Annotated in this window: 46 protein-coding genes (2 of these 46 running past the window's edge); 24 read left to right on the top strand and 22 right to left on the bottom strand. The window is 38.6% G+C overall.

From position 1 onward, the window contains the following. From POV27_RS09480 to POV27_RS09470, 3 genes are all read left to right on the top strand, one after another. Nucleotides 1-430, top strand: partial view of a helix-turn-helix transcriptional regulator gene (locus POV27_RS09480; protein WP_272862513.1) — the 3' portion only. 485 nt of this gene lie to the left of the window's left edge; 430 of the gene's 915 nt are visible here — the last part of the coding sequence; the start codon falls outside the window, past its left edge; the stop codon is at nucleotides 428-430. Nucleotides 431-507: 77 nt separating this feature from the next. Then, nucleotides 508-1,032, top strand: a complete 525-nt coding sequence (locus POV27_RS09475; protein WP_272862512.1) for a nuclear transport factor 2 family protein — start codon at nucleotides 508-510, stop codon at nucleotides 1,030-1,032. Nucleotide 1,033: 1 nt separating this feature from the next. After that, complete coding sequence (locus POV27_RS09470; RefSeq protein ID WP_272862511.1) at nucleotides 1,034-2,470, top strand: alpha/beta fold hydrolase; 1,437 nt, start codon at nucleotides 1,034-1,036, stop codon at nucleotides 2,468-2,470. 51 nt (nucleotides 2,471-2,521) lie between these two features. Here POV27_RS09470 and POV27_RS09465 read toward each other — a convergent pair whose 3' ends face one another. Genes POV27_RS09465 through POV27_RS09450 form a run of 4 tightly spaced genes read right to left on the bottom strand, consistent with a single transcriptional unit; the run spans nucleotide 2,522 to nucleotide 7,624 of the window. Further along, nucleotides 2,522-3,922 (bottom strand): TolC family protein, encoded by a 1,401-nt coding sequence (locus POV27_RS09465; RefSeq protein ID WP_272862510.1) that lies wholly within the window; start codon nucleotides 3,920-3,922, stop codon nucleotides 2,522-2,524. Beyond that, nucleotides 3,919-5,277: an HlyD family secretion protein gene (locus tag POV27_RS09460; RefSeq protein WP_272862509.1), complete on the bottom strand. Its 1,359-nt coding sequence runs from the start codon at nucleotides 5,275-5,277 to the stop codon at nucleotides 3,919-3,921. The genes POV27_RS09465 and POV27_RS09460 overlap by 4 nt, the downstream gene beginning before the upstream one ends. 4 nt (nucleotides 5,278-5,281) lie before the next feature. After that, the gene (locus tag POV27_RS09455) at nucleotides 5,282-6,943 is read right to left on the bottom strand and encodes a peptidase domain-containing ABC transporter (RefSeq protein ID WP_272862508.1); all 1,662 of its coding nucleotides are present in this window, start codon (nucleotides 6,941-6,943) and stop codon (nucleotides 5,282-5,284) included. A 12-nt stretch (nucleotides 6,944-6,955) separates the two neighbouring features. Beyond that, entirely contained in the window at nucleotides 6,956-7,624 is a 669-nt protein-coding gene (locus tag POV27_RS09450) for a TetR/AcrR family transcriptional regulator (RefSeq protein ID WP_272862507.1), read from the bottom strand. A 119-nt stretch (nucleotides 7,625-7,743) separates the two neighbouring features. Between POV27_RS09450 and POV27_RS09445 the strand changes: the two genes are divergently transcribed. Then, on the top strand, nucleotides 7,744-8,058 hold the full coding sequence (locus POV27_RS09445) for a hypothetical protein (RefSeq protein WP_272862506.1): 315 nt from the start codon (nucleotides 7,744-7,746) through the stop codon (nucleotides 8,056-8,058). Between the two features lie 35 nt (nucleotides 8,059-8,093). Here POV27_RS09445 and POV27_RS09440 read toward each other — a convergent pair whose 3' ends face one another. From POV27_RS09440 to POV27_RS09430, 3 genes are all read right to left on the bottom strand, one after another. Further along, on the bottom strand, nucleotides 8,094-8,768 hold the full coding sequence (locus POV27_RS09440; protein WP_272862505.1) for a response regulator transcription factor: 675 nt from the start codon (nucleotides 8,766-8,768) through the stop codon (nucleotides 8,094-8,096). A gap of 2 nt (nucleotides 8,769-8,770) precedes the next feature. Beyond that, on the bottom strand, nucleotides 8,771-9,559 hold the full coding sequence (locus POV27_RS09435; RefSeq protein ID WP_272862504.1) for a sensor histidine kinase: 789 nt from the start codon (nucleotides 9,557-9,559) through the stop codon (nucleotides 8,771-8,773). A 678-nt stretch (nucleotides 9,560-10,237) separates the two neighbouring features. Continuing rightward, on the bottom strand, nucleotides 10,238-10,762 hold the full coding sequence (locus POV27_RS09430) for a hypothetical protein (protein WP_272862503.1): 525 nt from the start codon (nucleotides 10,760-10,762) through the stop codon (nucleotides 10,238-10,240). Nucleotides 10,763-10,968: 206 nt separating this feature from the next. Between POV27_RS09430 and POV27_RS09425 the strand changes: the two genes are divergently transcribed. Genes POV27_RS09425 through POV27_RS09415 form a run of 3 tightly spaced genes read left to right on the top strand, consistent with a single transcriptional unit; the run spans nucleotide 10,969 to nucleotide 13,172 of the window. After that, complete coding sequence (locus tag POV27_RS09425; protein WP_272862502.1) at nucleotides 10,969-11,640, top strand: hypothetical protein; 672 nt, start codon at nucleotides 10,969-10,971, stop codon at nucleotides 11,638-11,640. Between the two features lie 33 nt (nucleotides 11,641-11,673). Further along, the gene (locus POV27_RS09420; protein WP_272862501.1) at nucleotides 11,674-12,108 is read left to right on the top strand and encodes a hypothetical protein; all 435 of its coding nucleotides are present in this window, start codon (nucleotides 11,674-11,676) and stop codon (nucleotides 12,106-12,108) included. Between the two features lie 8 nt (nucleotides 12,109-12,116). Continuing rightward, nucleotides 12,117-13,172 carry a hypothetical protein gene (locus tag POV27_RS09415; RefSeq protein ID WP_272862500.1) on the top strand — a complete coding sequence of 352 codons (1,056 nt, stop codon included), beginning with the start codon at nucleotides 12,117-12,119 and terminating at the stop codon, nucleotides 13,170-13,172. Between the two features lie 92 nt (nucleotides 13,173-13,264). Here POV27_RS09415 and POV27_RS09410 read toward each other — a convergent pair whose 3' ends face one another. Continuing rightward, the gene (locus POV27_RS09410) at nucleotides 13,265-15,484 is read right to left on the bottom strand and encodes an APC family permease (RefSeq protein WP_272862499.1); all 2,220 of its coding nucleotides are present in this window, start codon (nucleotides 15,482-15,484) and stop codon (nucleotides 13,265-13,267) included. 157 nt (nucleotides 15,485-15,641) lie between these two features. Between POV27_RS09410 and POV27_RS09405 the strand changes: the two genes are divergently transcribed. The 5 genes from POV27_RS09405 (at nucleotide 15,642) to POV27_RS09385 (ending at nucleotide 22,040) form a co-directional block, all read left to right on the top strand. Next, a complete protein-coding gene (locus POV27_RS09405; RefSeq protein ID WP_272862498.1) occupies nucleotides 15,642-16,724 on the top strand; it encodes an acyloxyacyl hydrolase in 1,083 nt (360 codons plus the stop codon). 364 nt (nucleotides 16,725-17,088) lie between these two features. Beyond that, nucleotides 17,089-17,607 (top strand): RNA polymerase sigma factor, encoded by a 519-nt coding sequence (locus POV27_RS09400; RefSeq protein ID WP_272862497.1) that lies wholly within the window; start codon nucleotides 17,089-17,091, stop codon nucleotides 17,605-17,607. Next, a complete protein-coding gene (locus POV27_RS09395; RefSeq protein ID WP_272862496.1) occupies nucleotides 17,597-17,938 on the top strand; it encodes a hypothetical protein in 342 nt (113 codons plus the stop codon). The genes POV27_RS09400 and POV27_RS09395 overlap by 11 nt, the downstream gene beginning before the upstream one ends. Before the next feature lie 69 nt (nucleotides 17,939-18,007). Beyond that, nucleotides 18,008-19,756: a serine hydrolase gene (locus POV27_RS09390; RefSeq protein ID WP_272862495.1), complete on the top strand. Its 1,749-nt coding sequence runs from the start codon at nucleotides 18,008-18,010 to the stop codon at nucleotides 19,754-19,756. 211 nt (nucleotides 19,757-19,967) lie between these two features. After that, entirely contained in the window at nucleotides 19,968-22,040 is a 2,073-nt protein-coding gene (locus POV27_RS09385) for a zinc-dependent metalloprotease (RefSeq protein WP_272862494.1), read from the top strand. A 97-nt stretch (nucleotides 22,041-22,137) separates the two neighbouring features. Here POV27_RS09385 and POV27_RS09380 read toward each other — a convergent pair whose 3' ends face one another. Next, nucleotides 22,138-22,464: a hypothetical protein gene (locus POV27_RS09380; RefSeq protein ID WP_272862493.1), complete on the bottom strand. Its 327-nt coding sequence runs from the start codon at nucleotides 22,462-22,464 to the stop codon at nucleotides 22,138-22,140. Nucleotides 22,465-23,386: 922 nt separating this feature from the next. On the opposite strand from POV27_RS09380, the gene POV27_RS09375 reads away from it, so the two are divergent. After that, nucleotides 23,387-24,754 (top strand): PcfJ domain-containing protein, encoded by a 1,368-nt coding sequence (locus POV27_RS09375; RefSeq protein ID WP_272862492.1) that lies wholly within the window; start codon nucleotides 23,387-23,389, stop codon nucleotides 24,752-24,754. Nucleotides 24,755-24,816: 62 nt separating this feature from the next. Here the strand turns inward: POV27_RS09375 and POV27_RS09370 are convergent, their stop codons facing one another. Both POV27_RS09370 and POV27_RS09365 read right to left on the bottom strand, forming a co-directional pair. After that, the gene (locus POV27_RS09370) at nucleotides 24,817-25,392 is read right to left on the bottom strand and encodes a HupE/UreJ family protein (protein WP_272862491.1); all 576 of its coding nucleotides are present in this window, start codon (nucleotides 25,390-25,392) and stop codon (nucleotides 24,817-24,819) included. 12 nt (nucleotides 25,393-25,404) lie between these two features. Next, nucleotides 25,405-25,923, bottom strand: a complete 519-nt coding sequence (locus POV27_RS09365; protein WP_272862490.1) for a DUF6702 family protein — start codon at nucleotides 25,921-25,923, stop codon at nucleotides 25,405-25,407. A 204-nt stretch (nucleotides 25,924-26,127) separates the two neighbouring features. Between POV27_RS09365 and POV27_RS09360 the strand changes: the two genes are divergently transcribed. Together POV27_RS09360 and POV27_RS09355 are read left to right on the top strand one after the other, a co-directional pair. After that, nucleotides 26,128-29,433, top strand: coding sequence for a VPS10 domain-containing protein (locus POV27_RS09360; protein WP_272862489.1), 3,306 nt, complete (start codon nucleotides 26,128-26,130; stop codon nucleotides 29,431-29,433). A gap of 103 nt (nucleotides 29,434-29,536) precedes the next feature. Further along, nucleotides 29,537-30,388 (top strand): dienelactone hydrolase family protein, encoded by an 852-nt coding sequence (locus POV27_RS09355; RefSeq protein WP_272862488.1) that lies wholly within the window; start codon nucleotides 29,537-29,539, stop codon nucleotides 30,386-30,388. A 45-nt stretch (nucleotides 30,389-30,433) separates the two neighbouring features. On the opposite strand, the gene POV27_RS09350 is transcribed toward POV27_RS09355, so the two are convergent. Further along, nucleotides 30,434-31,135, bottom strand: coding sequence for a LytR/AlgR family response regulator transcription factor (locus POV27_RS09350; RefSeq protein WP_272862487.1), 702 nt, complete (start codon nucleotides 31,133-31,135; stop codon nucleotides 30,434-30,436). Next, a complete protein-coding gene (locus POV27_RS09345; RefSeq protein WP_272862486.1) occupies nucleotides 31,125-32,189 on the bottom strand; it encodes a sensor histidine kinase in 1,065 nt (354 codons plus the stop codon). The genes POV27_RS09350 and POV27_RS09345 overlap by 11 nt, the downstream gene beginning before the upstream one ends. A gap of 193 nt (nucleotides 32,190-32,382) precedes the next feature. On the opposite strand from POV27_RS09345, the gene POV27_RS09340 reads away from it, so the two are divergent. Continuing rightward, nucleotides 32,383-34,554, top strand: a complete 2,172-nt coding sequence (locus tag POV27_RS09340; protein ID WP_272862485.1) for a DUF5916 domain-containing protein — start codon at nucleotides 32,383-32,385, stop codon at nucleotides 34,552-34,554. Nucleotides 34,555-35,171: 617 nt separating this feature from the next. Here the strand turns inward: POV27_RS09340 and POV27_RS09335 are convergent. Both POV27_RS09335 and POV27_RS09330 read right to left on the bottom strand, forming a co-directional pair. After that, nucleotides 35,172-35,867, bottom strand: a complete 696-nt coding sequence (locus tag POV27_RS09335; RefSeq protein ID WP_272862484.1) for a LytR/AlgR family response regulator transcription factor — start codon at nucleotides 35,865-35,867, stop codon at nucleotides 35,172-35,174. Between the two features lie 2 nt (nucleotides 35,868-35,869). Beyond that, on the bottom strand, nucleotides 35,870-36,862 hold the full coding sequence (locus POV27_RS09330; RefSeq protein ID WP_272862483.1) for a sensor histidine kinase: 993 nt from the start codon (nucleotides 36,860-36,862) through the stop codon (nucleotides 35,870-35,872). A gap of 179 nt (nucleotides 36,863-37,041) precedes the next feature. Between POV27_RS09330 and POV27_RS09325 the strand changes: the two genes are divergently transcribed. The 7 genes from POV27_RS09325 (at nucleotide 37,042) to POV27_RS09290 (ending at nucleotide 49,073) form a co-directional block, all read left to right on the top strand. Continuing rightward, nucleotides 37,042-39,036: a serine hydrolase gene (locus tag POV27_RS09325; protein ID WP_272862482.1), complete on the top strand. Its 1,995-nt coding sequence runs from the start codon at nucleotides 37,042-37,044 to the stop codon at nucleotides 39,034-39,036. A 649-nt stretch (nucleotides 39,037-39,685) separates the two neighbouring features. Further along, nucleotides 39,686-42,130, top strand: coding sequence for a sensor histidine kinase (locus POV27_RS09315; RefSeq protein ID WP_272862481.1), 2,445 nt, complete (start codon nucleotides 39,686-39,688; stop codon nucleotides 42,128-42,130). Next, a complete protein-coding gene (locus tag POV27_RS09310; protein WP_272862480.1) occupies nucleotides 42,120-42,797 on the top strand; it encodes a hypothetical protein in 678 nt (225 codons plus the stop codon). The genes POV27_RS09315 and POV27_RS09310 overlap by 11 nt, the downstream gene beginning before the upstream one ends. Further along, on the top strand, nucleotides 42,794-43,423 hold the full coding sequence (locus POV27_RS09305) for an HNH endonuclease (RefSeq protein WP_272862479.1): 630 nt from the start codon (nucleotides 42,794-42,796) through the stop codon (nucleotides 43,421-43,423). Before POV27_RS09310 ends, POV27_RS09305 begins: the two co-directional genes overlap by 4 nt. Nucleotides 43,424-43,430: 7 nt before the next feature. Next, on the top strand, nucleotides 43,431-45,155 hold the full coding sequence (locus tag POV27_RS09300) for an Eco57I restriction-modification methylase domain-containing protein (RefSeq protein ID WP_272862478.1): 1,725 nt from the start codon (nucleotides 43,431-43,433) through the stop codon (nucleotides 45,153-45,155). A gap of 242 nt (nucleotides 45,156-45,397) precedes the next feature. Next, complete coding sequence (locus POV27_RS09295) at nucleotides 45,398-47,908, top strand: T9SS type A sorting domain-containing protein (protein ID WP_272862477.1); 2,511 nt, start codon at nucleotides 45,398-45,400, stop codon at nucleotides 47,906-47,908. Nucleotides 47,909-47,990: 82 nt separating this feature from the next. Next, complete coding sequence (locus POV27_RS09290) at nucleotides 47,991-49,073, top strand: adenylate/guanylate cyclase domain-containing protein (protein ID WP_272862476.1); 1,083 nt, start codon at nucleotides 47,991-47,993, stop codon at nucleotides 49,071-49,073. 12 nt (nucleotides 49,074-49,085) lie between these two features. On the opposite strand, the gene POV27_RS09285 is transcribed toward POV27_RS09290, so the two are convergent. The 7 genes from POV27_RS09285 to POV27_RS09255 all read right to left on the bottom strand — a co-directional run bounded on the left by POV27_RS09285 (nucleotide 49,086) and on the right by POV27_RS09255 (nucleotide 56,551). Continuing rightward, nucleotides 49,086-49,739: a class I SAM-dependent methyltransferase gene (locus tag POV27_RS09285; RefSeq protein WP_272862475.1), complete on the bottom strand. Its 654-nt coding sequence runs from the start codon at nucleotides 49,737-49,739 to the stop codon at nucleotides 49,086-49,088. Nucleotides 49,740-49,845: 106 nt separating this feature from the next. Beyond that, the gene (locus POV27_RS09280; protein ID WP_272862474.1) at nucleotides 49,846-50,241 is read right to left on the bottom strand and encodes a hypothetical protein; all 396 of its coding nucleotides are present in this window, start codon (nucleotides 50,239-50,241) and stop codon (nucleotides 49,846-49,848) included. 15 nt (nucleotides 50,242-50,256) lie between these two features. Then, complete coding sequence (locus tag POV27_RS09275) at nucleotides 50,257-50,901, bottom strand: hypothetical protein (RefSeq protein WP_272862473.1); 645 nt, start codon at nucleotides 50,899-50,901, stop codon at nucleotides 50,257-50,259. Between the two features lie 353 nt (nucleotides 50,902-51,254). After that, nucleotides 51,255-51,953, bottom strand: coding sequence for a DUF6090 family protein (locus tag POV27_RS09270; protein WP_272862472.1), 699 nt, complete (start codon nucleotides 51,951-51,953; stop codon nucleotides 51,255-51,257). Between the two features lie 92 nt (nucleotides 51,954-52,045). Continuing rightward, nucleotides 52,046-53,140, bottom strand: a complete 1,095-nt coding sequence (locus POV27_RS09265) for a T9SS type A sorting domain-containing protein (RefSeq protein ID WP_272862471.1) — start codon at nucleotides 53,138-53,140, stop codon at nucleotides 52,046-52,048. 397 nt (nucleotides 53,141-53,537) lie between these two features. Further along, nucleotides 53,538-53,999, bottom strand: coding sequence for a hypothetical protein (locus tag POV27_RS09260; RefSeq protein WP_272862470.1), 462 nt, complete (start codon nucleotides 53,997-53,999; stop codon nucleotides 53,538-53,540). 236 nt (nucleotides 54,000-54,235) lie between these two features. Next, complete coding sequence (locus POV27_RS09255; protein ID WP_272862469.1) at nucleotides 54,236-56,551, bottom strand: Ig-like domain-containing protein; 2,316 nt, start codon at nucleotides 56,549-56,551, stop codon at nucleotides 54,236-54,238. A 112-nt stretch (nucleotides 56,552-56,663) separates the two neighbouring features. Between POV27_RS09255 and POV27_RS09250 the strand changes: the two genes are divergently transcribed. Beyond that, nucleotides 56,664-57,671: the 5' portion of a multidrug effflux MFS transporter gene (locus POV27_RS09250; RefSeq protein ID WP_419179938.1), read on the top strand. The gene runs 150 nt beyond the window's last position; 1,008 of the gene's 1,158 nt are visible here — the first part of the coding sequence; the start codon lies at nucleotides 56,664-56,666; the stop codon falls past the right edge of the window.

The following is a 57,671-nucleotide window of genomic DNA, read 5'->3' as shown; positions in this document are numbered from 1 at the left end:
GGTATTGGTTTTACTGAACTTCGTAAAACGGTTTTTCAATGCACAAACCAATAAAGAAGAAGCCTTAGAAGAATTTCGAAAGGCGGACATTCATTTACTATCCCGATTTCAAACCGCTATAGAAACCAGTTTTTATAATTCGGATACTTTTTCAAAAAAGACGCATTCTCCTAGCTATTATGCCGAATTGTTAGCTGTACACCCCAATCACTTAAATGCCATCGTAAAGCAGATCACAGGACATACCGCGAAGGCGCACATTAACAAACACATCTTGCGTTTGGCAAAATCACGACTACTGCAAACCGATATGAGCGTAAAAGAGATTGCTTATTCTTTACACTTCGAAGCCCCTAACAACTTCAGCAGTTTTTTCAAGAAAAACACAAATCAGACCCCAAATTCCTTTCGGAAAACCCAACATCTTTGATTTTTATACTTCTTGGTTTGATTCCATAATCCCTTTCGAGTAAGGCGATCGCATCTTTGCACTGTAAAACACAATGAATGATGAAAACAGTGACAATGATGATGATATTCCTATTGGGATGTCAGAATCCACAAAAAACAGCGATGACTATGGATGAAACAAGCAGAATACAAGAGACCGTTACAAAATTGTTTGTTGGCTCGGACAATAGAGATTGGAATGGAGTGGAAGCCCAATTTGCTTCGAAAGTACTATTGGATTACTCCTCGATGACGGGGAACACAGCTGCCGAAGTAACACCGAAGGAGATCACTACTGCATGGAAAACAGTGCTGCCCGGTTTCTCCCATACACACCACCAGATAGGAAACTTTATAACCAAAGTAGATGAAGATGAAGCGAAATCTTCCTGTTACGGAACCGCCACGCATTACCTAGAAGATGAAAATGGAAGTCTATGGACCGTAGTGGGTAGTTATGATTTCGACTTGAAAAAAATAGAAAACGATTGGAAGATTAGCGCTATGACCTTTCATTACAAATACCAGGACGGAAATGGAAAATTGGTTGAAAAGGCCATTGAAAATGTAAAGAATAAATAAGATGAAAAAAGGAATCCTTATAACATTAAGCATGCTGCTTTTCGCATGTTCAGGATGGGAAGAAAAGCAAGCGAATCAATTAATTATGAATAACGAAATAGCAACAAAGAACAAGGCATCGGTGAAAGCATTTTTCAAAGCTCTTGAAGATGAAAGCGTAGACGATTTGGTGGCTCTATTTGCTGAAGATGCCAAACATATCAATCCATACCATTCGGATATCTTTCCGAAAGGAGCCAACGGAAAAGAAGGCATACGAGCCTATTGGACACCTGTATTTCCAAACTTTGATGGAATGAACTTTCCCATTGAGCAAATCCATGCGATGGAAGATCCGACGATGGTCTTTGTTCAATATACAGGGAATATAAAACTGAAAGATGGAGCAGGAGTATACAGTAACGAATATTATTCCACTTTCAAGTTCAATACGGAAGGTGAGATTACAGAATATGTAGAAATATTCAATCCCATAGTCGCTGCCAAGGGCTTCGGATTGTTGGATCAAATTAAACTAACAGACAATAAGATGAAAAAAGTAAATTTTAAAAGCGAAGGATTAAATATCGTAGGGAATTTATACTATCCTGCCAATTACGAAGAAGGAAAGCAATACCCAACTATTGTATGCTCCGGAAGTTGGACCACGGTAAAGGAACAAATGGCAGGACTATATGCGGAACGCTTTGCTCAAAATGGTTTCATTACTCTTGCATTCGACTTTAGAAATTTTGGTGAAAGTGAAGGGGTGCCAAGATCTTGGGAAAATCCTGAAATGAAAATCCAAGACATTAATAATGCCATTGAATACATAAAGACATTGCCAGAGGTAGATAATACGAACATTGGAGCTTTTGGTGTCTGCGCAGGCTCCATGTATACTTTGATGGCTGCGGCAGAGAATGATGATATTAAAGCTGTGGCCACGACCGCTTCCTGGTTACACGATGCGGAAGCCGTAAAATGGTTTTACGGCGGGGAAGAAGGAGTTCAAAACAAGATTGAAATGGCAAGGAAAGCCAAAAAGAAGTATGCAGAAACAGGAGAATTCACCTATATCAAGACCATTTCCACTACCGATGAAACGGCGGCCATGTACGGGGAATTCGATTACTATTTAAACCCTAATCGAGGGGCCATTCCCCAATGGAACGCCGATCAGTTTGCTGTAGCTACTTGGGAAGATTGGTTAACATTGGATCCGTTTCCATCGGCCAAAAATCTTAATAAACCGGTATTCATGGTACATAGCGATGGTTGTGTATTACCAGATTATACCAAGAAGTACTTCGAAACCATTCCATCAGGTAACAAAGAATTGGTTTGGGTACCGACCGACTTGGATTCTCCCATGCATCAGTTCGCTTTTTACGATCAAGAAGCGGAAGTAAGCTTGGCGGTTCAAAAAACCAGCACTTTCTTTCAAAAGAATCTTTAAGAAATAAAACAAATTGAAAGGTGAGGACCTACTATGATTGGGTCCTCACTTTTATATTGAAATGCCTATAGCATTATACAGTTTGGCCAACGCTTTCAAGGATTTAATTTGAAGATTATTCTCTTTTAAACTAGCTTCTATAAGTTTCTGCTCTCTGGAATTAATAAGAAAGAGTGAGCTTTCGCCCAATTCGAACTTCCGTTCTTCGGCGCTGACCAAAGTCCTGTAATCGGTAACGATATCGGTAATCAATGTCCGCTGTCTCTCTAAGGAGGACACTTCTTGATTGGCAGCTACGATCTTATTCTGAAGCACCAAGGAAGTATTCATTCTATCCAAATTGGCACCGTTTAATTTCACATTCGCCAAGCGAACATCCCCACGTTCCTTTCGCAAGAACAAGGGCAATCGAAAGGTAAGCCCTCCTTTATATTCGCCGGTATTAATGGTATTGAGATTATCGGTTTCTTCTGTAAGGAAATTGTATTCCAAGCGTAGTGTAGGTAGTAACTTGTTACGTTTCAGGGAACGATCTACTTCCAGTCCTTTAATTTTTTCGTCCATGCTACGCAGTTTCGGATGACTAGCGATAAGGGCATCTATATCTTCAGTATTTATAAGATTCAAAGAAGTCTCTAAAAGTTCCATGGATGGCATTTCGGGAATTACATTCTCTTGAATTTCCAAAGGCACATCCTCCAACCACAGAAATGTACTGGCCTTCAAAGCTTTTTGCAATCGTTTTAGGCGGGCAGCCTCTAAATTAAGCAATCGGTTTCGGTAGGTTATACGTGCTTCAGTACTATCTATGGCCGCAATATCACCTGCATTAACACGCACTTTCACACCTTCAAATCGTTGTAGGGCATTGTTTAAAAAGGAATCATAAATGCGTTCTTCGTTGTAGGCTTCCATCCAATCCAAATAAGCTTTGGTGGCTTCAAAGATGAGATTGTTAAGTAGTACATCCCTGTCGGCTTTGGTTTGCTCCCTAAAGAACTTTGCCTTCTTCAAATTGGCCATTCGTTCATTGATGACGAATCCTTTTCCTAGGTCCAAAGAAACCCCAGCACTGTACAATCCATCTTCGGTTCCGGACAATTGTCGATTCAAAAAGTTGCCAGTATTCTGTTCAAAACCAGCCCTGAATTCCAATCCGTACCATGTCGGTATTTTGAAGGTAGTATTCAGGATGTCCCAATATTCTGTCCCTTTGAATTCCTTGCGGTCATAATCCACTTCAATCTTAGGATCGAAACCACCACGTGCTTTCAACAAAGTGGCCTCACCTTCGGTGAGACGAAGATTCGCCTGTTTCATAATAGGGTGGTGCTCCTTTAAATAGCCAATGTATTCTTCATACGACAAGACATTGGATTGACTTTGTGTCAATACGGGTAATGAAGAAGCCAAAAAAATCAGTAATAGTAGGTGCTGTACGAAACGCATCATTTCTTATCCAATTTGGAGGTTTCTTTATTGTTTTCGGGAACATAATAGTTGGGTGGAAATCCGTTCAGTTTTCGCCAAACTTCGTATCCAATAGGAACATCGTCCAAAAGTGCCATAGTGAAGGCCCCCGATCCGACACGCACATTTTCAGGCCAAACCCCTTCCGTTTCATCCGGAGCGATAAGTACCCTGAATTTTCCATTGTCACTAATGAAGGTTTCAATAGCAACAATCTCACCTCCAAAGGTTCCATAGGAAGCATTGGGCCACCCACGGAAGAAGATAGCGGGCCATCCATCGAACTGAATACGCACCTTTTCTCCCAAATGGAGTAGGGGAAGGTCTAATGGTTCTACGTAGGTCTCAACGGCCAGGTCGTATTCTGCAGGCATAATACTGACTAGTTTTTCACCTTCCTTAAAGGTTTCCCCAATTCCAGCTCGCAATGCTTTATTGATGAATCCACTTTGTGGAGCCGTGACATAATACATGGAACTCCGAATACGATAATTGGTTGTCTGATTCTCTAGTTTAGCAACTTCTGCCTCCGTTTCAAATTTGGATGAAGCGGCCGTGGCTCGCTCACTTTGAGCTTTGGCAATCTTATCGGCATACTCCGCTGTGATTCGGCTTACTTCTACTTGTGCATTGATCAATTGGTTACGACTGGTCATTAACTTATTCTCTTGCGAAATAAGTTTAGCCTGCATTTCCTGCTGCTTCAATCGCTTGGTTTCTACATCGGTAATGGCCTTCAAACCTTCTTCTTGCAATTGAACCGTACGCTCGTATTGACGTTCTGCAATTTTATAATTGGTTCGAACCGCTTCCAGGTCAATACTGTCCGAAACCACTTTCAATTCGGTCTGGCGCACTTTATTCCTTGCCTGTTCTAGCTTCAATCCACGTTCACGTCCCAAAGCTCCTATCTGATTGTCTAAAGCATTGATCTTTTCTTCATAAGAACCTACCGAACGTGTTTTGGCTTCTTGTTGTTGAAGGGTACGATCTACCAAATTGGGATCCTGATATTCCGTTTTTATTTCTGAAATATGCAGTATGGTATCCCCTTTCTGAACAAAGTCACCTTCGCGTACATACCATTGTTCAATCCGCCCGGGAATAGGGGATTGGATGGTCTGCGGTCGTTGATCTGGTGTCAGCGTGGTTACATAACCATTCCCCGTTACGTTTTGGGTCCATGGAAGGAACAGGATAACAACTGCGATCACAGAAAACGCGATCAAAAACCTATTGAAGTATGGGTAGTGATCGGGTTTATGAGCCTTAGAAAAGGCTTTATATCCCTTAAGGGTTACCTGTTTATTTACATTATTATGGGTTATGTTCAGCATCTTATTACTTGTTATAAAGTGTTTTATCCTTCAATAAAAAGGTGCGATTACATTTGGTTTTCCAAAGTGGATTTCTACTGGATACAATTAGGGTCCAAGGATGTCCAGGGGCAATGAGATAGTTAATAATTCTTTCTACTTCCTCTTGTTCAAAATATTCCAAAGGGTCCTTGAGCAGCAGTAATTTGGGTTCATTAATGATTGCCCGTGCCAACACAATACGTTTAGAAATGGTATGGGGTATCTGTTGCCCTTCCGGGTACATCATAGTATGCAGTCCTTTGTACTGATCTTTCACAAAGTCCATCAATCCCACGGCATGAATCACTTCATTCAATCGTTCCATGGTGATACTGGGATCATTCAAGGTGATATTTTCCATGATGGTGCCTTCAAAAGGAAGCTGTTCTGGCAATACCTGACCTACGACCGATCGGAAGGCATTGGTATGCACCCCTTCAATAGCATTGTCATTAATGTAGAAACTTCCACTGGTAGGCATGATAAGCCCTGATAGCATTTTGAGCAAGGTAGTCTTCCCGGATCCAGATCCTCCCGACAATACAATTCGTTCTTTAGAAGTAAAGCTTATGGAAATGTCCTTAAGGATCGTTTTCCCTTCTGGTGTTATATAGTCTACGTCCCTAAGCTCTATGGTTAAGGAGTCTGAATGTGATAACGGATCTAGCCCTTGTTGGGGTTCCAAATCCTTGTCTACTACCTGTCCAATCTTTTCTAAGGAGGTTAGGATGTCATAAAAGGTTTCTAGCCCCGTGATAAGCTTTTCAACTGAACCTATGAGTAATAGTATGATTATTTCGGCCGCTACAAACTGACCTATATTCATTTGTTGGTTAATGACCAATAGTCCACCAATAAGCAGTAGACCTGCCGTCACCAGAACCTTAAACCCGATCATTTGGGAAAATTGAAGTAGCAGTACTTTAAAATGGCTTTCCCGAGCGTCCAGATAAGTGGCGGTATGCTCGTCGTTACGCTGCATAGCCAAATGGGTCTTGCCGGAAAGCTTGAAGCTTACCAAGGATCGGGCAATTTCCTGAATCCAATGCGCCACCTTATACTTGGCCTTGCTTTCGGCCAAACTCGTTGCCAACCCGCGTTTTGCGGTGTATCGGAATAGAAAGTAAATGAGCGCTACCAATAGTATTCCGTAAATGATAAAAAACGGGTGATAGAAGGATAGGAGCAACAGTCCGAAGATGATCTGCAAGGCCGCGGCAGGGAAATCAATTAATACTTTAGACAACCCTTTTTGTACGGTGAGCGTATCGAAAAAGCGATTGGCCAGCTCTGGAGGGTAATAGCTTCGGATTTCGCTCATTTTTATTTTGGGAAAACGATAGGCGAATTCAAACGAACTACGCATGAATATCTTCTGTTGAATATTTTCCAGAATGCGAATTTGCATCAATTGTAATCCACCTTGAAAGCCCACGCCAATAGTAACTAGAATCACTAGCACAATCCAAGACGTACTTAACTGCGCCCCCTGTATGAGGTTGATAATCGCTTGAATTCCTAAGGGTAATGAGAGTGCTACCAGACCTGCGAAGATGGCGTAAAATATAATTTGCCGAATATCCCTTCTATCCAGTTTTAAGAGCCCCACGAAGCGTTGCCAGGGGGTCATAGTGCCGTTTTCCATAGCCAGTATTTGTTATGAGATTGTTTTAAAAACCAAGTCCGTGTAGAATCGAACTACATTGTTTTTCCCTTCTTCAAAATCGGTAAGTGAGGGGAGGTGTTCGGAGAAATATCGCTGGTGATGGGAACCTTCGATTACGGTAGATATAAGCATATGTGGAAACTCGAAAGAAGGGTTTATCTCCAATACCATTTCGCTCACACGCTGCACAACTCGTTTGTAGGTTTTATAGAAGCCTTTTTCATTCTCAGCATCCACATCTTTGGTAAGGTAGGCCTTGCTCGATTCGGCTATGATGATCTTATATAGGAGGACCTCGTCGATATAGGAAAACTTTTGATCCTGAGTAACCCTCTTGGTAAGCATTTCTATGGCCGTACGGAGTTTTTCCACAGGGCTTGTCATGCTATGCGTCATAAAAACGAGATGATACTCCATCCAGCTCCAATACCAATTTACAAGATAGATAAGGAGGGTGTGCTTGCTGTCGAAATAGCGATAAATGGAACTTTCGTTGGAACCGATAGCGACTCCTAGTTTCTTGAATGTGAAAGTCTCGAAGCCCATTTCGGCCATCATTTCGATGCTTTTGGAAACAATTCTACGACCTAACTCTGAAGACTCAGGATCCTTTGAGTAGAGTAGTGGGTTAATGGTAATCTGAATTCCTAATCTGTCCATTGTTTAGTTGATTTGAAAACAAATTTAATAGTAATACTATCAATATATAAAAGTTTAACTAATTTTTATGAGTGTATGGGTGTCGATTCGATAATTTTGAATCAACAAAACCTTACACTATGATGTCACTACAAGTTGTTTCCGAAGACCGAGAATTACTACAGGAAGTCGCTGATTTTCTGTTGGATGAACACTTAATCGCCAATGCGTTGATTAGTGGGGAAGCAATCTATAAAATCAATGAAGGAGATAAGATCACTGATACGGGAGTATACCATTTAAAGGCGATTTCTAAATCCTTATTATTTCGGAAAATCAATCATAAACTCCGCGAAAAGTATGCAGAACGAACGCCTTTGTTGTACTCGGAACCGATTATCTTAATAGATCCTATTCAAACAGAATATTTACTGAAATGGTTGGCGAAGGTGTGATAAAGTGAGGAAGAGAAGTGGTTCGGAAATAGATATTAAATATCCACCCAGCCTCTTTTAATAGCGTAGATGACAAGACCCACGCGGCTTTTGGTGCCTAGCTTTTCAAAAACGGAGTTGCGATAACCATCGACAGACTTTTCACTTACACACATGATATCGGCAATCTCTTTATAGGTCAATTCGCTACAGGCATGTTTGATGAAAACCTGTTCCCGCTCTTTGAGTTCATGAAACTGCAGGTAAGAGTCCATTTCCGGAATACCGTATTGAAAGGAATGCACCAATTTACCGGTAATGAAATCGGTGTAGTAGAAGCCTTTTTCGTGGATAGCTGTCAACGCCTCCCCAAGTTCTTTTAGCTCTACATCCTTGCTTAAATATCCTTTTACACCCAAACGAAGCATTTGTATCATGGTTCGTTCACGGCCTATCATACTTACTACAAGTACTTTTACAGAAGGGTAGGTACTGTGCAACCATTTAACCGTTTGGAAACCGTCCATTCCCGGCATATTGATATCGAGTAGCACAATATCGGGAAGTATGGCAGGGTTTATTCTTTGCTGTAGATCTTCCCCGCTAACAGCGTCGAATAAAATAGAATAGTTACCATTGAGCCCATGGATAAGACTCATGAGCCCTTTGCGGAAAAGATTGTGATCATCAACCAGCCCCAGTTTGATTGAATCGACCTTAGTAACAGACATAATTAAAGTTGCAACGTAATGATAACAGCTGTACCCTGTTGTTTTGGAGAGGTAATAATCTGAAGATTGGCTCCTATAAGTTCTGCACGATGGTGCAAATTCTTTAAGCCGGAACCGGTTTCGTCCAATTTCTCCCTCAAATTGAATCCAATACCGTCGTCATTAAATACTAATGTAAGGAATTTTTCTTGTATCGATATATTCATTTGCAATACTTTAGCATTGCTATGTTTTAGGGTATTATTGATAATTTCCTGGGACATCCGATATAGGATGGTAGCTTTATCGGGGTCTAAATTCAACTGCTTACCACTAACTTGAAGGTTGGCTTCAAAGTTGTCTATTTTATTCAGTCGCTCTGCTTCCAGCTTCAATCCTTCTAATAACCCATATTGGGTAACGTGTTGGCTGTTAAGACTTAGCGATAATAGTTTAAGGTCTTTTAGTAGTTGCTTTATGAGCTTGGAAGATTCTTCAATTTTATCTTCCGCTTCTTCTTTTTTATCAAGATTTAGTGTACTAAGGTAGATTTTTATAACACTGGCAATTTGGCCAATATTGTCATGCAATTCTTCAGACAGGAACTGCATGGTTTGCTCTTTTATTTCGAGTTGGGATTTAAAGAGGGTGGATTTAAATTCGGACTGAAGTAATTCCCGTTCCCGTTTGTATTCCCTACGCCTTTTAAAGTACAATGTAGTAAAGGCAACGATAAAAGTGCTTAACACAAACAGAAGGAGAGAGCCTGCTATTATGGCTATGATGAAGTCTGTATTATTTTCATTGTTCATAGGATACCTCCGTCGTTAATTTAATGTCTCCTCTACCAATAAAGATAAAACCAAATGCAATTAGTAGAAACTTTGCAATATTGAAAACATGGTGTATATGCCAAATACCTGACAATTTGGGGTAGATTTCCTGCTGATTTGTGATAAAGCCCCAAAGGGCATATACAAAAATGGTACAGGTAGTATAGAAAAATAACCCTATTACAAAAATGGAATTTGAGTTTAATAGTCTCCGATTACCAAGATCCCTTTGGTACAACTCGTAGATATACAATAGAATCCATGCGGTAAAAAGTATATTATTAAAGCAGACCCATTCGTGGAGAAAGCGATTCCCAAACCCATCGGACCCAATAAATAATAGTCCAAGGGCAACACCTATCCCTAAGGATATATGTAAAATGGTTTTGTAGATTTTTGTCTTAATGATGTTATTGAAAAACATAAAAAGAAAACAAAGCTCTAAACAAATATGGGTATTATAAAAGTAGGGGAGTAGTGGGTTCCCTTTGCCAACAACGGCACGGGTAATTTGGGCAATACAGGAAGCAATGATCAATAAAAATATCCATCGGGAGCTTTTGTCCAACTTATTTAGGTAAATAAGCCCGACAATAAGCGGAACTATGCAGCTCCAGATGGATATTTGATTAAATGAGTTTTGAATATTGAATAGAATTATAGCATTATTAGTTCTTTCATTAATTCAACTCCCGCATTGTCATGAATATTATTGGGTGGCGGTGGCACCATTATATTCATTTTACCTTCAGATTGAATAAGTTCGCTGACTTGAACATAGTTAAGATCGTCAACAACCTGTTTTGGAGGATATTGATATCCCGGATCTAAGTCACTTATAATTTTTAATTTAACCCCTTGTCCTTTCCAAGTGTCATCTTTCACATAGCCAATGGTCATTACGGTGAATTCCCCTTCTTTTATTTTACCACCCCCTTCGTTCGTAGTATGAGCACCAAGAGCAACTAAGACATAATCAGCTTCTTTTGTGACTATCAAATCTAACATAGACTTCTTCGAAAATATGAAAGCATTTTTCTTGTTTTTAATAAACTCATCTCTACCACCAGGGTCCGTTCCTAATGGTCTTCGTTCCACCGCTTCAGAAAGATCATTATATCTTTTAAGTAACGCTTCAGCGGTTACCAAATTAATTGGTCTTCCAAATTCAACTTTTGACATAATATAAAAATTTTTAAGATTAATAATAGCCAAACCTAACCTTTAAAAAGATTTTAAAATATTAATAAACAGATAATTAGGTCTTTTCTTGCTCGTCTCAAGGATTTTCTTCTTTAAGCTTTAGGACGTTCCCTATTTAAATAATCATTGGACTGATTCAACTTTGAAATCAATAACCATATGTAATAATTGGAAATAATTTTATCATGAAAACATATTTAATTATTGGACTTTATAGTCAAATAAAAAGTATAACACCAAACACTAACTCCTTAAATTCCTGGATACTATCTAGCATCATTATAATTGGTTTTGCTGTAATAGGATTCGCCATTTATTCGGGTAAAAGAAGCAACAACAATGATCCACATCCCCTCGGCTTGCCTGCTGGATCCATAAGGGCTACGATGGCCTTATCAATTGTTATTCTATTTGTTCTACTCTCTCTTTTCTTTTTTAACAATATGAAAACTGAACAAAAGGATATGGCAGAAAACGTACTGGCCATTATTGGTGTATTGGTAACTGCAATTTCATCATTCTATTTTGGTATTAAAGCTACTGAGCAAGGAAGTAAAATTGCCAAAGATGTATTCCAGGACAAAGCTTTAGATGAAAAGCTCAAAAGTGTTTCAGCTTTGGTGATTCAAAAGGCAATTGCTGAAAACAAAGATACTTGGAAAGAAAAGTACAATGCTTTAGATATAAAATTGGGTAAGAAGGAATCCGGCAATACCCAATTTGAGTTAAACTGTATTTTATTCATTGTTGAAAATAAGACTAATCAGTCTGATAAAGGCAAGAGGATACCTCCAATATTAAAAGTCACTTTAAATAGTGTCGAATATAGTATTCCAACTGATGTCAAAGAGGATTAATTCTAGTACAAATTCTAAAAAAATTAACTTAAAATGATAAAGAGCATATTTAGAAACCTCGATTTAAACAATTTTGATCAAACTTCCTTAGATCTTTTAGTAAATGAAAACTTAATTACCTCGTCTGTATATCTGTCGTTCTCATTTACAAAGCGAAGAAAAATAGTCCTTTACCAACTTTATGTTAAAGTAGATGGTAAGACCCGAAATCTATTATCTGATGGTAAAGCCATTAAATCATCCAATGGGAATCTAGTAATACAATTAGGAGAATTTGAACCTAATAAGGATTTGGAGATAAAATTTGAGATACTTGGGGTTACAGCAGTACCGAATATTGTAGCTGTCATTTACCAAAATAATCAGAAGAAAGCTACTCAAGTACTTCCAAAAAAAATAGGTGACACTCAAAAAATAGAAAGAGGAACGCCTCCATTAAAAGGTAATATTAAATACAATGTTAAATAACTAAAATTATGAATAAGATCATTACTTTAATTTTTGTCTTATTGTTTTTTCAACAAATAATTGGGCAGCAGTTCGATCGTCCTGAACTAAGCAATATTTATAGTTCTGTAGTTGGTCCAAATAGTGAACCTGTAATATTCAATGATATCAATTTAAACACTTATGAGCTTTTATCAACAAATATTCAGTTTTCAGAGAAAAATAATATCCAAAAAATTGTTTTTGCACCATTAAAGCTTATTAACTCTTCTGGAGCTTTAGGTTTTTTAGAGGAAACACGTATTAATATTGTACAAAAAAATGGTATTACTACCTTTGGATTAGGTTTTGGATATGACAGTTCATCTCCCTTTGGAAAAAAAGCTGATAGACTTTTCAATAATATTTCTTTTAATTCTCTTAGACCTAAAAATGCTGGAGAGGCGGATCATGAATATGAGTCTTTTAAGTCTAATTTTTATAAGAAACAAAGTAGGAAATATGCAAAATTCTATGAGGATCTATTGAAGAACAGTTATAAATTTACATTGGCATACAATATATCATTATTTGAAATAATTGGGGGAGATGAAGTGGATCTGGATATGGATAACATAATCGATAATGCTAACAAAGTGGAAAGTCACAATTATTCTGTCAATTTCACATATGTTTTTTCTTCAGAAACTGCCATAAGTATTTCCGGGCATATTTCTGATAAGTTTTCTAACCCTAAGGGAGATCAAGAGAGGGTACTTTACATAGGAGGGTCTTTATCTATTGCTCATGAAATTATTTCGCTAAACAAAAATTATGAGGATTCTAAAGACTATCTTACGGCCCTATTCAAACCAGCAATTTTGTTGGGAGCTTCTTTTGAGTATCAGGAGGCCAAGGAAAACAAGGAGTTTGCAAAAGATGGAATAATTAGGAAAAACGTGATTACGCCTTTTTTGGATTTTAAGATAACACCGAAAACTCAATTTCGTGTAGGAATCCCAATTCAGAATTTTGAAGGTATTAAAGATGAAGTTTCCTTTGGTCCGTTTGTTCAATGGACTTTACAAATTGCGAATAAATCATAAATATTCTCACTTTATTTATATGGAAAATTTATTTCCTTATACAATCAATGCCACTCTTCTAACATTCCTTTTAACCTATGGGCAGATAAAACCTATGTTTTCGATGGACTAAAAATGACAGGGGTTTCGGTTTCCATCCCATTGTTTTGTACAAAGACAACGACTTTTAAGTGGTTCGCTATACGTTCTAGGACTGCTATTCGTGAAGCGAAATCACTATTACCGCGAGCCAACCCCGAAAAAACAAGATCGGCTTTGGCACTTTTGCCAATAAGGATTCCTACGATGTCCTCACTATCCTTAATAAGGACATGAATTTTGGCTTGGATTCGAGCTTCCTTGAGAGAATACAGTATATGATGTTCCCTGCGATTTTTTTCGGCATCAGAATGAACCACCGAAAATATATTAATCACCGTCTTCTTCCATTTTCTATTTAAACTTATTAAATAGGAGAGGAGCAACATAAGATCCCCATTTCGGTCTTCACCACGCCACCATATATCGATCCGCTTTTTCTGTCGTTTGGGAAAAGGCTTGTTACAATGCACCATTAAAATATTCTTCCTTGAGTTTGCGAGCTCTTGAATCACTTGCAATTCTTGTATTCTACCCTCCTCGGTTCGGGACCATCCAAATACAACAGTGTTGGTTTTAACGCCCGCCATTCCATGCGAGGCTGCTACTTGATACATTCCTTGTTTTAGATCGCTCACGACATTCACCTCGGTCAACGCCTGTAAGCCTTCGGCGGCTAGATCTTTCTGCATTTCGAAAGCGATCTCGTTTCGTCTCACCAGTTCTTCTCTATTTTTAAAGGTGATCAGTTTGGAGATCGTCAATAACCCGCTATTCTGTCCAAGCATTTCCGTAAACTTCACCAATTGCATATGTCCTTTTAATTCACGAACAAAAAGAATAATGATTGGACGCCAGTTACGGGTATGGACTTTTTTGGTATTCAATCGCAGCAAGGCAAACCGACTCAAGTGCATCCATATTCCGGTAGAGGCATCTCCCCATTGTTGTTCCAACTTTTTACTCATTAAATAAATAAAGATTAGGGCTTCAAGACCCAAAGCGAAAATGAAAGCCAAGGGATTAATGAGCCACATTACTAACATGGCTGCCGCAGCACCCAATAGTGACACAAACCAAGGTACGTGGATTTTGGGTCGATAGGAGGGTTCCTTAATGAGTTGTTCGACCGCCGCACTAACATTCACAGCTACGTAAAGAGTTAAAAAGAGGACAGAAACATATTGGGCAATGGTATTCAATCCACCAAGAAAAACGGCACCTATAGCAATGGCCCCGCTAATCCAAGTAGCGATGGTGGGCTGGCCAGAGGGTGAGAGTTTTGCCAAGAATTTTGGCACCAATCCGTCCATGGACAACGCTTGAAGTATTCTTGGGCCTCCTAAAATACTTCCAAAGGCGGAAGATAACACCGCACCCCAAACGGCTGGATAAATAATCCAAGGTCCGAATACAGCCAAGCGAGTCCAAATGGTGACACCCGCTTCGGGATCGGCCATTTGCTCTAGCGTAAGCGCTCCTGTAATAGCCAATAACAGTGGAACAATTAAGTAAATCAATGCGCCTGAAACCACAGCGCCGAGTGTGCCTCTTGGAATGGATTTTTGTGGGTCCTTTAAATCCCCACTTAGACCAATTCCGGCTGTAAAACCTGTAACTGCAGGGAAGAAAACAGCAAATACATACCAAAACCCTTTGGGCGCCGTACTATAGGTGGCTGCAGTTGTTGGAGCTTGTAGGTCTTTGGTTAGCACACCAATAACCAAAGCCAGAATAGAGGCACCTACAATGATCATGATTGGGATTTGTGATTTTAATACCAGTTTGGCACTTTTCCCGGATAAGGCAGTTACGAGCACAATGAATAGAATGGTTAAGCCTTGTAAAGAGTAGCCTTGAAACATATCTCGACTTTCCGGCCATAATGCCAATATGGCTTCAGAAAGACCATAGCAATAAAAAGTTACACTCAGGGTACGGCACAAATACAAGGGAATCCCAATGGCTCCGCCGGGTTCTAAACCAAGGCTTCTGGAGATCATATAGTATTCACCACCCACACCTACTTTAATGTTTGTAGCAATGGCCGAAGCGCTTAAGCCCGTTATGAAGGTAATGGAACTGGCCATTAAAACAATGAGGACTGTTTTCATATAGCCCACATTTCCTACGACCCAGCCAAACCGCAAGTACATAATCAGTCCTAAAATGGTGAGGATACTGGGTGTGTAAACACCTAAAAATGTACCAAATTTATGCGGCTTTTTGCTCATCTTCAATATATCCGAAGGATTAACTTAAATTATTAAGGATCAATAAACTAAAGATATAATTTATTTTGACGTTGTAGCGGTTTGGAAAACTTGAAGAGGAGAAAGCTTTTGGCTGGTGTTATTAATCATTCCGTATTTTTTTCGTAGCTTAAGAGGTATGAAAACGTATGTTGGATTTATAGCCTTTCTTCTAACATTCCCTTTCACCTATGGGCAGGAAAACCCCAGTTTTTATAGCCTGAAATCCCATTATGGATTTATCATTTCCCATTCCGAAGAAGTAAAACCCGTTTCCCAAACCAATCCCTGGGGGATTCAATTGGAATACAGCCGGCTTAAAATCAGTGACAAAGCCTGGAAAACCTGTTATTGTTATGGACGTACCGGTTTGTCCTTTGCGTATTTCAATTATGCCAATCCCGATGTGTTGGGGAGCTCCTACAACTTGCTCTACTTCGTAGAACCCTATTTTGCCTACAAAGGACCCTTAAAATTTTCCCTACGGGGATCTATAGGCGCTACGTATCTAGATAAAACATTTGATGCCGAAACCAATCCCGAGAATTTGCTGTTTAGTTCCCATTTCAGTTTTTATTTGGCCTTGTCACTTAATCTAAGTTATCATCTCAATAATAAATATGCCATCAATTTATCGGCTAACTACAACCATATTTCTAATGGTGGACAAAAACAGCCCAACAAGGGAATGAACTTTCCAACCTTGTCTGTAGGGATAGATCGAATGATCGATTTTGAGCCCCTACAACCCAAACCCGACGAATTACGGGATCATAGTAGATCCAGAAAATATTATCTAGGCTCTTTTTATAGCCTACGATCTTCCAGTAGGGAAGCCGAGGCAACCAATCATTTGCTTATTGGACTTAATGCTGGGGTGTTACAACCTTTATCGGTGATCAATGGAGTGAACGGAGGGATTGAACTATGGTATGATTATTCCGATGAGGAAATTGCCCGACGTGATATGCTAGATGATTCTGCCTTTTCTTCTGCCATAACTTTGGGGCATCATTTTAAGGTGGGGAATTTCTACTTTCTACAGCAATTTGGTATCTATGTGACACGCCCTGAGAACATTCAGCCTAGATGGCTGTACCAACGGTATTCCTTATGGTACAGCTTCGGGAAATCTAAACGATGGACGATTGGCGGCTCTATGATCGCCTATGGTAAAGTGGCCGATCATATGGATTTCCGACTGATGTACATTCTTAATTAGTTATTTGTCGGGGACAAAATGTTCCATCTTTACAATTGCATAGGACTAAATAAACTATTATCTCAGTTAGGATCCTCCTTCTTTTTCTTCCTCCTCAATAAAACAATCAATAAAATAACGGGGAATAGTATCATAAAGGCTATGGCAATAAGTAATAAAATTTGCCAAGGACCGATTGCTAAATGCATCATATTAAGTAACGTTTTTATAAAAGTACAGGTTTTTATCTGGTAACCTATTTGTCTAAGTGCCGACACGCATACAAAATCAACTAGAATTACGCTTCGGCAAATAATTATTTTACATTTTCTGTCATATTTACAAACTTCCTGTCACTAACAGAGTAGAAGGAAAAACATACTACATGCAAAATCAACCAAAACAAACCTTTGAAGAAATCATTGAGGCCAATAAAGGCAGGATCTACAGGATCTGTAGAATTTATGCGGTCAACCCCATAGAGCCAGAAGATTTGTTTCAAGAAACGGTCGTTCAAATTTGGAAATCGTATGACTCATTTAAGGGAAAATCCAGTATCAGCTCATGGATTTATAGGATCACGCTTAATGTTTGTCTTCGATCAAAAGGGAGACTTGATAAAAAAAATGACAAGACCATGCGATTGGATTCCATTCAATTTGCTTCAGAAGAGCGTATGGCGAATGACTATGAAGATCAAAAGTACAAGGCTTTACAGAGTTGCATTCTAACCCTGAAGGAAATAGACAAATCTATTGTTATTCTTTCGCTCGAAGGGTTGGCTTATAAAGAAATTTCGGAGATAACAGGCTTGTCCGAAAATCATGTCGCCGTGAAAATGAAACGGATACGTAAAGCCTTACTTAATTGTATTACACCTAAAATAAAAGCATATGTGGGATAATAAAGAACAACAAGAATCTTGGAATACGATAGAAGACATCTGGCATGAATCAGCTCAAGACCAAGAAATAAAGATTGCGATGTCCGAACTTATGGTAGAATTAAAGAAATGGACCACTTCGTTTGAGCAAAACACCATAAAAAGAGATGTACAACTTATTAAAGATGCTGTGAGTCAATTCGAAAAGGAGACCATTAAAAAGGATATTGCCAAAATTGAACGCTCGGTCAGTGAGTTTGAAAAAGACTTTATGAAGAAGGTTATCACCTTCATTGCGAGCATACCCAAAAAGATATTGGGACTTTTTAAAGGCAAGAATTCCAAACAATGATGTAACCGAATCACAAAAATCATTGTCATAAGATATAAATCATTCAATCAAATCAATCAAAAAACGATCATGAACACAATTGTAAGGCTAATTTGTATCCTATTGTTACCCTATTTGAGTTATGCGCAAACAGTTCAAAAGGATGAAATACTCAGAGAAAAAATAGACCACTACCTCACTGAAGGTTCAAAAAATGGATTTTCGGGCGCCGTTTTAATAGCAAGGAAAGGAGATATCATCATAAATAAAGGCTATGGTTTGGCTCATAAGGAAACGAAACGGCCCAACACGCCTAAAACGGTTTTTTCCACAGGTTCAGTAACCAAGCAATTTACGGCTACGGCTATCCTTAAGCTGGCAGAAATGGGGAAATTGGAACTTACGGATGCAATCAGTACTTTTTTCGAAGGACTTCCTCAGGACAAAAAGGATATTACACTACATCAATTACTAACGCATTCTTCTGGTTTGGTAGGTTCTGTAGGCGATGGTGACTTTGATTATATATCAACTAAGGATTATTTCGAGACCTTATTTACCACAGAATTACGCTACGAGCCAGGAACAAAGCATCAATATTCTAATGCTGGTTATAGCGCTTTGGCACGTATCGTTGAATTGGTTTCAGAAATGGATTATGAAGCATTCCTTCAAAAACACCTGTTTGAACCTTCAGGAATGACACAAACCGGTTATCTAATGCCCGAATGGAAGGATAACATGTTGGCACATGGTTATATTAGGGGTGTTAGACATTGGGGAGCCATGATTCCCCGTTTTCAAAACGCTGGGAAGATATCTTGGGCACTGAAGGGCAATGGAGGGATTCAATCCACACAAGAAGATATGTTTAAATGGTATAAGGCACTCAAGTCCAATACTATTTTAACCCAATCCTCCATGAATCTCTTAACGACACCCTATATACAAGAACAAGAAGGAAGTGATGAAAGCTACTATGCATATGGATGGGCCATTTTTAATTCGAAAAGGAAAACCAAAATCGTAACGCATAATGGCTCTAATGGGATCTTTTTCCACGAGTTCATGTGGTTACCCGAAGAAGATGTGGTCTTGCTATTTTCTACAAATGGGTACAGTCCAGAAGTGGAAGTAATATGGAAATTGGAAAAAATGGTATTTGATCCAAGTTATGACCCAAAGCCAATTAAAAAGAATCCCTATACTATAGTCCTCGACTTCATTGAAAAATACAATCCAAAGCAATCCTCAGCATTGTTAGCGCTTTTAAAAGAAGCGTATGGGAATGATTTCGAAGACCCCAATCTTTTCAACCGAATAGGGTATATGTTATTGGAGAATGACAAGACTTCCGATTGGATTTTAGAATTGTTCCTATTGAATGTTCAATTATTTCCGGACAATGCCAACCTTTGGGATTCCCTAGGCGATGGCTACAAGAATAGGAATGATAAAGAAAATGCAGTTAAATCCTACAAAAAAGCCCTTGCGTTAGATCCCTCGATCTCTGCTTCCAGAAATTCATTGTCAGAATTGGGTGTTTTAATAGATGATATACCTGAAAAGGAAATTATGCTAGACATTCAAACATTGAAAAGTTACGTCGGCGACTATCAAATACCATCCGGGCATACCATAAAGATAATAGAAAATGAAGGTGATCTTTTCGTAGAGTTTCCGGGAAGATTTGCTATGAAGCTAACCCCAATGTCTACCATTAAATTCACTATTGGTAATAGGGATGCAGCTTTAGTATTCAATAAAAGCGATACTTCGGAAATAGAGAGTTTTACATTGTTTGAAAGTGGGGAACAAATGATTGCAAAACGAAGATAATTCCTTTATAGACATAGTTTTAGAAGGTATAATGGCAAGGGTAGTAAACAGGTTACTATAGTATCGTCGATACTATTTAAAAATCTCCAATTAATCTCATAAAACGTGCACTTTTACACCATAAAACTATTTTTGCTTATAAAATATATATCCTTTTACCCATAAATCGGGTATTTATGGATATATTTAACAACTTTTTTAACTAAGTTCTATGAGAAAAATTATTATTCTATTCCTATTAATGCCGGTAATAGCATTTGCCCAACACAGAACGGGTAAAGTTGCTGAAGCTATTACAGAGGCAAAAGCCGAGCACGGTGCATTTCAATCTTTTGAAATTCACAATCCAATTACTAAAAGTGCCACGGCAGATTATTCTAAAAGCGTAAACGATGGGGTTGTTTTCACCCTAGACCAAACAAGACTCCAGAATCTTTTGGCCGAAAACCCAAAGCAAATGAGTCTTAATGTACCGTTTACCAATGGTCAAACAGTTTCTTTGGATCTCATCCAAATGGAAGTTTTTGCTCCCGGTTTTAAAGCAGTTACCGATACTGGGCAGGATATTACCAACGAAGTAGATTTCGGAAAGCACTATCGAGGTGTGATCTCTGGAGATGAGCACTCACTTGTAGCTATCAGTATTTATGAGTCACAAATTAGTGGTTTTATATCCAATCATGACGGAAACCATACCTTGGGTAAGATTAGAACTTCGGACACTGATCACATCATTTACAAGGATACCGATCTAGACATTTCTGAGCCTAACCTAAGCTGTGCTACAGAAGATGATGGTGTTGGCTACACGGTAGAGCAATTAACTCCTTCTCAAACCGAAATGGACCCAGGAGACGAGGTAGATATCTACATCGAAGCAGGACGCAGTGTGTATAACACTTTTGGTCAAAACCTTCCTAATACTGTTGCTTTCTTAACAGCATTGTTTACACAAAGCTATGTATTGTATGCCAACGACGGAATCTTAGCACGTACCTCTAATATGTTGATCTGGGTGAATCCAGACCCATATACAGGAACAAACTCTTCTGCGCAGTTAAGCAATTTTGCGACTCAAACAGATTTCTTAAATGGAGATCTAGGGCATTTGGTAATGATGCAGAACTACGGTGGGGTAGCAGCTGGATTCTCGGGAATCTGCCCAGGAAATTCAGACAATAGCTTGTGCTACTCAGGTTTGGTAGGAACTTCTGTACCAGATGTACCGATTTATTCCTTTAACGTATTCCTTATTTCTCACGAAATGGGTCACTTATTAGGTTCAAGACATACGCACGCTTGTGTATGGAATGGAAACAACACCGCTATCGATGGTTGTGCTGGCTTCACAGAAGGAAGTTGTGCATTGCCAGGAAACCCTTCAGAGGGAGGAACTATCATGAGTTACTGTGCTAATACTTCGGTAGGGATCAACTTCAACCTAGGATTTGGACCACAACCATTGGCCGTAATTCTTAATAACATTGAAGAAGTTGGAAACTGTCTTGACGAAGAAGATACTACAGAGCCGCCAGTAGCTGTTTGTAAAACACATGTGGTGACTATGGATGCTTCTGGATCTGTAACAATCGATGTATCCGACGTTGAAGGAGGAAGTTATGATAACGGTACGATCGTTTCCACGACTATCGATATGGATACCTTTACCTGTGATAACATTGGATTTAATAATGTAACCCTAACGGTAACGGATAATGATGGATTAACTAGTACGTGTATCGCATACGTAGAGGTAATTGATGGAACCGATATCACCATTACCTGTCCGGATGATCAAGTAGTAGGCGTTCCTGCGGGAGGTAGCTATACGCTTGAGGACTTCCAAGATCAATTGGAAGTTGCTTCAGAAATTTGTGCGAACGCACCATTCGATGCAACATTCCAATCACCAAGTCCTGGAACCGAATTGGAAATTGGCGTACACGTAATTACCATCAACGTATTGCTTACCGATGGTAGCGTAGATTCTTGTACTTTCGAAGTTACTGTAGAAGAGTCACTAGGATTGGAGGACAATGTACTATCCAGTCTTGTACTACATCCAAACCCAACGGTTGAAACATTGTATCTAAGCAATCCTGAAAACTTAGAATTGGAATCCATGTCCATTTACGATATGACCGGAAGACTTATTAAGTCGGTTGACCTTAACCAAATGGGTGTTGAGCGATCTATCGACGTTTCCCAACTGTCTCAATCCAATTACTTTGCCATCATTGAAGGTGCACAAGGTAAGGTTGTGAAGCAGTTAATTATAAGATAATAGTACTTTTAAGTACAATAAAAGGGCCGTCTATAACCTAGACGGCCCTTTTTATATGCTGGAAAATACGGGTGATTGCTTTTGAGAAAGAGTATAACTACTTCATCTCGATCTCCTCAATAAGCATCCCCAAATGCGCATCCTTAACCAATCCACAATTAACGCGGTCCAATTCCTTGAACTTAATTCTCACTTCCAATCCATCTTTGTGGAATTCGGAAGATAAGTTCTTTGGCATGTAAATGGTGGAGGATACATCGACAACGTAACCGCATCCGTCTAAAGCCACATCTCCATAATTTCTTATGATAGCATCCTGAAAGGAATTGTTTTTCGCGTCGGAAACGGCTTCCGATTTGCCTTTACAGGCAGAAAAAATGAGTGAAAGGGTAATCGCAATAATGAGTGAATTTTTAATACGCATCTTATTTAAGGTTATAAGTTGAATTAAGCTTTAAGTACTTCATGCAAGGTAAATATAATTTGTAAATAGGAGGGGAGACTCAGTTTTAGTAGCCTCAAAAGTGCATAAACTTCAATTTTTATGAATGATTTTGGAAGTATGCCTCTTTTTTATCCATATTTGCATTGTCAAAAAAATAAATGACGGTTTTATATGATTCACCTTTTTAAAACATATTACAAAACGGATGCCGAAATTCAATGTATGCCTTGGTGCTATAGTTGAAAACCCTATAAAAGATATAAATGAAGAGCGGCGTCCAAGAAATTGGGCGTTTTTTTTGTGATTATTTTTCCAGGAAAAAGAAGTATGCCAAAAGCGTTAGCGCACAGAACTACAATGCGTTACGAAATCTGCCTATAGCGGACAGAGATTCTATTACCCAAAATTGCACTTAAATAATTGATAATCAATTAAATAAAATCATATTTTTCTTGTGAATTTGTAAAATTGATTTCATATTTGCACCGCAATAAATCATTGCATTAACACTAAATGAAGCAACTATGTATTTTATTGAATCACATATCGTATGGCGTGGAGAACAGGATTCTTTATGCACCCGCTTCGTGACTACTTTCCATATACATTAGATTATATACAGGTATGAGAAAAGTCCGAAGCCCAAAAGTTTCGGACTTTTTTTGTAATTCCATTTTGGTTTCACAGCAAGATACTTCCGAAACCTAACATCAAAACCTTAATAACACGTATTTGACCTTACATCCCTTTATCGGGATTAGACCTTCTGTTGGCCAAACCCAACGTATGTATATAACAGATAAAGCCAAAGCAAAGCATATATAGACTTGTATATAACGATAAGAAACCTATGGAATGTAAGTGGCTTTACATAGATCATCATCATGTAAAGACAGTAAAAATGAAAACAAATGAGCTACTACAGCAACAGAAATTAAAATACAGCAACTACAAGAAGTTAGTTGAAAGAATTTACAACGAAGACAATAAGCCCATGCACTATAAGGGAACCATAGAGTCTATGCTACGTGAATTCTTTTCCAAAACCAGTAAGTATAAATATACTTGGAAACGAAACGTATTTAAGGATCTCTTGATTCACTTGTACAATGAGAAGTGCTATGCCTTACTGCGAAACTACAATCATGTAGCTGTTTTGCACAATATAAGTTCCTTTGGAAATAAGTTGGTACGTCCTATCGAAGATTGGAAAAAGCCTTCTTCGCACCAAAATGAGCAACTCAGTTCTTTGATACAGCACTGCTTTGCCAAATATGAGACCCCAGAATTTTTAGAGGCTTCATTTTATAGTGCTGAAAAAAGAAACATGCTTTGGTATGTTCAGCTAGGGAAGGGGAAGAGCGTCAAGGATTTGTCGCAAATGCCTATACAACTTACCCACAAAATGGCACACGCCTTTCGGAATGCCCCTTCGTTCTTATCGATTACGGAAGCATTGCGATACGCACAAGCTGTTGGTTTTGGAGCTTCTACGAAGACGGCAAAATTGATCGCTATTTCAAGGTTGTCTATCATTCGTGAAGAGCAGGAGCCCTTTTGGGCGACAGTAGTTCGTTTCTTCGCTAAAGAGGAAGATTTGAATGTTCGCGATGTAGATTTGATGGTAGACTATCTCACGTTTAAATACCGCGAAGACAACTCATTTTCAATGAAGAACCGAACGGTTAATGCCCTGCTGCAACAAACTCATGAGTGGCACCGTGACGTTCACCTTAGGAAAAGGGAAAATTTCCTAACCTGGAGTAGAACAGGGATCAAGCCTTTGTATGTTGAAGAATTCGTCGATGACAAAAAGGTAGTTTTTAAAACTGTTGAGTTATTGAACTCTGCCGAACTGTATGACGAAGGAAATGAAATGCAACACTGCGTTGCCGAATATGATACGGATTGTCATGACGGTGAAGCTGCCATTTTCTCTCTACAGAAGGAGGTAGCCGGTGAGCCGGTAAAACGTTTGGCAACCCTTGAAGTGAGTTTGCCGGAGTATGAGCTTGTTCAGGCGAAAGCAAAGTACAACGCAGAGCCCGATCGTAAATCACAGGAATTGCTCAATCTTTGGATGGAGCAAACCCAAGTGAAAAGAAAGAACGAAGTGGGTTATGAAGCACCATACCAAGCGCAAGCGCAAATGGTGAACGTAGCGCACAGAAGGGCTCGAAATAATGATAACGATATAGAAATAGGATGGATCGTCCGTATAGTTCTCTGGATCGGTTATCTAATTATGAAGGCCCTAATGAGCAATTAAACGGGAAGGTGATCCTTTATAGGGTCACCTTTTTCAATATAATTGAATTTGTTATCCTGCTCTTACAGTGCATTTAAGAAGATAGTAGCTGCGATTCCAAAACCCGCTCCCGAAACGAATAAATTCCATTTTAAATGCTCGCCATTAATCACTTTGGTATACAGCCATAAAGCAATCATAAAAAGAAGTACAATAAACAACTGTCCTACTTCAATACCTAGGTTAAATAAAAACAAAGGCATTATGATACTGTCCCCAAACATCATGAACTTAAAATTGCTTGCAAAAGCCAATCCATGAATCAATCCAAAAATAAGGGCAATGGCATACTTTAATTTGTTGCTTGAAAACTTACCTTCTTTACCGTAATAAATGATATTAGCAATGGCCGTTATCATTATCGTAAAGGGAATTAATAAGTCTATCAACTGCGGATTGCTTGGAATAATATCTAGAGCACTTAAAATAAGAGTGCCACTATGACCAATGGTAAAAGCGGTAACAATCACTAATACTTGTCTCCATTGGGATATTTTAAACGCGGCACATAAGGTCATTACAAACAACAAATGGTCATAGGCATTGATGTCGACGATATGTTCCCAGCCGTTTACAAAAAAAGTGTTTAATTGAATCATTTGGTGAATAGGTTAAAGGGTATGGGAGTATTTCTGATTGAAGGTGGTACATTCGAAATACTCATTTTTAAGAAAAGGAGGGAAGCGCAAAGTCATCCAATTGGATTGAATATCCCCAAACACTTCAAAAAGCAGGGCATTTTCAATATGTATTTGGTCTCCTTTGTTAAGGGTAATATTACTATGAGTAAATACTAGTGTCAATATAGTTTCCCGCTTAGCAATGTCATATGATTTAATTTCCCATGGTAATGTTTTGCCATTTATGGTGATTTTATATTTCTCAATAAAATAATTTTCGATTCTTCTCAAATCATCCTTTGTTAGGTTGGACTGATTGATACTTTTGATTAAGGATGCGCTTATTACTGGCGCAAAATCATCGAAAAAAACTTTGCACTCTACACGAATACTTTTGGTCTTCGCGTCGTATTTAATCATCGACGATGTTAATTTTATTGGGTGATCCGCTGCGGAGTAATTAATGGATATACCCACAAATAAAAGGGTTAGGATGAATAGTTTCCTCATAAAGAAATAGATATCTTAATGCAACTCGGTTGCTAAAATAAGAAAGCTTAATTACATTTAGCATATATCCATAGTTCTTTATTGATCTTTTAATGGTGACAAAGCATAACAGAAGCTTAAGTCCTTGTTAAATCTAAAGGCTAACACCTAAAAAATTACTAATATGCATACGATCAATTCAAAGTATAGAAAACTAAGCCAATCATGAAATACCAACAAACCAAAACATCATTCATTGTCGCACTTTGCCTCATCCTCGGTTTTGCCCAAGTGTGTGATGCTCAGAGAAAATCAAAGAAGAATACCGATGCAAAAACTCCATTGGATTCCATAAGTATTTCGGGCCTTAAATGGCGTAGTGTGGGTCCTGCATTAACCTCGGGACGTATATCTGATTTCGCTTTTAATCCCAACAATCCATTTGAGTATTATGTGGCCACTTCATCAGGTGGTGTTTGGAAAACCGTAAATTCTGGCGTTACCTATGAACCTATTTTCGATTCACAAGGTTCGTATTCCATTGGTTGTGTTACCATGGACCCTAACAATTCCAACGTGATTTGGGTAGGAACCGGAGAGAATAATAACCAGCGTTCGGTGGCTTATGGCGATGGGGTATACAAGTCTTTGGACGGCGGTAAATCCTGGAAACATATGGGACTCAAAAATTCCGAACATATTGGGAAAATCATAGTGCATCCAGAAAACTCTGACGTCGTATATGTGGCGGCTATTGGCCCATTATGGAACAAAGGCGGAGACAGAGGGCTTTATAAGACAGAAGACGGTGGAAAGACTTGGAATTCGATCATAGAGGTCGATGAGCATACTGGGGTAAACGATGTAGTTATGGACCCTAGAGATCCTAATGTTCTTTATGCTTCTACGCATCAGAGACGCAGACATGTATATACGTATGTGGGTGGTGGCCCTGGATCTGCCATGCACAAAAGTGTTGATGGGGGAGTAACTTGGACAAAGATCAATAAAGGATTGCCCGGTGTAGAATTAGGACGTATTGGACTGGCCATTTCCCCGGCTAATCCAGAAATTATATATGCTATTGTGGAAGCGGCCAATGGAAAAGGCGGATTCTTTGCCTCTACCAATAGAGGTGCCAGCTGGGAAAAGAGAAGTTCCCATGTTACCAGTGGAAATTACTATCAGGAAATTATTGCCGATCCTGTAGATGAACATACGGTGTATTCCATGGATACCTGGATGTCGGTAACACATGATGGAGGTAAAAATTTTAAATTCGTAGGTGAGGATACCAAGCACGTGGATAACCACTGTATGTGGATTAATCCTCACAACAATAAACATTGGGTCGTAGGATGTGATGGTGGTATCTATGAAACTTTCGATGCGGCAAAGACATGGGATTTTAAGAAGAACTTACCCGTGACCCAATTCTATAAAGTTGCCGTAGATAATGATGCACCCTTCTACAATATTTATGGAGGTACCCAGGATAACTTCAGTATGGGTGGGCCTTCCCGAGTATTAACCAATCATGGCATTCGAAATTCAGAATGGTATATTACCAATGGTGGTGACGGTTTTGAATCTCAAATAGATCCTAACAATCCCAATATCGTATATGCCCAATCCCAATATGGAGGATTGGTTCGCTTTGATAAAAAGAGTGGCGAAACGGTGGGAATCAAACCCAAGGCAAGAAAAGGTGAGAATGCCTATCGCTACAATTGGGATGCCCCGTTAGTGGTAAGCAGGCATGTTCCCGGTCGATTGTATTTTTCGGCGAACAAAGTCTTTAGGTCCGATGATTACGGGAATAGCTGGGAGGTTATTAGCGATGATCTTTCCCAACAAATCGACAGAAATACGCTAAAAGTATATGATAGGGTAGTGAGTATCGATGCCGTCATGAAGAATGGTTCTACTTCGCCTTACGGAAGTGTGGTTGCGTTTTCAGAATCACCCATCAATAGAGATTTATTGGCTGCCGGAACCGACGACGGACTTGTTTACATTTCTGAAAACGGCGGGATTGAATGGAATAAAATTTCAAACATTGCGGGAGCACCTACACAGTCTTATGTAAACAGTGTGTATTTATCCAAACACGATGCGAATGTCATTTATGTAGCCTTTAACCATCATAAATATGGCGATTTCAAACCCTATGTATTTAAGTCTACGAACAAAGGAGCAAGCTGGACAGCTATACAGTCTAATCTTCCCGAACGGGGGAGTGTGTATGCTATTGAAGAAGATCATGTAGATAAGGATTTACTTTTTGTAGGTACGGAATTCGGCGTGTTCTTTACGCCCAATCAGGGCGGAAATTGGAAACAGTTGAAAAATGGGGTACCTACTATAGCCGTTAGGGATATCGCTATTCAAGAACGTGAAAACGATTTGGTATTGGGAACTTTTGGACGCGGCTTCTATGTTATGGACGACTATTCTGTATTGCGAGATATTGAAAATTCGAAACCCGCCGAAGAAGCCAAAATTTATGAGATTCGAACCGCTTTAATGTGGGAAGAAAGTAGTCCTTTGGGACTGCCCGGTAAATCCTTTCAGGGTGATAATTACTATGCCGCCCCCAATCTGGGCCCTGAAGCGATCATAACTTATTACTATGGTTCGGAACATAAATCACTGAAAAGTGAGCGCCAAAAGAGAGAAAAGAAACTTATTAAAGATGGGAAAGACACTCCTTATCCTAGTTACGACGATCTAAAAGCGGAAACTGAAGAGGGCAAAGCCGAATTGGTATTCACTATCAAAGATGCCAGTGGAAAAACAGTGAAGAAAGAATTTAAACCCGCTAAAAAAGGAGTTCAGCGCTTTCATTGGAATCTACGGTATACGCTTCAAAATCCGATTGATTTAAGCAAACCATCTTTTTATAATCCCTTTGCTGGGCAAGATGTAGGTACATTGGTTAATCCTGGCTCATACACCGTAGAGATGGGCTTACTTGAGGATGGTGTAATAACGTCGCTAACAACTCCAGTTAGTTTTGAGGTAAAAGCCTTGGATAATGCAGAAATGCCTGCTGAAAACAGGGCGGAAAAAGTAGCCTTCCAAAAGGAAGTGGCCAAACTGCAAGCAGATTTCGGTATTGCACAGAGGCTAATGTCAGAATCCAGAAACAAGTTGAAGTATATGAAGGCCGCTATAAAGCGTTCGGAACAACCTGTGGGTAGTTTAATGGCAGATGTAAAAGCCATAGAAAATCAGTTAAAGGAAGTTCAATTGTCCATGTATGGCGATGCCGTAAAACGTAGATTGGATGTGGGTCAACCACCATCACCCGCAAGTCGTTTAGGATCTATTGGTTGGGAGCAGAAATACTCCACAGCAACACCTACAAAAACGCATCGCGATAGTTATGCCATAGCCAAGGAAGAGATAACGGCTATAAAGGTGAAGATGGAGCGTATTTTCAACACAGACATAAAGACCCTGGAGCAAAAACTAATCAATTCTGGTGCGCCTTACACACCAGGTCGAGGTCAAGATTACGAAGACTAGCATTCAGAAAAAATAGTTTAGTAGAAAGTGATCACGTTACCGTGGTCACTTTTTTTATGCTTTAACAATCACTACCTTTATGTCAATTCGAAAATAAACCATCATGAAAAAATCACTTATCTATATTCTATTACTCTCCCTCGTTTTCGGTATATCCTGTAAGGAAAAGAAAGAGACACCAACCGTTACTACCACAGAAGAATCACTTCCTATGAAAGTAAAGGGTGTGGAAGTCACCTATGCCACGGACTCGACCAACCTCAAAGGATATATTGCCTATGATGAGAACAGTACAGTGAAACAACCTGGAGTTTTGATCGTGCATGAGTGGTGGGGGCATAATGATTATGTACGCGAACGAGCGGATATGTTGGCTGAACTTGGATATACAGCCATGGCCATAGATATGTACGGAGATGGGAAACAGGCGGACCATCCCGAAGATGCCGGAAAATTTGCAGGTGCTGTGTTTTCCAATTTACCGGAAGCAAAAGCACGTTTTAATGCCGCGTTAGCACTATTGAAATCGCAGGAATCGGTTGATTCGGAAAAAATAGCAGCGATAGGTTATTGTTTTGGAGGCAGTGTGGCCTTAACCATGGCTAATAGTGGTGCCGATTTGGATGCCGTGGCTGCATTTCACAGTGGTGTGGCATTGCCAGTCATGCCCAATGAAGATTTAAAAGCACGCGTATTGGTATGCAATGGTGCTGATGATCCATTTATAAATCCAGAATCGGTAACTGCATTCACAGCTGCCATGGATTCCTTGGGAGCTAAATATGAATACATTTCTTATCCAGGGGTGAAACACAGTTTTACTTCTAAAGCAGCCGATGCCAACGGAGAGAAATTCAACCTGCCTTTGGCGTATGATGCAGAAGCCGATGAAAAATCATGGACAAGCCTGCAAACGTTGTTGAATGATGTATTTAACAACAATTCTGGAGAGTAAAAGGGTAGGACAGAACTTGAGAGAAAAGGGAGTCGAGGTGATACATTAATTCCCGCCCAATAGTACTTGAATGTGTTTTCTATAGCTTTCGCCCACGGGAATCTCAATAGCTTCTATTTCCACATCTTGTGCGGTATAGGCGGTTATCTTATCACGGTTTACAAGATAGCTACGATGCGTGCGTAAAAAACGTTCATCCAATAACTCATGGAACGAAGTGATGCTATATTTAATGGTATGGTTACCCTCTTTTGTGTGAATCTTGATGTAATCCTTTAAGCTTTCCACGAACAAAATAGTGTCGAATGAAACTTTTACTTGCTTCCGGTTTTTTCGGATGAAGATAAAGTCATCTTGTGTAGGTTTACTCAATGCATTTGGTGTATTGGGTTTTTGAAGATTCTCAAACTTTTCAATGGCCTTAAAAAAACGCGCAAACGTAATGGGTTTTAGAAGATAGTCTACGGCATCCAATTCGAACCCTTCTACAGCAAAATCACGATAGGCCGTCGTAAAAATTACCTTGGGTTTCTTTATAAGATTCTTAAAGAAATCGACCCCTGTTAAGATGGGCATTTCAATATCTAAAAATAACAGATCCACGGCTTGCTCTTTTAGCACTTTGCTTGCGGCAATAGCGCTTTCACAAACGGCAACCACTTCAAAATTTTCAAGTTGTGACAGATGATTAACAAGTAATCTTCGGGCCAACTCTTCATCATCTACAATCAGGCATTTATACAACATAGGAAGGGATACTTAGATGGACTTCATAAGAATTGGACAAATCATTTATCACGAGTTCGTAAGCCTCTGGGTATAACAAATTAAGTTGTTTCGTAACATTTTCAAGCCCCAAAGCCTCACTACTTACATTCTTGTTTTGGACGATGGTATTGGGTTTAGTATTGGTAATCATAAAGGAGATTTCCTCATCATTTGAATTCAATAGTATTCTTATGCTTGCTTGGTCCAACTCTTGGCTCACCCCATGCTTAAAGGCATTTTCGATAAAGGTAAGTAAAATCAGAGGGGCAATTTTCACATTACCATTGCTATTGTTTTCAAATTCAATGGCTACCCGTTTTCCATAACGGATTTTTTCCAAGGCTAGATAATTCTCGATCAAATTGACTTCTTTTTCCAGCGATACATAGTCATCCTTGCATCTATACAGCATATAATCTAACATCTCGGAAAGTCGCTCAATGACTTCAGGGGTTTTATCGGAACGTTCAATCGCTAGGGCGTATAAATTATTCAACGTATTAAATAAGAAATGGGGGTTCAATTGGTTTTTCAAGGCACTTAATTCTGCAAGGCGTTTTTGTTCCCTCAATTGCAGCAGGCTTTGTTGATTTTTGAATAAACGATATGTAAAAAGCAAGGCTGCTGGGGTGAGGAATTTTACCGTTTTGCTAAAGAACATATTCATGTCCATTAGTCGTTCGCCATAGGAACGTAGGGCGAAGCCTTTGGCTATTTCATTATAGGTATCAATGTATTCTACATCAAAATAATATTGTCTCACGGCCACATAACACATAAATATAATGATGAGTGTGAAAAGTGTGCTGGCAATGAATAGTGCATACTTTTTCTGGTTAAGAAATTTTGGTATCAAAAAGTCGAGCAACACGTAGGCTAAGATGATCTGTGGTACAATGATGGTAAATGTGCTCTCGGTAAGATGCTTGTAATCCCTAAAGAACACCATACTGGATGTGATGATGAAATAAGTGAATACGCATACCCAAAATAAGAGGTGCTGGGCAAACCGAGATGTAAAAAAGGCTTTCATAGAAACATATCCAATCCTCAAAAATATCATTTCTCTGAATGACCTGCATCCATTTTCTACAAAACCCATAGTAACGGGCTACAAACAGTGTTTTTGGGTCTATAAACCCGCTTTTCCATTTTTGTATACGCCCAACCTAGGTTGGTCTATTTTTAAAAATAGGAGTGTGTTATTGTAATAGGTTTGGGGTGTTATGAGATTTTGTATTCTAATTATTGGGCTGAGCTTATCGGCGATTGGTTGGGCCCAGACACCCTTGGAAATTAAATTTGTAAATGAGACTATTGAAGTAGATGGAAAATTAGAGGAATCTGTTTGGGAGACCTTACCCGTTTACACCAATTTTCATAATTACCTGCCCACCGACGAAGGCTTGGCCGAAAATCAAACGGAAGTCAGGCTATTTCATAATGGAGAGCAGTTAGTCATTTCAGCTATTTACAATGATACCACCAGCAAGGTGCAACTAAGTTCTTTAAAGCGTGATGATATTGGGAATTCTGTGGCTGAAAGTGAAACCTTTATATTCATTATGGACACCCAATTGCAACAACAAAGCGCCTACTATTTTGCCGTAAATATGGGAGGAACGCAGGTGGACGGTTTGGTAGAGCGCATTAATGAAGGCTTTACCTTGAGTAGTAATTGGAATACCGTTTGGAAGGCAGCGACACAGGTGAATGGTACCAAAAAACAATACGAGATCGCCATTCCCTTTAAAAACTTGAGCTTTAATCAAGATAATGAAGCCATTGCCATACAAACCTATGTACGCGATATTAAGAACAATTCTTGGACTATCTTCACCGACCTAAGCCGTAATTATAGACTATTCGATTTGCGGTTCACACAGCCTTTTAAAATCGACCAACTGCCTAAAACAACGGATGCACGCTTTGCCGTCATTCCCTCAACCACGGTAAATTATAGCAATGATGTACTGAATGACACCGATGAAACCTCCTTTGTGCCTAGTCTGGATGTTCAGTACAATGTAAGTTCCTCCTTAAAATTGGATGCTACTATCAATCCCGATTTTTCCCAAATCGATGTGGACCAACAGGTAACCAACCTCACCCGCTTTTCGGTCTTCTTTCCAGAGCGCCGTAACTTCTTTTTGGAGAATGCAGATCTGTTTTCCAATTTAGGTCTGCCCGATGTCAATCCATTTTACTCGAGGCGTATTGGGGCAGCTACCGCGATGCAGTTTGGAGTGAAGCTTTCTGGAAACCTTAGCCCTAAAACCCGTATTGGGTTACTCAATGCACAAACGGAAGCAGAAGGTGACGATCCTGCTCAAAACTTTGGCGTGTTGGTAGGGGAGCATCAATTATCGAAACGCTTCACCGCAACGGGATTTCTTGTAAATAGGCAAGAAACAGAAGGTTTCGGCTTTGAGGATGATTACAATCGTGTTACCGGGCTAAACCTTAATTACAAATCCATCGACAGAAAATGGACCGGAGTGGCCAATGCCGCCAAGAGTTTTACCTCGAATGTATCAGGGAAGGATGGTTTTTATAATATAGGCATGTTTTACAACGTACGGGGTGCAGATTTTGGTGCTTCTATACGGCATGTGCAGCGTAATTATGTGGCGGATGTTGGTTTTACACCACGGCTATTTAATTTTGATGCCGAACAAGAAGTTACGGTCCGTGAAGGCTATACACAGAGTAGGGTGGAAGGGACCTTAAACCATTTCCCCACAAATTCTGAAAGCATAAATCAATACCGATATTTCTTTGGAAGTAACAATACCTATTGGGATGAGGCCGGCAAGTTGCAACAGTCTTCTTCCTTTTATAATACCGCTTTATTCTTTAAAGAACTGTCGGCAGTGTATCTCAATTTGTACTACGACTACGTAAATTTAAAATATGCTTTCGATCCCCTGAGCAATGGCAATCCGTTGGTACCAGATTCTTATAACTACGTTAGGGCGAGAGCAGGGTATAATTCAGCCCGAAACAAGAGTTTTGTGTACAATGCCTATGCCCAATATGGACAGTTTTATAGTGGTTTGAATACCACCCTTGGAGGAACCGTTAATTACCGATTGCTCCCTTACGCCAATCTTTTGGTGAGCTATCAGCTAGACGATTTAGATCTAAATGAATTGGGACAAGAAACCTTTCATTTGGCACAGTTTACCGGGGAAGTATTTTTCACCAATCGCCTTAATTGGACCACCTATATACAATACAGCACACAGAACGACAACCTAAACTTCAATAGCAGACTGCAATGGGAATACAAACCGCTTTCCTATGTGTTTTTGGTCATTACCGACAATTTTAACGAGCAATTGGAACGTACCAATTGGGGTGTGGCGTTGAAGGTGAATTATCGATTGGATTTTTAGGGAATAATACCAATAGTCACCTGAAGAAAATGTGGCCGTGAGTCGCTTAAGATACGATACAAGTGCCTGGAGTACACCCTTGCGAAGCCAGCATAGTGTGAAGCAACGTCATGGTAAAAGAATTGATACTAAAAAGTATCAGAATCTCTCGAAGTAATTCTAAAACTTAAGTCTTGCGGGGATAAACCACAATGTCTCATCTCTCCTAATTTATTGACTATATAATAAACTAATTCCGGATTAGGGACAGGGTTTATATCGCAAGTATTAGTAGATACATAGTATATAATGAGAAAGTTTCCATGCGGACACGATAGATTAAATTCCATTATATCACCTGTGTGATCCGTTCTTAAATACTCTATATCGTACCAACCACTTGAAATTCCCATATCAATAGCATAATTATTATTGTTAACCCTAAAGTTAAAAATAATCATTCATACTTGGATGTTAAGCTTGCTTCAAATATGAATTCATAAACTGAATAATTCCATCTTTAAAGTTGCCATATAATATTTTTGTATTACCTGCCGGTGGGCGTGCATTCTACGAGCCAAGAAGGTAGAGTAGTGGAGCAATTGTGTGTGGAATGACTTAGAATTAGAGTGCGTATTTTATAGCTTCGCCAAAGCTTCCAATTTTTCAAAAACAACAACCTTATACATGGCACTTACAGGCACCTTCTTATCGTCAATCAATACATGGGTTCGGGTAGCCTTTGTAACTCTGTTCAAATTGGCAATATAGGATTTATGGGTTCGCTGAAAATTTCCAGATAACGAGGTTGTGATATTAATAAGTGTCTCGGAGATAAGATACATTCTGGTATCCGTAAAAATCTTTACATAATTCCCGAAACTTTGAATATAGAGAATTGATTTAAATGGAATCGAAAGTGGTAATCCGTCATGCTTTATGGTAAGTTCTTCTTTTTTGTGAGTCGTTTTGGGTGCTGTTATTTGCAAAGCCGAAACTTTGTTTACCGCTTGCAAAAAGCGTTCAAGTTTTATCGGTTTCAATAAATAATCTACCACGCCAAAGTCATAGCTTTCTAATGCATACTCGGAGTATGCCGTCGTTAATATAACTTTCGGTGACGCTATCATAGAACGTAAAATTCCCATTCCATTGAGTTCTGGCATTTCTATATCCAAAAAAACAAGATCAATTTCATTTTGCTGCATAAAATTCACAAATTCAATGGGATTCCCGGTACTTAGGACCAATTCAAAGTTGTTTATTTTAGAACAGTATTCCTCTAACACTTCACGTGCTAGCAATTCATCATCAACAATGGCAATTTTAATCATTCCTAATCTGTTATGTCAATGGTTAAATTTACATGATACGCTTTCTCCATATCATTGATCTCTAATACATGGGCATTCGGATATAAAAGATTCAATCGCCGCCGCACATTTTCGAGCCCCATTCCCGTTCTTGTGGATTGGGCAACCGTTTTATGTTTTGAATTTACAACATGAAGATGAAGCTTGGAATTTTTTATGGAAACATTCACATCAATCGTACTCTGCTCATTAGTGGCTTGTGCACCATGTTTAATCGCGTTTTCCACAAAGGGAATGAGTAACATGGGCGCTATTTTATAATTCGATACTTCTCCTTCAATTAAAAATTCGATCGTACAGCGTTTGCTTAACCTCTTTTCTTCAAGCAATAAATAATTTTCTATAAACTCCAACTCTTCTTTTAAGGAAACAAGGTCTTTCTTAGCGCTTTCCAGTTGATATCGCATTAATTCCGAAAGTTGCATGACAACCTCAGGTGTTTCGCTAGATTGCTGTCTTGAAAGGGCGTAAATACTATTCAATGAATTAAATAAAAAATGAGGGTTTACCTGTTCCTTTAGGTAGTTCAATTCGAGCTCTCTTTGCAACTTTTCCTTTTCACTGTTTTCTCTCTGTATGCGTATGTTTCTTCTCAAAAAGAAAACGGCCATTCCAGTTCCGGTGGTATATAAAAAGAAGAAGAAGAATTTGGAAATAGCGATCCAACCATATTCGAAGTTTATTTTGGTAGATATTGCAGCAAAGATGGTGGCAAGGAGAAATATGGAAAATAGCAGATAGCGCTTTTTATCTAGGAAATAAGGAATGAGAAAGAAATGATTGACCCAAATGATTCCCATGATGTGTACGGTATAACTCAAACTGTGAACGAACAGCGCATAATCGGAACCTAATTTGTCTTTAATGATCAAATTACTAAATAGCTCAAGGAGTAGCACTAACAAAAATGCCCCGAGGTTGATGAGTAGGGTATTCTTTAAAGACTTTTGTATCATGAGCTCTATTAGTTACCTGCAAAAGTACTGTGTTAAAACACAAACTTTCATAATTTCTTACAAAAGGCCTATATCCATGATGAAGTGATTTCATCATTTAAACGCCATGCTTATCCTGTTTACCATTTCTGGTCGGGTTTATCCAATACTTTTATCGTGTATTTATAAATAATGAAACGATGAAAAGCTTAACCAAAGGTCTACTATTACTTCTTCTTATACTAACAAATAATGCCTTTGCACAGGAAAATAGTGTAAAGGAAATTGTATCACCTGTAGTAGGATCTTCTTTAGAATCACCACAAATTCGGGTAGTCCCCATAAAGGACACAAAAACAGAAAGAAACTATGAACTGTATATAGAGTTGCCAGGAGATTATGCTGAAAACCCTACTAAAAGGTATCCTGTCCTTTATTATACAGATGCTAAGTGGCATCTTGAAGTACTATCTACCTGTCAGGAATTCATTATTGAAGATGTGATTCTAGTTGGAATTTCGTATCAATTAGACATCGATGAAGACTTAAAAAAAGAAGTAGGAGCGCATGTGAGTAGGTTTCGGGATTATTCGATAAGAGAACACAGCAATCCGGAAGTTCAAGCAAAATTTCAATTAGGACAGGCCCATAAGCATCTCGATTTTGTTCGCAATGATGTTATTACCTATGTGGACAAAACCTACCGCACGGACCCAAACAGTCGCACGTATTTCGGATACTCACTGAGTGGGGAATTTGGTGCGTATATTCTAATGAAGCAACCGGATACCTTTAACAACTACATTATTGGCAGTCCAACGGTTAGGGGAGAAGTCGATATGTTAACCGAAATGAATACTCAATTTGGGCCTTATGAGGCCTCAAATAAGAACTCGAGTCTAAATGCCAATGTTTTTATTGCCTATGGCTCATTGGAAGAAGAGAGAGTGGTTGCGCCTATGGAATCGTTCATCAAATTATTAAACGATCGAAGAGATCTTGGTTTATCCGTGTATAAAGAAGTGATCGATGGGAACCATAGTACTGCATTTCCTGCAACAGCCGTTCGCAGCGCAGCCTGGTTGTCGTCTATATTGAACCCGGTTTCAAGCCTTGGCAATGAGACCTCATTCTGGTCGACTCCGCGACTCAATAAGGCATTTGTCACGACCACTCCAGAGGACAGAAAAGATGGAATAATGGTTGATACTTTAGCGGTGAGTAGCGAAGACCAAAACGCAATCAAAAAGGTCTCGCAAGAGATTTTTGACGGCAAATATGGTCATTACGATGCGTTACTTATTTCACATAAGAACCAATTGGTATATGAATCCTATTACAACAAGGGGCGTGTCAATGTGCCGCATGGGCAAGCCTCCGCAGTAAAGGGGTATACCAGTTTGGTATTGGGACGGGCTATTGAGATGGGATATTTAAGTATGGACGATCTCCACAAGCCTTTGACTCATTTCTTGAAAGATGTAGACCCTAAGAAATTCACCAAAGGATACGAAAAAATCACACTTCACAAGGCATTAACCATGCAAGGTGGATTGACGATCGACAGGGAACAATGGAAAGAAATTGAAAATGATTCCGTTCGTTTGAAAGGGCAGGGGCTGGTGCAGACGCTTTTGGAACGTAGCGAGCCTATTACCGATGAGACGCAGACTTATTTGTACGGAAATTTTAATCCCATGTTGGTGATGACGGTAATTGATGCTGTAGTGCCGGGATCGGCTGAGGCCTTCATTAAAAATGAGCTACTAGATCCTCTTGGTATTACCGATTATGAATGGTCCAAACATGTAAGTGGGCTACCGCAGGCAGGGTGGATGGTAAAAATGAAATCTCGTGACATGCTAAAATTAGGGCATTTGGTACAAAACAGGGGAAAATTAAACGGAGAACAGTTTATTTCTGCTGCCTATCTGGAAGAAGCTACCCGCGGGATTGTACGGCCTGCCATAGATTGGATGCCCAAGAATTATTTATATGGATATTTTTGGTACTACACACCAGTAACCGTTGGTAACAAAAGCTATGATATGACACTGGCCTGGGGAGGTGGTAGCCAGCGGGTTATGGTTGTAGAAGAACTTGATTTAACCATTGTCATTATGGGTTATGACCGGGACGATGACAAGATCATGAAACCCATTTTTGAAACCGTCGTTCCTGCATTTGCTAAATAGTAATCGGTTCTTTCTAAGCTAACATAACTTAGGCAAAATTTGTGATAACCCCGAGCTTGTCCTGGGGTTGTTTTTTTGATCTTTTCGTTGTTAACACACCCTTATGTTTATTTGCAAGTTGTTAGGGTTATGGCACTCAGTACGACACATCAAAGCGATTCAGTATAATGTCGAATTATGATATAATGCAGTTTGTATTATAATGCTCTTGCGCTAATGCAACCTGAGCTTTGGATAAAAGTGAAAGTTTGCACTAAAGTTTTTTCGGAAAATTTTTATCCCTTCGGATTCTTTAACAAAGTAAGGCAAGACTCTTTTCCTTAACGACGTAGGGGGAAGGGGAATAGGTGTGGAATGTATAAGTCAGGTAATGATTTAATTTTATCTCAAAACATGATATAAAATTAAATGATTATGCTATTTTTATTATTGAACTTGATTAGTATGATAAATCGCATTAAAGAGGTATTTGGAGAGAAAGGTTTAAAACAAGTTTGGTTCGCAGAAAAGTTAAAAAAGAGTTAGAATATGGTTAATTCTTATGTCCAAAATAGAAGACCGCCAAGTCTTGAAGATTTGAATCTCATTACTGATATTTTGAACATAGATATTAAAGATTTAATTGTTTCTAATAAAGCACAATATAATAATGGCTAAAGTACAGTTTAAAGTATCTGCAAGAGCTGGAAAATTGATGGGGCGAGAAAATTTCTCGAATCCAAGTGGAGCTATTATAGAATTGGTGAAAAATTCCTACGATGCAGATGCTAAGCAGTGCATTGTTATTTTTGATATTGAAACAAAGAGTGAAACTAAAGTTGACGAAATAAAGCACCATCATCCTATTAAAGAGAAAAGCTTCATATACATTATTGATAATGGAGAGGGCATGACCGAAAAGGTAATAAAAAACCATTGGATGAAGATTGGTACAGGCAATAAAGAAAAGGACTATATATCTGACGCAAAAAGAACTAAAACTGGAGCAAAAGGAATCGGAAGATTTGCGCTGGACAGGCTTGGATTTGAAACAGAAATGTGGACACTATCTAAAAAATCAGAGGATAAAACCGGCTCTTATTGGAAAATGGATTGGAATCAATTTGATCAATCCGATAAGTCAATATCAGAGATTGAAGCTGAACTTGAGACTGTGAAAATTGATTTGAAAGCTAAGATTCGAGAATTAACTAAAAGTAATATTTCGGCAGATGAGTTACTCAAAAAATTAAGTTTTCAAAATGGTACAATAATTAAAATATCAAAATTAAAAGATGATTGGTTTGATGATGACATTTCTTCTGTATTCAATAGTCTAGAGGCATTAATTCCGCCAAAAGAGTTGGAGATACCTTTTGAGGTATTTTTCAAGCATTTCCAAATGCCAAAAAAATATGGTAAGGTAGAAACAGCTTTTTTTAATGATTTTGATTATAAATTAAAGGCTTCTTATGATTCAAAAGAGTTAAAAGTTGATTTTGAAATAACGAGAAACGAAATTGACATTAGTAAATTAAAGAAACAATTTCCTGATGTTTATAAAGGACAGAAAAAACCCTATGATCTAAAGACAATAGAAAAAAGGACGTTTAAATATTCAAAGTCAATAGATAAAGTATTGAAATGGAAGCTAAATTATGATAAAAGAAAATTACTAAGAGATGTAGGTAGTTTTGAATTAACATTTTACTATTTAAAATTTTCAAATTCCGTTAAAGAAGGATATCCATTTAAAACTGTCATTGCAAGTGAACGAAGATCAACATTAAATAGGTTCGGTGGTGTTAAAATCTACCGTGATTCTTTTAGAGTTAGGCCTTATGGAGATCCTACTAACGATTGGTTGAGATTAGGGGCTAGAGTTGCGCAAAGTCCTGCTGGTGCTGGTCAAAGAATAGGAGATTGGAGAGTCAGACCTGAGCAGACTGCTGGGATTATTTCTATTACAAGAAAAAACAATCCATTATTAATTGATAAATCTGATAGAGGTTCCCTACAGGAAAATGATGCTTTTGAAACATTTAAAAAAATCATTGTTAATGTAATCCATGAGTTCGAGTATGATAGAACTAAAGTACTAAATCCTCTTTTTCTTAAAATAAAAAAGGATAAGGAAACTAAGAAAGAGAGAGAGCTTAACGAAAAAGCAAAAGAAATGGCTTTGGAAATGATAGAACAGAGAAAGGAGGTAGAAGAATTATTTTATGGAAAAAAAATAGCAAATTTATTTGAAAATGAAAGGATAAATCAGGAAAGGAAAACATATGAAGAAGTTTTCAGACGAATTCTTGAAGCTTTAGAAAAGGAAAGAGATCAAAAGGAAAATCAAGAGATAGTTCAAATTAGGTCATTAGCCAGTTTAGGCCTAGTAGTATCTTCATTTGCCCATGAACTTAAAGAAATAAAGGATAATGCTGTCGAAGTAAAGGACTTAAAAAAAATATTTAGAGAAATTGTTGCTAAAGATAAAAAGTCATCCGAAGAATATAATGACGGTGTTGACATTATAGATTTGTTGATTGAAAACTCCGATAAAGTAATTCATTGGGTAGATTATGCCTTAACAGCTATAAGAAAAGATAAAAGGAAGAGAGCAAAGTTCGAATTTTCTCCTTTCCTAAAATCATTAGAATTATCCTGGGCCAGAATATTTAAGAAAAAAGGCATAAGTCTAAATATTATAGATCAATTGGAAAAGGTTGATTACAATTTTAGGGCTTTCGAAATGGATATGTCAACAATATTTACCAATTTAATTAATAATTCAATTGATTCTTTTGACAATTTGACCAAATCTCAGGAGCGAAATATACAAATTGAGATTGGTATTAAAGGTGAATTTATTGAGATTATTTATTCAGATAATGGAGTTGGCCTAGATAAAATCTTTGAAGATGATCAGGATGAAATATTTCTCCCATTCACAACATCAAAAAAAGATCGGAAAGGTAAAGAAATTGGGACAGGTCTTGGAATGTATCTTGTCAAATCTGTTGTAGATGACAATAATGGAACAATTAATATATTGGATGCTGAAATGGGGTTTTCGGTTTTGATATCCTTCCCAATACGTAAAAAGAAACATGGAAAATAAGCTTAAGTTCGGATATATTGATGAGGATGAGCATCAAGTAAGAAAGTACAAACGTAGATTTCGTGAATTCGGAATTGAAATTATAGGTTATGATTTTTTTGAAGGAATGACTTTGCATCAATTAATGGAGCAAGTTTACAATTCCGATATCGATTTATTATTAATCGATTATAAATTGGACGAATCAAATAAAGTTTTCTTTAATGGAGAAGAAGTAGAAAAAGAAATATATGATAAAAGACCTTTGTTCCCTTGTATAATTTTTACAAATAAAAGGGATGATGCTGAGAACTATGTTGAAGATTTGAAGATAATTTTTAGTAAAGATGAAATCCCAAGTAAAGAGGATGAAGAATATGATAGGAATAGAACAGAGCGTTTTATTAAGATCTTAATTAGTAGTGTAGTTCGTTATAAAGGTCGTATTGATAATAGAAAAAATAGGATATCAGAAATATTAAAAAAAGGAGAAGAAAAAGGTCTAAACATAGTTGATGAAGATAATTTGATTAAGCTACAGAGAGAACTTGGTGATCTTGATAAAACTAAAAGAAATGAGGTTCCAGAGAAGTTAATTTCTTCGGAAAAATTAGAAGATCTTTCTGAAACCAGGAAAAAGGCAGAAGATTTCTTGAAATCTCTGATTAAAAAGAACAAAGAAAAGTGAAGGTAAGAGAGAAGCTTCCTAAAAGGCGAGAGAATCCCACAAAAGTTCCGAAGAAGGGAAAATGGTCACAGCACAAACCGGATTTAAGGGAAGATTTTCACTGTCATTGTGGTTATTGTGGTTCCTATGATGGATATAGACATACTTGGTATGAAGTTGATCATTTTATTCCGAAGTCCCTCTTTGAACCATTAGGTCAAATTTCTACAGAAGAATATTCAAACCTAGTTTATTCATGCAAGTTTTGTAATAACAACAAATTATCAAAGTGGCCATCAGGGGATGTAAATATTCCTAATTACAAGAATGAGGGATTCATCGATCCTTGTAATTCGGATTATGATAATCATCTTTACAGAATGAATAACGGCAGTATCATGTGGAAGACCGAATTAGGTAAGTGGATGTGGAATACAGCATTTAAGTTTGATGAACGAAATTATGCCATAAAACTTCTTTGGGAAGTCAATCAACTACGAAAACTAATTTTCGCTTATTCTGAGCAACTATCAAAAATGGACGAACAATCGAATGATTATAGGGCATTAGAAGAAAAAGCCAAAGATTTAAGTTTTAAATATGTTCTGATTCATAAAGACTTAATGGATTATTACAATAGTTTATAGTGCTATAATGTCTAACAAAAAAAATACTGGTTCATATTATACTCCAAAAATTCTTTCTGATTTTTTGACAAAGCATATTACTCAAAATTACTTAGAGGAAACCAATATTTCTATTTTAGAGCCAAGTTCTGGAGATGGCCGGTTTATTTCTTCTTTATTAGATAATATTAGTTTAAATTCTAATCATAATTTAAGTATTGACTTACTGGATATAAATAAAGAGGAATTAAATAAAGCTTTGGATCTAATACCTAGATCAGGGAAAATTCAAGCTAAAGCGTATTGTAAAAATTATTTAAAGTTTTTTTTAGAAAAACATAAAAAATATTCTTTAATCATTGGAAATCCACCTTATGTAAAAAGAAAGAATCTTCAAGAAGCACAAGTTAAAAGTTGTGATGAAGTCCATGAAAAATTTAGAGATTCGAATGATCTAATAACTTCGAAGGGAAAAGTTAATAACATTTGGATTGCCTTCGTTGAAGCTGCAATAATGAGTTTAAATCGGAATGGTATTCTCTGTTTCGTTATTCCTTCTGAAGTTTTACAGGTTAAATATGCAAAAGAATTAAGAGCTATAATTGTTAATGAATTTGATAGAGTAGAGGTTTTCGCTTTCAATGAATTGATCTTTGAAGGAATCCAACAAGATGTAGTTGCATTAATAGGAATTAAAGGAATCGATAATACTAAAGAGCATGGATTTTCTTTTTATCAAGTGGATGAATTAGAAGACTTGAAAGAACCAAGGTTTACAGAAAAGCATAGCAATATTCATCGAACTACATTAGATAAATGGACAAATTATATTTTAACGGATGAAGAGTTAAATTTTATTGATGGTTATCAAAAAGCATTTCGTTCCATTAAATATTATTCAGCTACTGCTCAAGTTGGAATTGTGTCAGCTGCGAATGATTATTTTATAGTAAATGATGAAACACTAATTAATTACAAACTCAATAGACTTAAAAATATAGTAAAGCCAATATTACCTAAAGGATATGTTGTGCCCAATCTAGTTTCTTTTTGTCATTTGGATTTCGCTAAGTTGAAAAATGAAAACAAGAATGTAAACTTCTTACACTTCCCAAATCAACCAAAGAAAAGATTTGGTAAAATAGCAAATCAATACTTTTACAAGGGAGAGGAAGAAAGAGAAGATGGTAAAGGGGAACTTCACAAAAGATATAAAATGCAAAAACGGGAACACTGGTATAATGTTCCTTCCGTATGGGCTTCTGAAGGTATGTTTATTAAAAGAAGTCATCTCTACCCAAAAATATTTGTAAATGAATCTGAGGCTTTGGCTACAGATTCATTTTATCGAATAAATGCTAAAGATGAATATGATATAAGGAAAATTGTATTTTCCTTTTATAATTCTTTAACCTTTGTTTTAGCTGAATTGGAAGGAAGGTTTTATGGAGGAGGAGTTCTAGAATTAACCCCTAATGAGTTTAAGAATTTAGCGATCCCATATTCAGATAAAATTTCAGAGCAACAGTTCTCAAAATTGGATACCATGTTCAGAAATGATGAGGATATAGAAAGTATTTTAAAGTACACTAATTCTATTTTACTTCCCGGTTATGATGTAAATAAGTTGGAAGAAATAAGAAAAGTACTGGTCAATAGGAGAATTAAAAAGGTGGAGACCGATAGCCAAGAGCCAAATTTTGGAGACCCAAAAATGAATAACAATGAGGTGTATGTGGAAATCGCAGTATAACCCAAGAAGTCGCCATAATACTGGGAATTGGGTAAGCACTTATTGTTCTATAATTTACATTATGTAAAATAGACTTTTTCACAATCCCCTGCTCATATCAGATTTTCGGTATTTCACAGTTCCATTCTAGCCGCTCGTGTATCCTTCCCTATTACGAATCCAAAAATTTCTTACCTTTAAGTAAAAAGAAACCAACCATCTCTTACTCAGATGATATCCGCGTAAGAGAAAAAAATACCGCTATGATTCATTCTAAATTCCTGTGTGCGCTTGCCGTACTTCTACTATTTCCATTTACCACATTTTCACAAACCGACTTCGAAAAAAATCAACTCACATCTCCAGATTACCTAATCGATGGTCCTAGGGATATAAAAACCTATGATATGGATGGAGATGGCGATCTAGATTATCTTATAACCGCCGAGGGTTATAGTACCATACGATGGCTAGAAAACCATGGTAATGGTCAAATTATAGCTGTTCATAGCATAGACAGACAGCATGTTGGCGAAAGCGTTGGCGCTGCGGACCTTGACGGGGACAATGATCTCGATGTTTACAGCTTGGTTAGTACCGATTTTGAAAGCCAGAGAGTTTATATCTGGGAAAATATGGACGGACAAGGTACTTTTGGGGATGCGCAACAATTAGTTTTTAGAAGCTCAAGGGGAAATGATATTGTGGCCGCAGACATTGATGAAGATGGCGACATGGATCTCGTAGCAGATATTGGCGAAGATCCCAATGATTTTTTATGGCTAGAAAATACTGACGGAACCGGAACTTCTTGGACCCCTAGGGATATTATAGAACAAGAAGAAGGTTTCTACTTCGATTCCCGCTTTGCGGTTCGCGATGCCGACTATGACGGTCACCTAGACATTGTAACTGCCTTTGATGATGATGGGTTTTTTGGTGTACGCATATTTAAGGGTGATGGTTCTGGAAATTTTGACTCCGGCACTATGATCCTTTCTTCCAATACCCGTGTACGCATCGTTAGGCTCGAAGATTTTAATGGCGATGGTTTTGATGATCTTTTCTACTTTTCTTCAAGCTTTGACGATGGAGGTTTATTTTGGTTAGCGAATGACGGCAATGGTAATTTTAGTGCCCCCACCGAGATAGAATCACAGTTTTCAGTAATTGATGAACTTCAAATAAACGATTTGGATGACGATGGCGATTTAGATATTCTTCATACCACCTGGGAAACATCTCAAATCTATCAAATTATAAATACCGATGGAAATGGCACCTTTAGTAGTCCTGAACTCTTCGATCAACTAGACTCGGAAAACGCTCCATACCACCTTGCCATTAGTGATATGGATAACAATGGCTTTTTAGATGTTGTCAATACATTTTTTGATGGCGGTACGAGCGGCGTTTTGAGGTCCGATATAAACTTATATAGAAACAATGGCACCGCTTTCGAAGACCCCCAAAGTTTGGTTCTGGAAACCACAGAAACAACGGATGTAGCTTGGGTAGACCTTGATGGAGATGGAGATGAGGATATTATTGGGGTATCTGAAGCCAGCAGCGTATTCTATATGGAGCATTTAGATGGCAATGGAACTTTTGCAGCGGCCTCTTACATTGAAAGTACCCCTTCCCCATCCAAGGTTTTTGCTGCAGATCTCGATGCAGACAATGATTTAGATCTCGTGGTTAGCTCTTATGACAATGATCGCATTGGATATATTCTCAATACAGACGGGCAAGGCACCATGGGGGATTTCGTAGAACTAGATGATAACGTGCGTGCTTTTCATCGCATGGTACCCATGGATATTGAAGGCGATGGAGATTTAGATATTCTAAGCTTATCCGATAACAACCCTGTAGAAATGATATATTTTGAAAACCTTGACGGACAGGGCAATTTTAGTGAAAGTCAAATTATAAGGGAGGTTCCCTTTGGTGTTTTTAGGGTTAAGACATTCGACTATGACAATGATACCGATCTGGATATAATGTATGTAGACCGTGGTGAAGATGATCTGTATGTAATGGAAAATTTGGGCCAAGGGGATTTTGCCGCACCCTCCTTATTACTAACAGGTTCCATAATCTGGGGGCTTGACGTATGGGATATGGTAGATATGGATGGCGACGGAATTAAGGATTTAATAGCAACAAGAACTGTTTACGGAACCCCTCCCTCCCTATTTTGGGTGAAACACCTTGATGCCGATGGTACTTTTGAATCCGATAGAAGGCCCATTTCAGAACCGGGCGACTATTGGATAGAGGTCGACTTTAAGGTCGAAGATATTGATGTGGATGGGGATCTGGACATAGTCTTCTTGAAAAAATATTATCTGAGTTGGTATGAAAATACAGACGGGAATGGAACCTTTGGTCCTATTCAAAATGTGGCTTGGGGAGATGAATATAGCGCCTTGGATGTTAGGGACGTTACCGGCGACGCTCGACCCGATGTAGTTACTGCAGCGTATCTAAGCGGTGAGGTCTCTTGGTTTAGAAATCTTGATTTCTTGGGTGTTGAGGATGCATCCTTCATCAATCTTTCCTTTTACCCCAACCCTACCCGTGACATGGTTTCTTTTAACTCCCAGAGCGGAATTATGCGTATAGATTTGAGTAATACGCAAGGACAGTTTATAGGCACCTGGGAGAACCAAACCAACATTGACCTAAGTAAATTATCGGCTGGACTCTATTTGGCTAAAATTCATTTTGACAATGGAACCACGCAGGTGAAAAAGATCTTGAAATACTAGAAATAAAGGAATATGAGTCAATCTCTCCATTTCCTTCTAGATAATTAAATCGTAACTTGAAGCCATATTTGATTTTGGTGAAATGTATAAGTCATTAAAAGAATACGGCAAGCAAGTCATCCGATCCATGGTGTTCTGGTGCATCGCACTGGTACTGTATTCCATATTCCGGTTTTATGGGCTTTCAGAATTCCAAGGCGTTAGTGTAAACAGCGATTTTCAGGAGATTTTACAAATGCCACACATTTTAAGATTGTTCACATTTTCCGGACTCCTTATGGGGTTTCTCTTTGCCCATATCGAATATTTTTTCGAGAAATATGCCTCTAAGCGATTGTCAATAGGATTCTTAATTCTTTTTAAAACATTCTTATACCTGTTTACGATTACCGCAGTCTCTCAATTGGTTCGATCCCTCATTCAATTGAGATTCGGAATCGATGTGGATAACACCGCAGGTCCTTTGTGGGAAGATGAAGTTTTTATGTCCACACTGCTATATGTACTATTGGTTTCTATCGTATTCTCCTTCATTAAAATTGCCAATGAGAAATTCGGGAAAGGCGTTTTCCTTAAAATGCTCCTAGGTCGTTATAAAAAACCTCAGGAAGAGAAACGCATCTTTATGTTTCTAGATCTACAATCTTCTACCACCATAGCCGAAAAGCTGGGGCATTTTAAATACAGTCAGCTCATTCAGGACTGTTTTTACGATCTTAATGAAATTGTACCCAAATACGCTGCAGAAATCTATCAATATGTGGGCGATGAAGCGGTATTAAGCTGGCCGTATGCAAAAGGGCTGGCCAATAACAACTGCGTACAGATGTACTTTGAGTTTGCTGCTTTTTTGGCAAGTAAAGCTGCATATTACAATGAAAAATATGGCCTAACTCCCCTATTTAAGGCGGGTTTGCATGGTGGAACCTTAATGGTGGCCGAAGTCGGTGTTGTGAAAAAAGAATTGGCCTTTCACGGGGATGTCATCAATACGTCGGCAAGAATTCAGGCAGAATGCAATACCTATGAAGTTCCCATATTAATTTCAGAAAGCCTTAAGGACCAGTTGAGTATGCAAAACAATTTTGTAGCCAAACATATGGGCAACGTACTGCTAAAAGGAAAAGAAAACAAAGTGAATATCTACACCCTGATGCATTCCTGAAACGTAGCAAACTTAGGTTTTTCTGCCTATCAGCATCCATATCACCTTGTCGGTATCATTTTCCCAATCGCCCAGATCATTGTTTTCGTAGATAACCCGGAAACCGGCATCCCGTAATTCTTCAGTCACATATTCAGTTCCCAAACTATGGGCATTGGTTTGCGCATCCCGTGACTTTCCTATAATGCGTGTCTTGAGTTTTTCTACAATGACAATCTTTCCGTTGGGTTTTAACGAACTGTAGACATGATCTAAAATGGTCCTATAATCGTCCATTTCATGATAGGTATCCATGATGATGACCACATCCAACGCATTTCGAGGTAGTTTAGGATCGTCGTAGTCACCCAGAATGACTTCAACATTACGCAACTTTCTGTCTTGTAGATTCTCACGTAACGTTTCCAAGCGGTCTTCCCTAACATCTACCGCATAAATTTTACCGGAGTCCCCTACTCTTCTGGCAAGATGCACACTTAAATATCCTTCATGACAACCAATGTCTGCTACATAGCTGCCTTTTTCAATTCCAACCTGATCAAAAATAAAATTGACATCCATCCAAGTATCACGATCCTCCCATTCGCTTTCAACATATTGACAGATCCCGGAAGACGATATGAAAAGTGCCATAATCAAGACAGAAAATCGAAGAAAATAGTTCATTGCGAATCATTTAGCAGGAAACATCATTAAAGATATTCTGCTTTAGAAGTAACAAATAGCCAATTAACTATTATTTAACGGGAAGTACTATGGACTCTATGGACTCCTACAGTCCGAATAAGTCAGCCATATAGAGGCTTACCCACTTTGGAGCAGGTCTCAAATAATCGGCATCTGCGATAGCAATGGCTTTTAAGGCATCGGCACGCTTCTCTAATAAAGGTTGTCCGTCCAAGAAATGAAATTGTTCTAAATGATCTTCCCAAATATCGTAGGTCTGAAATATCAAGGATGATCCTGGACTCACGGGTTGCATCACTACACCATACGTCATAGGCCAACTATAGATGTCTAGAATTGGTACTTTTCGTATAGTGAACATTTTATATGTATAACCTCCACTTCCATCATCTATGGCTACAAACACACTTCCATCCGGTCCAAAACCATAGGTAAATTGGGCCGTGGCATCTCTACTATCTATAAAAGTGGCTATTTGCATGTTGTGATTATTAGATTACTGTTTTGCCAATTTATATGTTGGACAGGGTAAATGGTCGTTTACCTTGGCTTTATTGAATGCCATTATTTCCATATGCCTATCTAACACAGGTTTATTCGGATCGTCCATAATACCATCTGCATGGTCTGGTGGTAAGTCACTTTCTTTTTTACCTGGATAATGCTTTTCATTCAAATATTCATCTTCCAATCCGAGCATATGACATACTTCATGCACCACTCCTCCTATCTTGCCCGTAGTTCCAAAATCACCATCCTCCAAATACCAATTGGTCATATTGCTTCCCTTATCCTCACCTTCATGTACAGTTACTTCCTGATCATCGGTCCACGTCCATGAAGTTACAAACTTAACCCGAACTCGGATATCGATACCATCTTTACATTGTTCGCAGCGCTGAGGATCTACAGGTACCAACTTCCATTTGTTATTAAAGGCTTTGGCAACAGCCTCAGACCAGGCCTTGACATATTTGTCTTTTTTTGCTTGTTTGAAACTCGAAGGAAAGGTTAGTTGTACTTTAGGCCGGAAAGTAACTCTGCATTTGTCTGGATGATATGTGACTACAAAAGAATAGTTCCAGGCAATATCCCCAAACTTTGCTTTAATTCTACCAGAAGCATTCCAACGCTCCGCCATATTCAGATTATTTTCTATAAATATAGCTGATTACCAAATACATATAATAGTTGTTTCCCTCTTTTTTATGGAGTGTTTTCCCCTATCCTTGAGATCATAAAACAGAAAACCATTCTGGAGGGGCTATCCAGAATGGTTCTTGCAACAATACCAAAACATCTTGTTGGGATTAAACAAATACAGGTTAAGCTCTCATAGGGAAATGTTTCTTTTTAGGGACACACTCTTTTAGGTGTGTTTACTTTATGTTTCATTTAGCATAACAACTTTGCTGCTTTTACTACTAAAACAACCTCGGACAGAAAAATCCCGATAGACCCTAAAAAATACTTGTAAAATTATTCCTACAGACCCTACTCTGCTTCTTGAAGTATTCCTTCCAAAGCACCGATATGTTCCCGGATTCTCCCTTGAAAATTATTCAGTTCTTGACTGTAGGCGAATACATTCAACAGCTCAGCATAGGCCACACGATTCCGAAAATCGGCACTCTTGGTAAAATAATTTTCACAGTCGGCATTGCATTCCCTTCTGCTTACATAACCTGCGAACCATTCGTGTTTATCACGAAGTTCGGCCATGTTGTGTTTCAGATTGTCTACAATGGTCTGTTCGAGTAAGTCGAGGATATTGTCGAAATGCTTGTAATCGGTATCAATAGCATATAAGCGTACCGAAATGGAATCCTCCGTCAGTACCGATCGCTCCAGCAAATTAATCACCTTCGGATTCATATTTGTGACCGTAAACTGTGTCATTGCCAATTGAGGACATCGCGGACAATCTTCAATAGGATCCTCCGGAGCTGTTTCCCGAAGGATCTTATCGTATAGGACTTGTGTACGCTTTTGCCCCTGAAGCACTTTATGAATATTCAAGGAATCCTGAACCATTTGTTGTAAGATGGAATGCGCCAGCTCCCTCCTATCAACTTTGGCTTTACGGGTTTCATTCCAATTGTTGATATTCACGGCAATGAGAATGCCAATAACCACCAAAATGATTTCCCCTATGGCGTAGGCTAGATATTTTTTAATTCGGTTAGATTTCAAATACTTTGAACGTTGACGGTTGAAGAGTTTCACTCCATCAAATTACAAAAATTCGAAAAACCTATTCAATCTACCTTTCTATGACCACTCTCCTAGCGCTTCACAAAACGGGTCGTCACTGTCTTGGCCCCATTGAATGCTTGTACAAAGTATAATCCGGCTGACAATGCAGATACATCTATTTCATCTTGGTCTTTACGCACATTCATAACCAAACGACCACTGGCATTATATACCTTGACATCCTGTAAAGGCTCTAAAGAACTTATATACAACCTATTGAAAGCTGGATTTGGATACAGGATGATGGCCAGAGCATCCTTTTTACCGATCCCAAAGGTGCAATTCTCGCTGTAGAAAGCCGTATCGTCTATGCACCAACCCGTATTGGCATCGGTATTACATTCGGGATAAATGGCGGTTTCATCATCTACCTGAATGCAGGTTAAGTTTGGATTGCCAAAAGCCAGCATGCTCACAATATTGACATTGGCTCCATTGGCTAGATTTAAACCAGTTAGATTGTTATCCCTACACGAGAAATTTAAAAGGTTTGGATTCTGCGAAACATCTAGATGTACGAGTTCATTCATCCAACAATACAATCCCGTAAGGTTCGGGTTTTGGGTTAAGAGACTCGTCATGCCATTAGCCGCACAGGTTACAATGTCCAATTCGGGATTTTGTGTTATGTCCAACGAGGCAATATTGTTGGCACCACAAGAAAGCCTAGTTAGGTTCGGATTCTGGGAGGTGTCTAAACTGGTTAGGTTATTGGAAGCACACCACAATTGCTCCAGATTTGGATTTTGAGTAACATCTAAATTGGTAAGTTCATTAGAGGCACAAAGCAAAAACGTGAGTGCTGGGTTCTGACTTACATCCAATACGGTTAACTGATTGAAATCACAAAACAAGACCTCAATGTTTGTGAAACTGGCGATGCCTTCCAGTGAAGCAATGTTCTGAAAGTCCACATAGAGTTTTATAACCGCTTCTGCTTCCGACACCTGTATTTCGTTATCATCGTTGGTATCGGCATCACTATCGGGTATATCGTCCCCGTTGGTATCTACGCAGTCTGTATTAATAAGTGCATTTTTAAAATTGGCATCTGGTATATCTACAATTTGTGCATTCAATACAGCACTGGACGCCAAAAACAAAAGAAAGTATAGCTTTTTCATTGGTAATTTTTTTTTGGTTAATGTTAGATTTTAAAAAACGTCGACAGTACAATATTACATACGCCCAATATAAAATGGAAAGATCAACAGGCCCGCTTTATAAAGACAGACCTATTGATTATTAACTGTTTAGTGGAGTATTGATTCCTTATGCTTTCAAATCAGCACAACTATGTTTTTGATTAAAACCCCTGTGAATACAATGATATTTGCAAAGAGTTTCATTGCAATGCATTCCCATGGTTTATAAATTCTTGGTTCCCGTAAATACATTGCCGTCGTTATTCTGCCAAAGCATTGTATCGCTAACGGATAGGTATCCATTACATATTCATAATCAATAATCCAGAGGTATGCCGAAGAAAGGTCCTCTCTCTATAAAATTCTATGAGTTAGGTTACTCGTTGTTTCGTTTATCCGCATCAGGGTCGACACGTTTCCAAATCTTCCAGTTACGGATCACGTCTGACTGTTTCTGCAGTTCTTTGTTTCCGTCGAGAACAATTTTAAATTCCTCATCCAACATCAACGCTTTCTCCGAAGCTCTTGGGCAATTGGCCAAATCCTTTTCCAAGCCCTGTTTAAGTCGTTCCAACTTTCTAATATGGTCTTGTTGTTCGGCCATTTGAGAATCGAAAGCCATGATTTCATCCTTGTACTTTGCAATCGCTTGCTCCAATTCTTCGGCCTGCTCCTCTCCTACTTTTAGTTCGATACCGAACAAGGAAACTTCATTGGCTTTGCTCAATAATTCTTTAAACTCGGTCTTAAATAGGAACATGGCTACCAAAGCCAATAACGCCCAGATTAGGGTTTTGTAAGGAAAACTTTTCGATTTTGTTTCTTCAGATGTGCTCATAATTATTGGATTAATGGGGTTTAGACCCGAAAATTACGATTATTTACACCACTGATCCACAGGATTTTCCTTCTTTTTCTTAGGTGATTATTCCTATTTTGATCGGTAGGCGATAGTCGGTAGACAATGGAATCAAAGTGTTGGGTTGAATCGTTTAACTGTGGAGTAGAATCTCTTCTCTTCACCTTTCACCTTTCACCCTTCACCCTTCACTCTTCATCCTTCACTCCTCACACCTACCGTTTCACCAATGTACGTTTCGCAATACTGGTATCTAAAATGAATTCAACAAAGTAGACCCCATTGGGAAGTTGTTGCACGTCTACTTGTATAACGTCTTCGTTTCGATTGAAATCAATTGGGTTCTGCTTTCTTCCAAGTACATCATAAAGTACAATTTGCAGTACCGTTTTATCTGAAGTATTTACCACACTAAATGTGCCTGATGTTGGATTAGGATACACATATAGATTAGTAGGAGTGACAATTTCGTCAGCCACATTCAAGGTTGGAATAATGGTAATGCTTACCTCTGCTTCATTGGACACCCCGCCTTCATCATCCTGAACCGTGTACCGAAAGCTATCGGTAGTCGTATCGCTATCATCATGGGTATATGTGATATTCCCACCAGTTAAAATAGTAACCGAACCATTCACCGTGGATTGTGTAATGGTAATAGAATCAGTATCCAGACTCCCATCAGGATCAGTATCGTTTGCCAGAATATTGAAGGTGATACTCTCTCCTTGATTCACTTCAAAAGCATCGTCATTGGCCTGGGGCAACTGATTCACGGGCATGATGGTAACAGAAACCGTTGCTACATTGGAGCTCGCTCCTTCGTTATCCATGACCGTATAGCTAAAACTGTCGCTAGTTGTGCTGCTTCCGTCATGGGTATAGGTGATGGAACCACTCGATACTGATAAAGTACCATGTATAGGTTGGGATACAATTTCAATAGAATTTTCATCCAGCGCACCATCACTATCGCTATCATTCTGTAGCACAGTAATATCCACACTATCACCTTGATCTACAGTTGCAGTATCATCCTGGGCTACGGGCGGAAAATTATCTGGATTGGGAATGGGGTTGTTGAAAAACTTAATGATATCCGCATTCGAGCTAAAAGCTTCTACAATAGAAATATCGAATTGATTGAAAACCTCCAGATTAAACTCGAAAAAGCCAGCCTGTATCAGATTACCGCCATGATCAAAATGTATTCCCCTTCCCTCTTGGTCTCCTCCACCTCGTATGCCTATTCCACTGTTTATAGTTCCATCAGCATTGTATGCCACTATATAACCATCGTCATTGTCAGAATACAATGTGGTATAAATGCCCACAGGATCGGGATCCCAGTCTGTATTCGTACTTACCTTACCAGTTATGTAAATAAGGTCATTTTCGTCAATTTCCAAGTCTCTTCCAAAACTAAATCCAGCTCCTAAAGGAAAGGACCATTGATGTTGTAAAGTCGGCGAATGTTTTGATAAATGAATGCTAAAAATACCGGTTGCGTCATGATATACGGTAGAAGCTGGATCAGGATCCATATCAAAATCAACTTCTCCCGCAAAATGTCCAGTAATGTATATGTTATTGTTGCTATCGGTCTTTATTGCCTTTACCTCGGGAATACTAGCGCTATTGATTCCACCAGTGATACCCGCGGTGATAAAATCACCGTCGGATGTTAACTTCGTAATAAAAACATCCCGCGTTCCTCCTGTAGAGGCCAAAATAAATTCTTCAGGGCCAAAATCGAAGTCCCCACTCCCATCCAAAGTACCCGATGCTATTACATTAGAATCACCATCTGTAGTTATAGCGCTTCCAACGCATTGACCACAAGAAATATTCTGAGCCCAAACAAAATCACCTTGGGAGTCTAATTTTAATATAAAAGCATTGTCAAAAGATAAAGCAGTAAGAATGAATTCTTCAGGACCAAAATCGAAATCTACGGAATTCCTAAAATACCCCGTACACAAAAAATTGCCCTGTGCATCCACCGTCATTTCATTGAATCGCTGACTGTGATCCCCTTCCAAATTTTTAACCCATACAAAATTTCCATTCACATCCAATTTCAATAAAAACCCATTGGTCCAACCATCTGCATTTGCCAGGTTGTATGCAACATCCGGATCCGGATTAAAATCCGCTGTTCCTTCGTAATAGCCTGCTATGTATACGTTACCCGAAGCATCCGTCGCAATGGTTTCTGAAAGATCTTCGAAAGCTCCCCCTACCTGTTTAGCCCAAATAAAGTTTCCATCCTTATCATTTTTCATAATAAAAACATCGAGTTCACCTACAGCAGTCAGGATGACCTCCTCAGTAGGATCTGGGTCGGCATCCATCGTATCTGTGAAATAACCCACGGTATAAATATTTCCGAAAATATCGGAAGTCACATCTGTAAAGCCCTCGAAACCTTCTTGTCCGTAATGATGTACCCAATTGAAATCATCCAATTCAATTTGTGCATGGCACACGATGGAAAGCAATATTAATGATACTGTGGCCCTTATCTTCATACCTCTCAATTTGTTGTTAAAGATAATCATAATCACATGCCTGTTGCCCAAAGTTCATTTACCTTTGTGGAGATTCTTGAAAAAACATTCCCAAATAGAATTTGTCGCCCTAATGGCCTCGCTGATGTCGGTCGTAGCACTCGCAGTAGATGCATTACTTCCTGCTTTGGATGTCATCGGAATTGCTATTGGCACCCAACAAACGGTCGATAACCAATTGCTCATCATCATGATCTTTTTGGGGCTTGGAATCGGTCCCCTGCTTTTTGGCCCAATGTCGGATAGTGTAGGGAGAAAACCCTCTGTTTATCTAGGTTTTGTAGTATTCCTTATCGCTAGTGCCGTTTGTGTCTATGCAGAAAGTTTGGAAGTTATGGTGGCCGGGCGTATCCTTCAAGGCATTGGTCTTTCCGCCCCGCGAACCATCTGTATCGCGATTATTCGGGATTTGTATTCTGGGGATTATATGGCTCGCATTATGTCCTTTGTTACTGTTGTCTTCCTATTGGTGCCCATCATTGCACCGGCCCTTGGGAAATGGATATTAGATCATTATAACTGGGAAACCATATTCTACGTACAAGCCGTAATTAGTATCGTTATCGCCATATGGTTCTGGTTGCGACAGCGGGAGACCCTGGCGGTAGAAAAAAGGATTCCATTCACTTTTTCCAGGCTTAGTTTGGGATTGAAGGAAATTATTCAACACCGTCAAACCATGGGGTATACGATTATATCCGGTTTCGTCGTAGGTTCCTTTATGGTATATCTAAGTGCTTCACAGCAAATATTCGACTTGCAATACGGCCTTAAGGAAGAGTTTCCCTACATATTTGCTGGACTGGCCATTGCCATTGGAGCTGCCATTTCTTTGAACGGTATTCTGGTAGTGAAACTGGGAATGGAAAAATTGGTAACCACTTCCCTCTTGGCCTTCTTTGCCATCTCACTCGCATATATCGCTCTATTTTATACGGGTAATAACCCAAATATTATCGTTCTATTGATCTTTTTCGGACTTCAATTCTTCGCTATTGGATTCTTATTCGGGAACCTGCGCGCATTGGCTATGGAACCCGTGGGCCATATTGCCGGAATTGCTGCAGCCATCACAGGGCTT

The organism is Aureisphaera galaxeae (assembly GCF_028561275.1).
Taxonomy (GTDB): domain Bacteria; phylum Bacteroidota; class Bacteroidia; order Flavobacteriales; family Flavobacteriaceae; genus Aureisphaera; species Aureisphaera galaxeae.
Note: the sequence above shows the minus strand (reverse complement) of the source record. Positions and strands in the feature narration are given on the sequence as shown.

Excerpts from the sequence above, each read along its gene's own strand:
- POV27_RS09475 (WP_272862512.1), top strand. The coding sequence starts at position 508 with ATGATGAAAACAGTGACAATGATGATGATATTCCTATTGGGATGTCAG.
- POV27_RS09470 (WP_272862511.1), top strand. The coding sequence starts at position 1,034 with ATGAAAAAAGGAATCCTTATAACATTAAGCATGCTGCTTTTCGCATGT.
- POV27_RS09465 (WP_272862510.1), bottom strand. The coding sequence starts at position 3,922 with ATGATGCGTTTCGTACAGCACCTACTATTACTGATTTTTTTGGCTTCT.
- POV27_RS09460 (WP_272862509.1), bottom strand. The coding sequence starts at position 5,277 with ATGCTGAACATAACCCATAATAATGTAAATAAACAGGTAACCCTTAAG.
- POV27_RS09455 (WP_272862508.1), bottom strand. The coding sequence starts at position 6,943 with ATGGAAAACGGCACTATGACCCCCTGGCAACGCTTCGTGGGGCTCTTA.
- POV27_RS09450 (WP_272862507.1), bottom strand. The coding sequence starts at position 7,624 with ATGGACAGATTAGGAATTCAGATTACCATTAACCCACTACTCTACTCA.
- POV27_RS09445 (WP_272862506.1), top strand. The coding sequence starts at position 7,744 with ATGATGTCACTACAAGTTGTTTCCGAAGACCGAGAATTACTACAGGAA.
- POV27_RS09440 (WP_272862505.1), bottom strand. The coding sequence starts at position 8,768 with ATGTCTGTTACTAAGGTCGATTCAATCAAACTGGGGCTGGTTGATGAT.
- POV27_RS09435 (WP_272862504.1), bottom strand. The coding sequence starts at position 9,559 with ATGAACAATGAAAATAATACAGACTTCATCATAGCCATAATAGCAGGC.
- POV27_RS09430 (WP_272862503.1), bottom strand. The coding sequence starts at position 10,762 with ATGTCAAAAGTTGAATTTGGAAGACCAATTAATTTGGTAACCGCTGAA.
- POV27_RS09425 (WP_272862502.1), top strand. The coding sequence starts at position 10,969 with ATGAAAACATATTTAATTATTGGACTTTATAGTCAAATAAAAAGTATA.
- POV27_RS09420 (WP_272862501.1), top strand. The coding sequence starts at position 11,674 with ATGATAAAGAGCATATTTAGAAACCTCGATTTAAACAATTTTGATCAA.
- POV27_RS09415 (WP_272862500.1), top strand. The coding sequence starts at position 12,117 with ATGAATAAGATCATTACTTTAATTTTTGTCTTATTGTTTTTTCAACAA.
- POV27_RS09410 (WP_272862499.1), bottom strand. The coding sequence starts at position 15,484 with ATGAGCAAAAAGCCGCATAAATTTGGTACATTTTTAGGTGTTTACACA.
- POV27_RS09405 (WP_272862498.1), top strand. The coding sequence starts at position 15,642 with ATGAAAACGTATGTTGGATTTATAGCCTTTCTTCTAACATTCCCTTTC.
- POV27_RS09400 (WP_272862497.1), top strand. The coding sequence starts at position 17,089 with ATGCAAAATCAACCAAAACAAACCTTTGAAGAAATCATTGAGGCCAAT.
- POV27_RS09395 (WP_272862496.1), top strand. The coding sequence starts at position 17,597 with ATGTGGGATAATAAAGAACAACAAGAATCTTGGAATACGATAGAAGAC.
- POV27_RS09390 (WP_272862495.1), top strand. The coding sequence starts at position 18,008 with ATGAACACAATTGTAAGGCTAATTTGTATCCTATTGTTACCCTATTTG.
- POV27_RS09385 (WP_272862494.1), top strand. The coding sequence starts at position 19,968 with ATGAGAAAAATTATTATTCTATTCCTATTAATGCCGGTAATAGCATTT.
- POV27_RS09380 (WP_272862493.1), bottom strand. The coding sequence starts at position 22,464 with ATGCGTATTAAAAATTCACTCATTATTGCGATTACCCTTTCACTCATT.
- POV27_RS09375 (WP_272862492.1), top strand. The coding sequence starts at position 23,387 with ATGAAAACAAATGAGCTACTACAGCAACAGAAATTAAAATACAGCAAC.
- POV27_RS09370 (WP_272862491.1), bottom strand. The coding sequence starts at position 25,392 with ATGATTCAATTAAACACTTTTTTTGTAAACGGCTGGGAACATATCGTC.
- POV27_RS09365 (WP_272862490.1), bottom strand. The coding sequence starts at position 25,923 with ATGAGGAAACTATTCATCCTAACCCTTTTATTTGTGGGTATATCCATT.
- POV27_RS09360 (WP_272862489.1), top strand. The coding sequence starts at position 26,128 with ATGAAATACCAACAAACCAAAACATCATTCATTGTCGCACTTTGCCTC.
- POV27_RS09355 (WP_272862488.1), top strand. The coding sequence starts at position 29,537 with ATGAAAAAATCACTTATCTATATTCTATTACTCTCCCTCGTTTTCGGT.
- POV27_RS09350 (WP_272862487.1), bottom strand. The coding sequence starts at position 31,135 with ATGTTGTATAAATGCCTGATTGTAGATGATGAAGAGTTGGCCCGAAGA.
- POV27_RS09345 (WP_272862486.1), bottom strand. The coding sequence starts at position 32,189 with ATGAAAGCCTTTTTTACATCTCGGTTTGCCCAGCACCTCTTATTTTGG.
- POV27_RS09340 (WP_272862485.1), top strand. The coding sequence starts at position 32,383 with ATGAGATTTTGTATTCTAATTATTGGGCTGAGCTTATCGGCGATTGGT.
- POV27_RS09335 (WP_272862484.1), bottom strand. The coding sequence starts at position 35,867 with ATGATTAAAATTGCCATTGTTGATGATGAATTGCTAGCACGTGAAGTG.
- POV27_RS09330 (WP_272862483.1), bottom strand. The coding sequence starts at position 36,862 with ATGATACAAAAGTCTTTAAAGAATACCCTACTCATCAACCTCGGGGCA.
- POV27_RS09325 (WP_272862482.1), top strand. The coding sequence starts at position 37,042 with ATGAAAAGCTTAACCAAAGGTCTACTATTACTTCTTCTTATACTAACA.
- POV27_RS09315 (WP_272862481.1), top strand. The coding sequence starts at position 39,686 with ATGGCTAAAGTACAGTTTAAAGTATCTGCAAGAGCTGGAAAATTGATG.
- POV27_RS09310 (WP_272862480.1), top strand. The coding sequence starts at position 42,120 with ATGGAAAATAAGCTTAAGTTCGGATATATTGATGAGGATGAGCATCAA.
- POV27_RS09300 (WP_272862478.1), top strand. The coding sequence starts at position 43,431 with ATGTCTAACAAAAAAAATACTGGTTCATATTATACTCCAAAAATTCTT.
- POV27_RS09295 (WP_272862477.1), top strand. The coding sequence starts at position 45,398 with ATGATTCATTCTAAATTCCTGTGTGCGCTTGCCGTACTTCTACTATTT.
- POV27_RS09290 (WP_272862476.1), top strand. The coding sequence starts at position 47,991 with ATGTATAAGTCATTAAAAGAATACGGCAAGCAAGTCATCCGATCCATG.
- POV27_RS09285 (WP_272862475.1), bottom strand. The coding sequence starts at position 49,739 with ATGAACTATTTTCTTCGATTTTCTGTCTTGATTATGGCACTTTTCATA.
- POV27_RS09280 (WP_272862474.1), bottom strand. The coding sequence starts at position 50,241 with ATGCAAATAGCCACTTTTATAGATAGTAGAGATGCCACGGCCCAATTT.
- POV27_RS09275 (WP_272862473.1), bottom strand. The coding sequence starts at position 50,901 with ATGGCGGAGCGTTGGAATGCTTCTGGTAGAATTAAAGCAAAGTTTGGG.
- POV27_RS09265 (WP_272862471.1), bottom strand. The coding sequence starts at position 53,140 with ATGAAAAAGCTATACTTTCTTTTGTTTTTGGCGTCCAGTGCTGTATTG.
- POV27_RS09260 (WP_272862470.1), bottom strand. The coding sequence starts at position 53,999 with ATGAGCACATCTGAAGAAACAAAATCGAAAAGTTTTCCTTACAAAACC.
- POV27_RS09255 (WP_272862469.1), bottom strand. The coding sequence starts at position 56,551 with ATGAAGATAAGGGCCACAGTATCATTAATATTGCTTTCCATCGTGTGC.